The following is a 57,671-nucleotide window of genomic DNA, read 5'->3' as shown; positions in this document are numbered from 1 at the left end:
TCCTTGGTGGGCCTGTTCGGCATCAACCAGCCGCCTTCCGGCACCCGTGATCCCTTCGGGTTGCGCCGGGCATCCCTGGGTGTGCTGCGTATCATCATCGAGCGGGAACTGCCCCTGGACCTGCAGAAACTTTGCGAGTGGGCCGAGCAGAACTTCAGCCAGCTGACCGAGGCAAACACCGCCAGCACGGTGGTGGACTACATGCTGGAACGTTTCCGGGCTCACTACGAAGAGCAGGGCATCAGCGCCGAAGTCTACCTGGCCGTGCACGCCCGTCGTCCAACGCGTCCCCTGGACTTCGACCGTCGGGTGAAGGCGGTGGATGCCTTCCGCAAGCTGCCGGAAGCCGAAGTCCTGGCAGCCGCCAACAAACGGGTATCCAATATCCTCACCAAGCAGGGTGGCGATTCCATCGGTGAGCATGTGGATAATGCGCTGCTGCAGGACAAGGCGGAAATTGCCCTGTCAGAGCAGGTCAGCGCGCAGGCGGAGAAAGTGGTGCCACTGTTCGACCAGGGCGACTACGCCACGGCCCTGAGCTCCCTGGCCGGTCTGCGGACGCCGGTAGATGCCTTCTTTGACGAGGTAATGGTGATGGCAGACGACGAGGCGGTACGCAACAACCGCCTGGCCCTGCTGAACCGCCTGCGCAACCTGTTCCTGCGGGTAGCGGACATCTCGGTGCTGCCGGGCGCCTGATAGGCAGAACCCGCAACGCCACCCCCCGGAAATTCGCGTTCCGGGGGGTGGTAAAGCAGCCTGTTTTACGTATAATACCGGCCGTTGTTCGGCGTGTGGCGCAGCTTGGTAGCGCACTTCGTTCGGGACGAAGGGGTCGCAGGTTCGAATCCTGCCACGCCGACCATTCCTTTCCCGTTATCCCGGTTTTCCCAGCATTCCTTTCTTGACATGCGGCCAGTCCAGGTCCGTGATGCTGTACATCACCAACCATCCTCGTTTGCTTCCGAATGCCTGAAGCCCGCTAAAAGCGCTTACAGATGTCTTTGCGATGACCAGCTTTGACGACGGTCACCCCCAACGGATCGTCAATCACCTCTTAGACACTGCGATAGGTACCCTGACGAATCCTGTAGCGCTCCGGCCCGGAGAGCCTCTAACTGCCAGGGGGGGGCGGTGATCATCGTTCGGGCTTTCATACGCTTGAGGAAAGGTAACCCCGGAAGGCAAGAAAGCGGACTCCGACACTTCAGGTTAGTGGTCGCACTTCAGCTGATACACGATGAAGTCACTGGGTCCTCCCGTGTAGCGGTCATAGAACCCGCGACCGCGCTCGTTGAAGTGCTGGGTAATCCAGCGCAGGGACGACCAGCCGCGCTCCTGCGCCAGTTTGTTCAGACTGGAAAAAATAGCGTCGGCAACACCGGTACCCCTCGCCTCCGGGGCTACGAACATATCGTCAAGAAAGCCGATATACCCCCCGGCCAGCGAACGGGGACAGGCACGTACATGGGCAATCCCCAGCGCCTTGCCCTCCTGGTCGCGGGCGATCAGCCCCTCAAGTTCATGGGCAGGATCCAGCAGCCAGTCCCAGACCTGGTCGGCGACCTGGTCGGTGATGGAGGTTTTATAGAATTCGGCGTAGCCGTCAAACAGGGGGCGCCAGTCAGGCTTGTCGTTGGCGGTTACGAAACTGACCCGAAATACATCCATGGCTCCCCCGTGTCCTTTTATTGTTTCAGCATTAACCGGGACGCTCCAGCGCTCTCCGGGCATGTGGCGGTTCGACGAAGAATCCAGAATACCGAACGATACGTGGAGAACCAAGATCGTTATCGTCGACCACAACCATGGCCCGATCAGCTGGTGCTCACTCGCCTGGATATACCCGGTGGCAATAACCACGCCTCCAGAAAACCCGCAAGCAAGGCGCAAGAACTACGCTAAACCTGTAAATGTATTACACTGATCTAACAAAGAGACATCAGGTTTGCATCAAACAATAATTCGAGACTCCGCCTCATTTGATTAATCTGTGATCTTTTCAGCCGGCGTATGGCACGAGCTGCCATCGCCACCGGATCGAGGCCAACAAACCGGCTGCGCAATGTCGTCATACCGGAGCTTCTGCTGTTATTCACCAGCAGCCGTCGTTATGATCCCGGAACAGAAAGGGCACACAGCGATCAGACCGGACAACGTCATGAACCAAGCACCCCTACTGTCACCAGAAGCACGGCTCCAGGCCATCCTGGACGGCACCCGTGCAGGTACCTGGGAATGGAACCTTGATACCGGTGAAGTGCTCGTCAACCATCGCTGGGCCGAGATGCTGGGTTATGAGCCTGATGAACTGATGCCCATGACCTACGAACTCTGGCAGTCCCTCAGCCATCCCAGTGACCGGGAGCGCGCAAAAGCCCTTATGGCGCGGCACCTGCGCGGAGAAACACCCTATTTTGACTGCGTGGTCCGGCTACGCCACAAACGGGGCCACTGGCGCTGGATCCATACCCGCGGTCGCCGCCTGTCGGACAGCGATCCGGCCATCAACTGGGTGTGCGGCACCCACCTGGATATTTCCGGAGAAAGGGAAACCCAGCACCGTCTGCAACGACTGGCAGAGTCCCTGCCTGGCGTTATATACACCTTTGTGATGAAAGTGGATGGGAGCTTCGGGTTCAGTTACGTCAGCCAGAAGAGTATCGATTTTTACGGGATACCTCCGGAACTCGCACTGCAGGATCCTGACGCCATTTTTGACATCATCGTTAACGAGGATCTCGGCCACGTCCATGCATCAATAGAGCGTTCCGCCAGGAATATGGAGGAATGGCGCTGTCAGTATCGGGTGCAGCTGGCAGGTGAGGTCAGATGGATGGAGGGCGTAGCCCAGCCGGAAAAAGACGAGGTCGGGCAGATCATCTGGCACGGCATGATTACGGAAATTACCGAGCGTAAGCAGCTGGAGCTGGAGCTGGAGAGGCTGTCGATCACCGACGAGCTGACCGGACTGTATAACCGGCGCCATATGCTGCGAACCCTGGAAGAGCAGATCGCCCGTGCCAAACGCTATCAGGAGGTGTTCTCGGTCATCGCGCTGGACGTGGACCACTTCAAGCAGATCAATGACTCCTGGGGCCACCTGGTCGGTGACCAGGTGCTGATCCAGTTTGCCGGTGTGCTGTCGGCAAGGGTACGGCGGACGGATGTGGTGGCCCGCACTGGCGGCGAGGAATTCCTGATCCTGTTACCCAACACCACTAACGAGGATGCACACCGGGTTGCGGAAGCCCTTCGGGAAGCCACCGAGCGGGAAGACTTCCGCAACGAAGATAGCGAAACCTTCACCGTGACCATGAGCGGCGGTGTGGTGACCTGGGACGATGGCCTGGCTTCCATCCGTGAACTGTTGTCTCGATGTGACCAGAGACTGTACCAGGCCAAGCGCGAAGGCCGTAACCGGATCGTTGTTTCCGATCAGCCCTGAGGACGGCGGTCCACCATGTTGGTGGCGTAGCCGTCGGCGACGACCTTGCCCTTCACCGTACACACCGTCTTCACCTTGACCCTGCGACGGCGCTCGTCGATCTCTTCTATCGTAGCCGTGGCAGTCACGGTATCGCCAATATGCACCGGGGCCTTGAACCGCAGTTGCTGGTCCACGTAAATAGCGCCGGGGCCAGGCAGGCGCGTACCCAGCACGGTGGAGATCAGCCCGGCACTGAACATGCCATGGACAATGCGCTGGCCGAAGGCCGTTTCAGCGGCGAACTCCGCGTTCATATGGACCGGGTTATCATCGCCGGTAATACCGGCAAACAGGACTACGTCCGCTTCGGTGATAGTCTTGGCATAGCTGGCGCTCATGCCCACTTCCAGGTCTTCCAGGTAATAGCCGTGGAGGTCACTCATGCTCGTTTCCCTTGGTACGGTTGATCTTGGAATGGATTAGTAGGATGTTTATATAGGCGCTGACCTGCAGCGCAGCCCCCACCAATCCATAACAACACGGTAGCGAAGTATGTATATAAACGGCACCTGGGTCGACACTGACCACACCTTCGACGTCACCAACCCCGCCAATGGCGACATTATCGGCCAGGTGCCGGATGCCAGCGCCGCGCAGATTGACGAAGCCATCGGTGCAGCCCACGAAGCCTTCTTCAGCTGGCGCCGGACCACCGCCTACGAGCGCTCGGCCCTGCTGTACCGGGCCTGGCAGCTGATGATGGAACAGAAACGGGAACTGGCGGAACTGATGACCCGGGAGCAGGGCAAACCCCTGAAAGCCTCCCTGAATGAAGTCCAGTACGGCGCCGACTTCCTGCTGTGGTTTGCTGAAGAAGCCAAGCGCCTCTACGGCCAGAGCATCCCTTCCGCGCGCCCGGACCAGCGCTTCTGGGTGCAGCAGCAACCGGTGGGCGTGGTCGGCGCCATTACCCCCTGGAACTACCCCATTTCCATGATCACCCGCAAGGTGGGCCCGGCCCTGGCTGCCGGCTGCACCGTGGTGCTCAAGCCTGCGGAAAGCACCCCGCTGTGCGCCATGGCCATGTTCCGCATCTTCGAGCAGGCGGGCTTTCCGAAGGGTGTGCTCAACCTGGTGACCAAGAAGGACCCGGTGCCCGTGGGTACGGCCCTGTGCGAAGACCCCCGGGTACGAAAACTCACCTTCACCGGCTCCACCGCCGTGGGCAAATTACTGAACGAGCGGGCGGCCCGGCACATGAAGCGGGTGTCCATGGAACTGGGCGGCCACGCCCCGGCGCTGGTGTTTGCGGATGCAGACCCGGTCCATGCCGCCAAGGGCCTGTCGCTGGTGAAGTTCCTCAATACCGGCCAGGCCTGCATCAGCCCCAACCGGATCCTGGTGCAACGAGAGGTGATGGGGCCGTTCCTGGAGGAGCTGAGCAAACGCATCAACACCATGAAAGCCGGCAACGGTATGGAGGAGGGCGTTCGCATCGGGCCGCTGATCAATGACGTGGCCGTACGCAAGGTGGACAACCAGGTGAAGGACGCTGTCGCCAAGGGCGCCCGGGTACTGAACGGCGGGGAGCGACTGCAGACACCGGAGCTGGCCGGCGGTCACTTCTACGCACCCACGCTGCTGGCCGACGTCACCCCGGAAATGCTGATCTACCGGGAGGAGACCTTCGGCCCGGTGGCCGCAGTCATTCCCTTCGATACCGAGGAAGAAGCCATCGCCATGGCCAACGACACCCGGTACGGCCTGGCGGCGTACATCTATTCCGAGAACCTGTCCCGCTGCATGCGGGTGTTCGAGGCGCTGGATTTCGGCATTATCGGCATTAACGACATCAACCCCACCAGTGCTGCGGCGCCCTTCGGTGGTATGAAGGAAAGCGGCCTGGGCCGGGAAGGCGCACAGGAAGGCATCCAGGAATACCTGGAAACCAAGCTCGGCGGTATCGCCGTGGCCGGGGCCTGAACCCAGTCAGTCAGGTCGTGTCGGCGAGGCCCCGGCCTCGACGTCCTCCTGCTGGCGCAGCCACAGGTCCGCGTAGCGTCCGCCGGCAGTGAGCAGCTCCCGGTGGGTGCCCCGCTCCATAATCCGGCCTCCATCCATCACCAGAATGGTATCGGCATCCCGCACGGTCGACAGGCGGTGGGCGATGACCAGGGTGGTACGCTGTTCGCTGACCTCCCGCAGGGCTTCCAGGATCACCTGTTCCGATACCGAGTCCAGGGATGACGTGGCCTCGTCCAGGATCAGGATTGGCGGGTTCTTGAGGAATACCCGGGCGATGGCGACCCGCTGCTTCTCGCCCCCGGACAGCTTCAGCCCTCGCTCACCCACCCGGGTCTGATAGCCCTGGGGCAAGGATTCGATGAAGTGATCCAGGTGGGCCAGTTTCGCGGCCCGCCGCACCTCTTCCTCACTGGCACCCGGGCGGCCATAGGCCAGGTTCTGGTACAGCGTGTCATTGAACAGCACCGTGTCCTGGGGCACCACACCGATGGCGGAGCGAAGGCTGTCCTGGGTGACGGTGCGGATATCCTGGCCGTCGATGGTGATACGCCCGCCATCCACATCGAAAAACCGGAACAGCAGCCGGGCCAGGGTGGACTTGCCGGCCCCGCTGGCACCCACTACCGCCACCTTGTGACCCGCAGGGATCTCGAAGCTCACATCATGGAGAATGGTGCGGTCCGGCTGGTACCCGAATCTCACCGACTCGAATCGCACCGAACCGCCTGCCGTGCTGAGCTGGCCAGCATCCGGGGCATCGGTGACCGCCGCAGGCTCACCCAGAAGACCAAACAGCCGCTCCACGTTCACCAGGGCCTGGCGAATTTCCCGGTAGACAAAGCCCAGGGCATTCAGGGGAATAAACAACTGGATCAGGTAGGCGTTGATCATGGTGAAGTCCCCCAGGGTGATGGCACCACTGGCCACCTCCTGCACGGCCATAGCCATTATCACGATCAGCGCCACGCCTATGATCAGGGCCTGGCCGGTGTTCAGCGCGGCCAGCGACAGCCGGTTATTCAGCCGTGCCCGCTCCCACTCCTGCAGGTCCTCGTCGTAGCGCTGAGCCTCGAATTCCTCGTTGTTGAAATACTTCACCGTCTCATAGTTGAGCAGGCTGTCCACCGCCCGTGAGTTGGACTGGTTGTCCCGGGCGTTGGCTTCCCGCACAAAGCGGGTGCGCCATTCCGTGACGCGTATGGAGAACACCACATACACCACCACCGCCACCAGGATGGCCAGCACATAGCCGGGGCTGAACGCCCACAGCAGGATGGCGGAGACCATCAGGATCTCGAGGATGGTGGGGACAATATTGAACAGGGTAAAGCGCAGCAGGAAGCTGATACCGTTGGTGCCCCGCTCAATGTCCCTGGCCAGGCCACCGGTCTTGCGATCCAGGTGAAAGCCCAGGGCCAGCTGGTGCAGGTGACGGAATACCCGCAGCGACACCCGCCGCATGGCACGCTCTGCCACCCGGGCAAACACCGCATCCCGCAGCTCACTGAACAGGGTACTGCCAAACCGTAACAGGCCATAGGCCACCACCAGCATCACTGGAATCCACAAAAGGATCTGCTCTGAACTGGTAGTATCCAGGTAGTCAACGATGTACTTGAGCGCTACCGGCGTAGCCACGGTCGCCAGCTTCGCCATCACCAGCAAAACCACAGACAGCACCACCCGGCCCCGGTACTCTGCCAAATAGGGCCAGAGCCCGGCGATGATCTTCCAGTCCGGCTTGTGGTTGGCGGGGTAGTCGTTGTCGGCGTAGGCTCGCAAGGGTCAGTTCCGGTCAGAGGGTGGATCAATCGGGCATGATAGACCGTAGAATAGCGGTATACGACCCTGGATCCGATATCGGCAAACACCAAAGCGATCGCACGACAGTCCAGTAGAACGGGTCCGGGGAGGGCTTTCCGGAACAGTCAGAAAAACCCAGGTTTTTCGTTCCGGAAGGCCCTCCCCGGGACCGTTCCACCCCCAAACCAACAGGCGAAACAAACCAAAACCCGGACAGGAGTCAAAACCATAATACGCCAACACAGAAGCGCCCTGGCCCTGGCCCGGGACTTCATCCTGCCCTACCGAAAGGCCGTCGCCGGCGCCATGACCGCACTGGTGATCACCGCCGGCATCACCCTGTCCCTGGGCCAGGGGCTGCGCATCCTGGTGGACCAGGGCCTGGCAACCCAGTCCCCCGAAATGCTGGCCCGGTCTGTCGGCTTGTTCTTCCTGCTGGTTTTAGGCTTGGCGGTGGGTTCGTTTACCCGCTTCTACCTGGTGTCCTGGATCGGCGAGCGGGTCGTGGCCGACATCCGCAAGCAGGTCTTCAACCACCTGATCGACCTGCACCCGGGCTTCTATGAGAAGAACCGCAGCCTGGAAATCCAGTCCCGGTTTACCGCCGATACCACGGTGTTGCAGTCGGTGATCGGCTCCACCGTATCCATCGCCCTGCGCAACCTGCTGATGCTGTTCGGTGGCATCGTCCTGCTGTTCATTACCAACCCCAAGCTGGCCAGCGTGATCATCTTCGGTTTTCCGGTGGTAATCGTGCCCATCCTGTTCTATGGCAGGCGGGTACGTAAGCTGTCACGCCTGAGCCAGGACAGGGTGGCAGACGTGGGCAGTTACGTGGGTGAGAACCTGGCCCAGATCAAGACTGTGCAGGCCTTCAACCACCAGGCGGTGGACCGGGAGCGATTCGCCTCAGTGGCAGAAAACGCCTTCGCCATCGCCCGGGACCGTATCCGCCAGCGGGCCTGGCTGATGACCATCGCCATCACCCTGGTGATGGGTGCCGTAGGGATCGTAATCTGGATCGGGGGCCTGGATGTGATCGCGGGGCGAACAAGTCCCGGAGAACTGGCCGCATTCGTGTTCTACAGCCTGCTGGTGGGTGTCTCCGCCGGGGCTCTGAGTGAGGTCATTGGTGAACTGCAACGGGCCGCCGGGGCTGCGGCCCGGATCTTCGAACTGTTACAGACACCGACCGAGATAGACCCGGAAGGACCAGGCAGGCAGACCCTGCCGGACCCCGTCAGGGGCGCGATCGAGTTCCGTGGTGTCAGCTTTGGTTATCCGTCCCGCCCGGATGTCACCGTGATCCAGGACCTGTCGGTCACCATCAAGGCGGGTGAGACCGTCGCCCTGGTAGGACCTTCCGGCGCAGGCAAGTCCACGCTGTTTGACCTGTTGCTTCGATTCTACGATCCGCAAAAGGGACAGATTGTGATCGACGGTCTCGATTCCCGACAGGTCAACCCGGCGGACCTGCGACGCTGCTTCGCCCTGGTACCCCAGACGCCGGCCCTGTTCCACGGCACGATTGCCGACAACATTCGCTACGCACGACCCGAAGCAAGCCTGGATGAAGTCATCACCGCCGCCCGCACGGCCCACGCCCATGAGTTTATCGAGCGGCTGCCGGCAGGTTATGAGACCAGGCTGGGCGACGTCGGCCAGGGCCTGTCCGGCGGTCAGAAACAACGCCTGGCCATAGCCCGGGCGCTGCTGGCAGATGCGCCCATCCTGTTGCTGGATGAGGCCACCAGCGCCCTGGATGCAGAGAGTGAATATCTGGTGCAGCAGGCCATGCCGGAACTGATGGCCGGTCGCACCACTCTAGTGATCGCCCACCGGCTGGCGACAGTTCGACATGCGGACCGCATCCTGGTGATGGACCAAGGTCAGCTATTGGATGCGGGGCGGCATGATGAGCTGGTTGGGCGTAACAGTCTTTATGCTCGCCTGGCTGCTCTTCAGTTTCGCGATTCTGCTGGGGAGTCCTGAGTTTTCGACTTGGGGGGGTAGTGGGGTGTCGGGGGTAGGGTCAGAACGAAAAACTTATGTTTTCTGACTGTTCTGAACCCCTACCCCCGACACCCCACTGCGAACTTTGGTGCCAAGCCCGCTAAAAAAACCAGAATTACTCCCGCCAAAGCGATCCCTCTGAAGTCTCCAGGAATGGGTCTGGGGGTGTTCTTCCGGAACAGTCAGGAAAACGTAAGTTTTTCGTTCCGGAAGAACACCCCCAGACCCATTCCACCCGCAAACCCCGCAGGCTACGAGGCCAACGAAAAGCAAAGAACCACCCATCCAATGATTCAAATCAACGAATAACCCACCAACAGGTTTGCCCATTCCCCAACCCGTTGCTAGCTTTTTAATCAACAGACACCGAATTTAAACGCTCCGGAAGCAACCAGGGCGCCACCGTTAATCTCAACGACCGCCACCACGGTCACGGAGAGCACATGGCGGACACGGTTACCGATTTACTGGCCCGGTACTGGGCCACTGGCTTCTTTATTGTCGCTACTCTGGGCCTGTGCGCCTTTATGGTAGGGGCCTCCAGCCTGCTCGGTGGTCGTAGCCGGGGAGTCAGCAAAAACCTCCCGTTCGAGTCCGGCATCGTCGGAACTGGCGATGCCCGCCAACGGTTTTCCGTCAAGTTCTACCTGGTCGCGATGCTGTTCGTGATCTTCGATATCGAAGCCGTGTTCCTGTTCGCCTGGGCCATTGTGATCCCGGACGTGGGGTGGACCGGCTTCTGGGGCGCAGCGGTATTCATCTTCATACTGCTGGCCGGCCTGCTCTATGACAGCCGCACCGGAGCCCTGGACTGGGCTCCGGAGGCGTCCGGCCGCAAGCCGGCTGACTGAACCAACGTATCACCGGACGCATCCACGGTGGTCAACGGGCCGCCGGACGGGTGCCCATGGAGGCAACAATGGCCTACACCCTGACCCGGGCAGAAGAACATCCTGGCGGCGACAGGCGCTATCCCACCGGGCACCGTGAACCGACGGAAGATCCGATCAAGCGTCAGCTTGAGCGCAATGTGTTCACCGGCAAGCTCAGCGAGGTGCTGAACAACGCGGTCAACTGGGGCCGCAAGAACTCCCTGTGGCCCTACAACTTCGGGTTGTCATGCTGCTATGTGGAGATGACCACCGCCTTTACCGCGCCCCACGATATTGCCCGCTTCGGCTCCGAAGTCATCCGGGCCTCGCCACGGCAGGCGGACTTCATGGTTATTGCCGGCACCTGTTTTATCAAGATGGCGCCGGTCATCCAGCAGCTATACGACCAGATGCTGGAACCCAAGTGGGTAATCTCCATGGGTTCCTGCGCCAACTCCGGCGGCATGTACGACATTTACTCGGTGGTTCAGGGCGTCGACAAGTTTCTGCCGGTGGACGTTTACGTGCCCGGCTGTCCGCCCCGGCCGGAGGCGTTCCTGCAGGGATTGCAGCTGTTGCAGGACTCGATCCAGGAAGAACGCCGGCCGCTGTCCTGGGTGGTGGGCGACCAGGGGGTGTACCAGGCGGAGATGCCCTCCCAGCGGGAAAAGTGGCGGGACCGGCGCATCCAGGCTACCGAGCTGAGGACACCGGACAAACTCTGACCCATTGCAGACCGACAACTCAGGGAATGGATCAGCACCATGACCACAGGCACCGTCGACAACCCGCAGGCTAACGCCGATAACGGCCACCTGCTGGACCAGTTCCGGGAGGATGTGCTGCACGTGCAGTCCACCCTCACCGGCATGCCTGTGTTCTGGGTGCGCCGGGAGAGCCTGGGGGACATCCTCGCCCACCTGAAACAGGTACCGGCGCCGTTCAGCATGCTCTACGACCTGTCGGCGGTGGACGAGCGACTGCGTAGCCGCCGGGATGGGCTGCCCGCATCGGATTTCACCGTGTTTTATCACCTGCTCTCCGTGGAGCGGAACGAGGACCTGATGCTCAAGGTTGCCCTGGACGAGGCGGACCTGCGGGTGCCCACGGTCACCGGCGTGTTTGCCAACGCCAGCTGGTACGAGCGGGAGGTGTGGGACCTGTTCGGCATCCAGGTGGAAGGCCACCCCCACCTGAAGCGACTGATCATGCCCCCCACCTGGGAAGGCCACCCGCTGCGCAAGGACTATCCCGCCCGGGTGACAGAATTCGATCCCTACACCCTCACCGTGGAAGGTCAGGGTGAGGAACAGGAGGCCATGCGCTTCGAGCCGGAAGCCTGGGGCATGCAACGGGAGCGGGACGGCGCGGAGTTCATGTTCCTCAACCTGGGGCCCAACCACCCCTCTGCCCACGGCGCCTTCCGCATTGTGCTGCAGCTGGACGGTGAGGAGGTGGTCGACTGCGTGCCCGATATTGGCTACCACCACCGGGGCGCCGAGAAGATGGCCGAGCGCCAGTCCTGGCACAGTTTCATACCCTATACCGACCGCATCGACTACACCGGCGGGGTGATGAACAACCTGCCCTATGTACTGGCGGTGGAAAAACTCGCTGGCATAGAAGTACCGGACCGGGTGAAAACCATCCGGGTGATGATGGCGGAGATGTTCCGCATCACCAGCCATCTGCTGTTCCTGGGCACCTACCTGCAGGACCTGGGGGCCATGTCGCCGGTGTTCTACACCTTCAGCGACCGCCAACGGGGTTACGAGGTGATCGAGGGTATCACCGGCTTTCGCATGCATCCGGCCTGGTACCGCATCGGCGGTGTTGCCCAGGACCTGCCCCGGGGATGGGAAAAGCTGGTGCAGGGCTTCCTGGACTGGATGCCGCCGCGGCTGCGGGAATACGAAAAGGCGATGATGGAAAACGCCCTGGTGCGGGAGCGTACCCGCCACGTGGCCGCCTTTAACACCGCCGAGGCGCTGGAATGGGGCGTCACTGGCCCCAACCTGCGGGCCACCGGCTGCAACTTCGACCTGCGCAAACAGCGGCCCTATTCCGGCTACGAGCATTTCGATTTCGAGGTGCCCCTGGCCCAGAACGGCGATGTGTTCGACCGTGGCCAGCTACGCATCGACGAGATGCGCCAGAGCCTGCGCATCATCCAGCAGTGCGTGGACCACATGCCCGCCGGCGACTACAAGGCCGACCATCCGCTCACCACGCCCCCGCCCCGGGAGCGCATGCTGCAGCATATCGAAACCCTGATTACCCACTTCCTGCAGGTGTCCTGGGGGCCGGTGCTCAAGCCCCAGGAGTCCCTGCAGATGGTGGAGGCCACCAAGGGCATCAACAGTTACTACCTGACCAGCGACGGCAATACCATGAGCTACCGCACCCGTATCCGCACGCCGAGTTTTCCGCACCTGCAGCAGATACCGGCGGTGATGCGGGGCGGCTTCGTGCCGGACCTGATCGCCCACCTGGGCAGCATCGATTTCGTAATGGCAGACGTGGACCGCTAACCATGGCAGAGCCTGTAGCCACATCACAGATTATCGGCAGCGACGGCTTCGAGCTGCACCCGGCAGACGAGACCGCCATCCTGCGGGAGCTGGAACATTACGAGCAGCCCCAGGCCGCCTGCATCGAGGCCCTGAAGATCGTCCAGCGCCGCCACGGCTGGGTACCGGATGGCGCCATTCCCGCCATTGCCCGGGTACTGGGCATCGGCCCCGGCGCGGTGGAGGGCGTGGCCACCTTTTACAGCCTGATCTTCCGACAACCGGTAGGGCGCCATGTGATCCTGGTCTGTGACAGCAGTTCCTGCTTCCTGACCGGGTTTGACGAACTCAAACAGGCCCTGGTGGATCAGCTGGGCATCGATTATGGCGAGACCACCAACGACAGCCGCTTCACCCTGCTGCCGGTTTGCTGCCTGGGGGCCTGTGACGGTGCCCCGGCACTGATGATCGACGACGACACCTACGGGCCGGTGACTGCCGACGACCTGCCGGACCTGCTGGAGGGCTACCCATGAGCGAGTCCATACTCAACCAGCGCCGGTCCGTGGCCTATCACAGCCGTCTGCTGCAACCGGAGGCGGAACGCCGTGCCGACACCCATCCACTCACCTGGCGGCTGCGGGACGACGGCGAGGCGGTCTGGCTCGACGAGTACCTGCGCAAGGACGGCTACCAGTCCGTGCGCAAGGCGCTCTCTGAAGGGGACCCACAGGCCATCATTGCCACCATGAAGGACGCCAACGTCCGCGGCCGTGGCGGTGCGGGCTTCTCCGCCGGACTCAAGTGGAGCCTGACCCTGCAGGGGGTCGATAGGCCCCGTGGTTACCTGATCTGTAACGCGGACGAGATGGAACCAGGCACCTTCAAGGACCGGTTGCTGATGGAACAGCAGCCCCACCTGCTCATCGAGGGCATGATCCTCGGCGCCCTGGCCAACAACAGCCGCTATGGCTACATCTTCCTGCGCGGCGAGTACGTGGAGGCCGCCCGGGTTCTGAACCGGGCCATTGATGAGGCCAGGGACGCCGGCTGGCTGGGGCCGGACATCAACGGCAGCGGGTTCGACTTCAACATTGCCGTACACACTGGCGCCGGGCGCTACATCTGCGGCGAGGAAACCGCGCTGATCAACTCCCTGGAGGGCAAGCGCGCCAACCCCCGGGCCAAGCCGCCGTTCCCGGGACAGTCCGGTGCCTGGGGCAAACCCTCGGTGGTCAACAACGTGGAAACCCTGTGTAACGTACCGGCGGTGATCCTTAACGGCGCTGGGTGGTACCAGGGCCTGTCCGGCGACCGCACCGACGATGGCGGCAGCAAGCTCTACGGCTGTTCCGGCCCGGTGGATAATCCCGGCCTGTGGGAACTGCCCATGGGTACCACCGGGATGGAGGTTCTCGACCGGGCGGGGGGGCTGCGGGACAACCGCCAGCTCAAGGCCTGGCTGCCCGGGGGTGCCAGCACCGGCTTCCTGCTGCCAGAGCACCTGGAGCTGCCCCTGGACTTTGACACCATGGGCAAGGAAGGCAGCCGCCTGGGCACCGGCCTGCTCACGGTGGTGCCGGATGACATGAGCATGGTGTCGCTGATGCGCAACCTGGAGCAATTCTTCGCCCGGGAATCCTGTGGCTGGTGCACGCCCTGCCGTGACGGCCTGCCATGGGTCGTCAAGCTGCTGCAGTCACTGGAACAAGGGCAGGGCGAGCCTGGCGATATCGAGCTGCTGGACAAGCTGGCGGCGGACTGCGGTCCCGGCCTGACCTTCTGCGCCCATGCCCCTGGTGCCGCCATGCCGTTGCAGACGGCTCTCAAACATTTCCGCCACGAATTCGAACAAGGCGTGGGTAAGCCCAGAGGCAAAGCCCACCAGGACCCGATTCCGGTGGGGGAAGTATGAGAACAGAACGCCCGGTGACAAACGCAGGCAAACGAGACTGAACCATGGCCATCATCCATGTGGACGGACAGCAATACGAGGTGAACGGGGCCCAGAACCTGCTCCAGGCCTGCCTGTCCCTGGGCCTGGACATCCCCTATTTCTGCTGGCATCCGGCCATGGGCAGCGTCGGTGCCTGCCGCCAGTGCGCGGTGCGTCAGTACAAGGACGCGGACGACGACAAGGGCATGCTGGTGATGTCCTGCATGAGCCCGGCGACAGATCAGACCCGCATTTCCATTGACGACGAGGAAGCGAAGGCCTTCCGCGCCAGCGTGGTGGAATGGCTGATGATCAACCACCCCCACGACTGCCCGGTGTGCGAGGAGGGCGGCCACTGCCATTTGCAGGACATGACGGTGATGACCGGCCATGACCGGCGCCGTTACCGCTACCGCAAACGCACCCGCCGCAACCAGTACCTGGGGCCGTTCATCGCCCATGAGATGAACCGCTGCATCACCTGCTACCGTTGTGTGCGCTTCTACAACGACTACGCCGGCGGCACTGACCTGGGCGCCTTCGGCGCCAAGGACAATATCTACTTCGGGCGCTACGAGGATGGCACCCTGGAAAGTCCGTTCGCCGGTAACCTGACCGAAGTCTGCCCCACCGGCGTCTTCACCGACCAGAGCCATTCCGACCACTACACCCGCAAGTGGGACCTGCAGTTTGCGCCGGGCATCTGCCACCAGTGCTCCCTCGGCTGCAACATCAGCCCCGGGGAACGCTATGGCACCATCCGCCGCATCGAAAACCGCTACCACGGTGAAGTGAATGGTTACTTCCTCTGTGACCGCGGTCGTTTCGGCTATGGCTACGTGAACCGTAACGACCGCCCCTTGGTGCCCTTGTGGCGGGATGGGTCCGGGCAGCCGCCGGTAACGCTGGACGTGGATACGGCCCTGAACCGCATCTCCGATGCCCTCCGCCATGCCCGCAGGATTATCGGCATCGGCTCTCCCCGGGCCAGCCTGGAGAGTAATCACCAGTTGCGGGAACTGGTGGGCGCTGACAACTTCTCCACTGGCATCGAGGCCCGGGAGCAGGCCTGCCTCGACCTGATGAACCACCTCCAGCGCACTGCTGGCCTGCCCGCACCGACGCCAAGGGAGATCGAAGACCACGACGCCATCCTGGTGCTGGGTGAAGACCCGGTACAGAGTGCCGGGCGCCTCGGGCTGAACCTGCGCCAGGCAGCCCTGGCCCGGCGCGAAGCCATGGGCGAGAAGATCGGAGTGCCGGCCTGGAACGCCGAAGCCCTGAAAACCCTGGGGCAGGACAACTACCATCCCGTGCATATTGCCTGGCCCACCGGCACGGACCTCGACGATGTGGCGGCTGGCCGCTACGCCCTGGCCCCGGACGACATCGCCCGGCTGGGCTTTGCCGTGGCCCATCTCATTGATCCGGCCGCACCGGCGGTGGACCACCTTGACCCGGACACCCGCGAAACGGCCAGGCGAATCGCCGATGACCTGATGGCCGCTGAGCGCCCCCTGATTGTCAGTGGTGGCAGCCTGGCCTCGGAAGCGGTGTTGCAGGCGGCGGGCAATATTGCCCAGGCCCTGGCCCGGCGGGCCAGGCAGGGCGGTTTGGTGCTGATTCGCCGGGAAGCCAACAGTACCGGCCTGTCACTGATGGGTGGCCAGACCCTGGACTGGGCCCTGGACGAACTGAATGGGGGCCGGGCCGACGCCGTGGTGGTGCTGGAGAACGACCTTTACCAGCGGCTACCACCGGAGCAGGTGGAACAAGCCCTGGGGCGCGCAAATATCCAGGTGGTCGTGGACCACCAGAGCACCGCAACAACGTCAGGGGCTCACTTCACCCTGCCGGCGGCCACCTTTGCCGAAGGCGACGGCACCCTGGTCAACCTCGAGGGCCGTGCCCAGCGTTTTTTCCAGGTATTCGAACCCGCCTATATGCGACCGGAGGCCCGTATCCATGAAAGCTGGCGCTGGTTGCATGCCCTGGCCGCAGGGCTGCGGGGAGAAGTGGTCACCGACATCAACCTGGACACCGTGACCCGGGCCTGCGCCGAGGCCCATGCCGCACTGGCCGGTATTGTGGACGCCGCCCCCGGGGCCGATTACCGCATCGAGGGCTTGCGCCTGGCGCGGGAACCCCACCGTTACAGCGGCCGCACTGCCATGCGGGCCAACCTGGCGGTGAGCGAAGTCCGTCCCCCCCAGGACCCGGACACGCCCTTCGCGTTTTCCATGGAGGGCTACAGTGGTTTCGACCAGCCCCGCCAGCAGGTGCCCTTCGCCTGGGCCCCGGGCTGGAACTCTCCCCAGGCCTGGAACAAGTTCACCGACGAGATCGGCGGACACCTGCGGGGCGGCGACCCGGGGATTCGCCTGATTCAGCGGGAACCAGGGCACCGGTCCTATAGCGCCGCTGTGCCGTCCGCGCCGGAGGAAACAAACACAGGTGCGCTGCGGGCCCTGATATTGCCACGGCTGTTCGGCGGCGAGGAAACGTCGGCCGGCGAGCCCATCCAGCAAAGAATGGCCACGCCTGAGCTTATCCTTAATCAAAAGGACGCCGAGGCATTGGGGGTCCGCGAGGGGGACAGTCTCCTCATCGGTGATGGACCGGCCCTGACCGTGCAAGAGCAGGGCGAGTGGCCCTCCGGTTGGGCTGGTCTGCCTGCGGGCCTGCTACCCGGCCTGGCCCAGGGCGACACACTGACCCTGCGCAAGGCTGAAGGAGGCACGCCATGAACTGGTGGACACCGGAGCTGGCTGCCATCCTCTGGGGAATGTTCCAGGCCCTGGTGATCCTGCTGGGGGCGGTGCTGCTGGGGGCAGCCCTGACCGTGGTGGAGCGTCGTTTGCTCGGCCTGTGGCAGGATCGCTACGGCCCCAACCGGGTGGGGCCCTTCGGTACCCTGCAGCTCATCGCCGACATGTTGAAGATCTTCTTCAAGGAGGACTGGATACCGCCCTTCGCGGACCGGCCCCTGTTCGTGCTGGCGCCGATCATCGCCTTTGCCTCACTGCTGCTGTCGTTTGTGATCATCCCCATCACCCCCGGCTGGGGCGTGGCGGACATGCACATCGGCTTGCTGTTCTTCCTGGCCATGGCGGGCATCAACGTCTACGCCGTTCTGCTCGGGGGCTGGGCCAGCGGCAACAAGTACGCCCTGTTGGGGGCACTGCGGGCATCGGCCCAGACCCTGTCCTACGAGGTGTTCATGGGGCTGTCGCTGATGGGGGTGGTGGCCCTGGCCGGATCCTTCAATATGCGCGACATCGTCAACGCCCAGGAAGGCCTGTGGTTCATCATTCCCCAGTTCTTCGGCTTTGCCACCTTCTTTATCGCCGGTGTCGCTGTTACCCACCGCCATCCCTTTGACCAGCCGGAGGCCGAACAGGAGCTGGCAGACGGCTACCATATTGAATACTCCGGCATGAAGTTCGGCATGTTCTTCATCGGCGAATACGTGGGCATGGTGCTGGTGTCCGCGCTGATCGTCACCCTGTTCTTTGGCGGCTGGCACGGCCCCTGGCTGCCACCGATTCTCTGGTTCGCAATCAAGACAGGCTTCTTCCTCATGCTGTTCATCCTGCTGCGGGCGTCACTGCCCCGGCCCCGGTATGACCGGGTGATGAGCTTCGGCTGGAAGGTATGCCTGCCGCTGACACTGATCAACTTACTGGCCACCGGAGCGGTCATGCTCCTGGTGGGTGGATAGGAGGCCTTATGGAGAAACAGAAGGTCCCGGTCATCCGTTCCGTACTCTGGCTGGTGCCGGCCACCTGGTCCCAGCTGCGCACCCTGGGCATGGTGTTCATGCACAGCTTCCGCAAGCGGGAAACCGTCAACTACCCCGAGGAACAGGTGTACCTGCCGCCCCGCTACCGGGGCCGCATCGTGCTGACCCGGGACCCGGACGGCGAGGAGCGCTGCGTGGCCTGCAACCTTTGCGCGGTGGCCTGTCCGGTGGACTGCATCTCCCTGCAAAAGGGAGAGCAGGAGGACGGCCGCTGGTACCCGGAGTTCTTCCGTATCAATTTCTCCCGCTGCATCTTCTGCGGCATGTGCGAGGAAGCCTGCCCCACCTCCGCCATCCAGCTGACACCGGATTTCGAGATGGGGGAATACGACCGCCAGCAACTGGTGTACGAGAAGGAAGATCTGCTGATCAACGGCCCCGGCAAGGACCATGACTACCATTTCTACAAGGTGGCCGGGCTGGCCATCGGTGGCAAGGACAAGGGGGAAGCGAAAAACGAGGAGGCACCGGAAGATGTGCGTTCACTGCTGCCATAGAAGGAGCCGGACCTAATGGAGATCGCCTTCTACCTCAGTGGCCTGGTGGCGGTACTGGCTACCGTGGGCGTGATCACCGGCACCAGCCCGGTGCATGCGGTGGTGTACCTGATCGTCTCGCTGATTGCCGTGGCCATGGTGTTCTTCGCCCTGGGCGCCCCCTTTGCCGGCGCCCTGGAGATCATTGTCTACGCCGGCGCCATCATGGTGCTGTTTGTGTTCGTGGTGATGATGCTCAACCTGCGCCCGGACGCGGAGCGGGAGCTGACCTGGACCCACCCCCGTTACTGGCTGGGACCGTCGCTGCTGGCGCTGGTCCTGCTGGGAGCCTTGCTGGCGCTGCTGCGCCAGGGTGGGGTAAGCGAGGTGATTGACGGAGAACTGCTCACCGCCAGGGCCGTGGGGCTGACCCTGTTCGGCCCCTGGCTGATGGTGGTGGAACTGGCCGCCATCCTGCTACTGGCGGCGCTGGTCACCGCTTCCCACGTAGGCCGGCGCAGCAACCCCCTGAACCGGAAGATGTCGGGCAACCGCAACCGGGGAGGCACGCCATGAACGGGATTCCCATGGAGCACGGACTGATCCTGGCCAGCATCCTGTTCAGCCTGGGGCTGGCCGGGTTGATGCTGCGTCGCAGCATGCTGTTCGTGCTGATGAGCCTGGAAGTGATGCTCAATTCGGCAGCCCTGGCCTTTGTGGTGGGGGCCACCGCCTGGAACCAGCCGGACGGCCAGGCCATGTTCCTGCTGGTGATCACCCTGGCGGCAGCAGAAGCCAGTGTCGGCCTGGCGCTGATGATCCAGCTCTACCAGCGTTACCGTTCCCTTGATCTCGATGCAGCCAGCAGGATGCGTGGATGATGGTTACACCGGTGGTACTTTCGTTCCTGTTCCCTCTGATGGGCACCCTGATCCTGGCCTTCTCCGCCGGGCGCCTGGGGCCCCGGGCCAGTTCCGTCATTGGCGTGGGCAGTGTCGGCCTGGCGGCACTGGCTACCCTGTGGGCGGTGATGGGCCATGGCGGCGGCACCGAGGGCGTCACCCTGTGGACCTGGATCGCCGTCGGCGACTTCCAGCCCACCATTGGCCTGGCGGTGGATGGCCTGGCCCTGGTGATGATGTCGGTGATCACCGGGGTGGGCTTCCTGATCCACCTGTTCGCTGCCTGGTACATGACCGGCGAAGCCGGCATCACCCGCTTCTACGCCTGGATGAACCTGTTCGTGTTCAGCATGATGCTGCTGGTACTGGGGGACAACCTGCTGTTGCTGTTCCTGGGCTGGGAAGGTGTCGGGCTGTGCAGTTACGGGCTGATTGGCTACTACTACCAGGGCCTGGACAACGCCCGAGCCGCCTTCAAGGCCTTTGTGGTGACCCGCATCGGGGATGTGTTCCTGGCATTGGGGCTGTTCCTGATCTTCATGGAGCTGGGCACCCTGGACATCGCCACCGTGCTGGCCCGGGCACCAGAGCTCTGGGCCGAAGGAAGCGCCACGGCCAACCTCGCTGCCCTGCTGGTACTCGGCGGCGCCCTGGGCAAATCCGCCCAGGTACCGCTGCACACCTGGCTACCGGACGCCATGGCCGGCCCCACGCCGGTGTCTGCCCTGATCCACGCCGCCACCATGGTCACCGCGGGGGTCTACCTGATCGCCCGCCTCAACGGGCTGTTCCTGCTGGCGCCGGATGTAATGTTGCTGGTGGGTGTGATCGGCGCCGTTTCCCTGCTGCTGGCGGCGTTTGCGGCCCTGGCCCAGACCGACATCAAGCGGGTACTGGCCTATTCCACCATGAGCCAGATCGGCTACATGTTCCTTGCCCTGGGGGTGGGGGCCTTCGACGCCGCCATATTCCACCTGGTCACCCACGCCTTCTTCAAGGCCCTGCTGTTCCTGTCCGCCGGGGCGGTGATTATCAGCTGCCACCATGAACAGGATATGGGCAAGCTGGGCGGGCTGTGGCGCAAGCTGCCGGTGGCCTATGGCGGCTTTGTCGTCGGTGGCGCGGCGCTGGTGGCGCTGCCGCTGGTCAGCGCCGGCTTCTTCAGCAAGGACGAAATCCTGTGGCAGGCCATGGCGGCGGATCGCACCGGGCTTCTGATCGCCGGCCTGCTGGGGGCGGTGCTCACCGGTATCTACACCGTGCGGCTGATTCTCGGCACCTTCCATGGCGAGCCCGGCAGCGACCATGCCCGCCACCCCGAGCCAGGCACCAGTGTGTTCACCCACCACCTGCCACTGGTGGTACTGGCAGTGCTGTCCACTTTCATCGGCGCCTGGATTTACCCGGGCCTGGGAGGGCTGTTCCCGGAAGCGCCAGGGGACACCGTCGAAACCGGCCACACCCTGCTGCAGGTACTGGCCATGGGCGCGGCCATCGCCGGCCTGGCCCTGGCCGGCTGGCTGTTCCTGATGCGCCGGCCATGGCTTGACGACATCACCGCCAAGGGCGCCGGGGCGGCGCTTTGGAAGCTGTGGCACCACGCCTGGGGCTTTGATGCCCTGTTCGACCGGGTACTGGTGCGGCCCTGGCAATCGAGTGTACGCCTGCTGCGGTTCGACTTTATCAACCTGATCATGAACCTGCCGGCACTGATCGCCCGCGGATTCAACGCCGGCCTGGTACGCAGCCAGAACGGGCGTACCCGCAGCTATGCGGTGGTGATGGTATTCGGGACCACGGTGATATTGCTTGCGCTGGCCCTGGCACCGGGAGGTGGCGCATGATCCTGGTGTGGCTGATCCTGATCCCGTTCCTGGGGGGCCTGCTGTGCTGGCAGGCAGAGCGCTGGGGCGAACAGGCACCCCGCTGGATTGCCCTGGCCACCATGCTGTTCGTGCTGGTGATCAGTGTGCTGCTATGGCTGGGGGGCAACTTCAGCCTGCCTGGGAACGGTGAGAGCCAGTGGCTTCTGGAATGGCGTGTGGACTGGATTCCCCGCTTCGGTATTGAGATCCACCTGGCCCTGGATGGCCTGTCGCTGATCCTGGTGGCGCTCACCGGCTTCCTCGGTGCCCTCGCGGTGCTCTGTTCCTGGCACGAGATTGCCCACCGGGTAGGGTTCTTCCACCTCAACCTGCTGTTTATCCTCGGCGGCGTGGTGGGCGTGTTCCTGGCGCTGGACCTGTTCCTGTTCTTCCTGTTCTGGGAAATGATGCTGGTGCCCATGTATTTCCTGATTGCCCTGTGGGGCCACAGTGGCTCCCCCGGCCAGACCCGCATCCGCGCCGCCACCCGCTTCTTCATCTACACCCAGGCCAGCGGCCTGCTGATGCTGGTGGCGATCCTCGCGCTGGTGTTCGTCCATTACAGCAATACTGGCGAACTGTCGTTCAGCTATGACGTGCTGCGGGGTACCGATGTGCCGGAACCGCTGGCGTTCTGGCTGATGCTGGGGTTCTTTATCGCCTTCGCGGTGAAACTGCCGGTGGTGCCCTTCCACGGCTGGCTGCCGGACGCCCACGCCCAGGCGCCCACGGCTGGCAGTGTCGACCTGGCGGGCATCCTGCTGAAAACCGCCGCCTACGGCATGATCCGCTTTGCCCTGCCGCTGTTCCCGGAACAGTCCGCCGCCTTTGCACCGGTCGCCATGACCCTGGGGCTGGTGGGCATCATCTACGGGGCGGTACTGGCCTGCGGGCAGCAGGACATCAAGCGACTGATTGCCTATACCAGTATCTCCCACATGGGCTTTGTGCTGATTGCCCTGTATTCCGGCTCGGAACTGGCGATCCAGGGGGCCATTATCCTGATGGTGGCCCACGCCTTCTCCAGCGCCGGGCTGTTTATCCTCAGCGGCCAGCTTTACGAACGCATCCACACCCGGGACATGCGCACCATGGGCGGGCTGTGGAGCCGGATACCGGTGCTGCCCGGGTTTACCCTGTGTTTTGTGGCCGCCTCCCTGGGCATGCCGGCCACCGCCAACTTTGTGGGGGAGTTCATGGTGCTGTTTGGCACCTTCCCCAGCGCGCCGGTGGTGGTGGTCATCGCCAGTGTGGGGCTGGTGCTGGCGGCCATCTACTCCCTGCTACTGATGCAGCGGGTGCACTACGGGCCCGAGTACCGCCCCGGTCCGCTGAAGGGTCCTGACGCCCGGGAGTACGGCATGATGCTGACCCTGCTGGTGCTGACCATCGCCGTGGGGCTCTACCCGCAACCCCTGCTGGATACCACCGCTGCCGTGGCCGCACCGGTTGCTGAACTGTTCACCGACGGCGCCGATCTGGCCGCCCGGGCAGGGGAGGTGAACTGATGCTGACCCTGGAAAGCCTGATTTCCCTGCTACCACTGATCATTGTCGCCACCACCGCCGTGGTAGTGATGCTGAGTGTGGCCTGGCAGCGGCATCACGCCGGCACCGCCATGGTGTCCGCCGGTGGGCTGGTGCTGGCCTTGCTGAGCGTACCGCTGGCCGCCGGGGCCCTGATATCACCGCCGCTGATGACGGTGGACGGCCTGGCGATCATGGGCAGCGTACTGGTACTGCTGTGTGCCCTGGTGACTGTAGCCCTCAGCCACCACTACTTGACTGGCTATATCGGTCCCCGGGAAGAGTTCTATCTGCTGTTGCTCTGTGCCGTCACCGGCGCCCTGGGGTTGGTGGCGAGCGACCACCTGGCGACCCTGTTCATCAGCCTGGAGCTGCTGTCCATGCCCTTGTACGGCATGCTGGCCTACAGCTTCCGGGCGGAACGGTCCCTGGAGGCAGGCATCAAGTACCTGGTGCTATCCGCCGCCGCCACTGCCTTCCTGCTGTTCGGCATGGCGCTGATCTACGCCCGCACCGGCCGCATGGACCTGGCCGGCCTCGCTGCCGGACTGGCCGCCTCCCCGGATGCCTGGACCCTGGCTGGCGCCGTGCTGATGGTGGTGGGCCTGGGCTTCAAGCTGTCCATCGTGCCTTTCCACCTGTGGACCCCGGACGTGTACCAGGGCGGCCCCGCACCGGCCACGATCTTCCTGGCCACTGTGAGCAAGCTGGCAGTATTCCTGGTGTTGCTGCGGCTGGTTATAGTCGCACCGGTCTTTGATAGTGAGTGGTTACGTACCCTGTTTACCCTGCTAGCCCTCATCACCATGCTCGGCGGCAACCTGCTGGCCCTGTTCCAGCCCAACCTGAAACGGCTGCTGGGCTACTCGTCCATCGCCCACTTCGGCTACCTGCTGGTGGCGATTGTCGTAGGGGGACAATTGGCCGTGGAAGCCACCGGGGTCTACCTGATCACCTACCTGGTCACCACGCTGGCCGCCTTCGGCGTGGTCACCCAGGTGTCCAGCCCCTTCGGTGGCGAAGACGCCGCCGGCCTGCACCACTACCGGGGACTGTTCTGGCGCCGGCCGTGGCTGGCTGCCGTCATGACCGTGAGCTTTCTCTCGCTGGCCGGAATTCCGCTGACCGCCGGGTTTATCGGGAAGTTCTATGTAATTGCCCTGGGCGTGGCGGATGCCCGGTGGTGGCTGGTGGGCGGCATAGTCGCCGGCAGTGCTATCGGCCTGTTCTATTACCTGCGGGTGATGGTGACGCTGTATATGCCGGAGCCTGGGATGCGTCGGCGGGATGCGACCGAAGACTGGGGGAGCCGTGTCGGTGGCCTGACCCTGATGGTGGTAGCTGTGCTGATCCTCGTCATCGGGGTTTATCCGGCGCCGGTTATTGACTGGGTTGTTGGCTTTTCCGGGGTATTGTGACTGAGTTTATTCAGCTCTCTCTTGCCTGCTGCTTTAGAGGTGGTGCCGATCCGGGGCCGGGGTGCCAGAACGAAAAACTTCGTTTTCCTGACTGTTCTGGCACCCCGGCCCCGAATCGGCACATCTGATCGGGAAAAGTCGGAATTACCGAGAACTACCCGTCCGCTCGAATTCAGGGAGTGTTTGAGAGTCGTCAGCCGGCATCCGGATACGTCCGAGATCCCGGATGAATAAACAGCTGCAGGTGATGCTGACATCCGTCTCGTATCGAAAGGCGTTATCCACCAAGATCAGTAGAAAGGGCTCCGGGTACGCCTTCCGGAACAGTAAGGAAAACGAAGTTTTTCGTTCCGGAAGGCGTGCCCGGGGCACTTTCTGCCCCCGGAACCTTTCCACCCGAAAAGCAGCTGGCAGAGCCAATCAATGGGACCCCTAAGTAATTTTCATTGCTCACCGAAGGATCCCCGCTTGCCGACCGAGGCTATCCCGGTGCTTCCAGCGTTGACATTGTTTCGATCAGCGGCCTGGCCGCTGAAAGGGCAAGATTCGAGCTCCCGTCGACACAGAGGGCTCAAGGTGTAGCCGCTGCCCCTGAATGGCCAGGCGCAGGTCCAGAAACGAGTCATGCATCATGGCCTGGATATCCAGTAGGGCCTTCATTGGGCTGCCAGCCACCCGTCGCCGGGCGTCAATCACAAACTGGATACCACGCAGCCGGCGTCGACTGCACCCGGAACTTTGTCGGATACAGTCTTCAATCAACTCCGTGCGCAACACCTCAAATCCTTCCGGGTCACGTCGGGCCAGGTCCCTGAGTTCTTCAAACGTGGGCATGTCCATAAATTATCTCCTTCCATGGCTAAAGTAATAGACCAGAACAGTGAGCCAGTCACTGCCAGAAGGTGGCCTGGTCGATACACCTCGAGTACCGCTACTGGCCGCCGCGCGACAAATCATTGCCCGGCTAACCCGACAGCCAGAATGAAAGGTTCCGGGATGCCTTCCGAAACAGTCAGAGAAACAACGTTTTTCGTTTCGGAAGGCCATCCCGGAACCTTTCCACCCCCTCCAGCTCTATGCTACAAAATCAGCAACACTGAAAAGCGAACCATCAATGAGCAGCGAACAAGAACAACTCCAATCCTCGCCGCTGGATGTCCTTATCATCGGAGCCGGCCTGTCCGGCATAGGCGCCGCCCGTGCGTTGACCGAAAAATGTCCAGGCAAGCGCTACCTGATTCTCGAACGCCGACAGGCGATCGGGGGAACCTGGGACCTGTTCCGGTATCCCGGCGTCCGCTCGGACTCCGACATGTACACGCTGAGCTACAGCTATAAACCCTGGACCCAACGCAAGGCCATCGCCGACGGCCCGGACATCAAACACTATATCGAGGAGCTTGCCGAAGAGTCCGGCGCCGTCAGGAACATCCGTTTTCAGCGCCGTGTGGTGTCTGCCAGCTGGTCAGGTAACGATGGTCTCTGGACCGTCAAGGCCATCGCCACCGATTCTGAGGGCAAGGAACACGAGGAGACCTACCGGGCGCGTTTCATTGCTTCCTGCTCCGGCTACTACAGCTATGATGAAGGCTACCGGCCGACGTTCCCGGGAGAAGAGACCTTCGAGGGACAGATCATCCACCCTCAGTTCTGGCCGGAGCATCTCGATTACCAGGACAAGCGTGTGGTGGTGATTGGTAGCGGCGCGACTGCTGTCACCCTGGTGCCAGCCCTCACACAGAAGGCACGCCATGTGACCATGCTGCAACGCTCACCCAGTTATGTGGTCACCCGCCCACAGAATGACGGGGTCGCCCTTACTCTGAAGAAATGGCTACCACTGCGACTTGCGCATCAATTCACCCGCTGGAAAAACGTGCTGCTGGGGTCGTTCTTCTATCACGTTGCACGAACCAGGCCTGAAATGTTCAGGCAGCGACTGCTGAACATGGTGCAGGACCAGGTTGGCAGCGACGTCGACATAAGACACTTTACACCCTCGTACAAACCCTGGGATCAGCGTATCTGCGCCGTGCCTGACGGTGACCTGTTCCATGACCTGAGAGCAGGGCGGGCCTCTGTGGTTACTGATAACATTGAACGGTTTACCCCCGGTGGCATCCTCCTCAGCTCCGGTGAAGAACTGGAAGCCGATATCATCATTACCGCTACCGGCCTGAAGCTCAATGCCCTGGGTGGCATGGCTCTGACGGTAGACGGCCAACCCGTGACTCCCGGTGATTGCATGTCCTACAAGGGCATGATGCTCAGCGATGTGCCGAACCTGATCATCACGTTCGGCTACACCAACGCCTCCTGGACACTCAAAGCTGAGCTGACCTCAAACTACACCTGTCGCCTGCTGCGTTACATGGATCGCAAAGGCTATCGGATGGCTGTCCCCCGGGGAGATCCCTCGGTAGGAGCCAGGCCGTTCCTCGACTTCACATCCGGCTATGTACTGCGGGCGACGGACATCCTGCCCAGGCAGGGCGACCGCGAGCCGTGGCAGGTTCACCAGAACTATCTGAAGGACAAGCTGGCGATACAGTACAGTCGTTTAGACGACGGTGTTATGGAGTTCCTGTGACATAAACCTCAGCACCGGCGTGTCCCAATCCCCTGGATTACCAGTTCTCGACGAGTTCGGCGTAGACCACCTGCAAGTTATCAATGTGTTTGCCTGAGCGCCCCTGGAAGCCCAGGAAGGCATTGCCTTCCGGCAAGCTAAAAGTGTGTGGCGGTGCGCGAGCCGGACGATTGACTGCCCCTTCCATCCCGACATCTGTCGGGTACCCGCCGTCTTACCCGAGCCGTAAAGTGACCGACTTTGGCCGTAAGAAAACTGGGGAGTGGTTGCATGAGGATGCTAGAGAGCGCGTCACGGTGGCTGGCGATGGCTGGTCTGGTAGTACTGCTGGGGGCCTGTGGAGGCGGCGGAGGCGGTGGTTCCGATGGGGCGAATAGCCCCGCGCCACCGGAATCAGACGATCCGACACCGCCGGAAGACGAGAACCATGCCCCAACCGCGTCTGTCCAGTTCCCGCTTTCGGGCAGCCTGACCACCGGAACCGATATCCCGGTCCGGGGCACTGCTACCGACCCGGATGGCGATGCCATCACAGCCGTCACCGTCCATGGCGTGCTGGCGGAGACAGACGACGGCTTCGCCACCTGGCAGGTGCCGAACGTGCCGTTGCAGGCTGGTACCAATACGCTGGAAGGCGTAGTCCAGGACGCGCGGGGTGGCGTAGGGCGTTTCAGCCTGACCCTGGAACAGGTCGAAAACCCCGGTCCCGCCCTGCACAGCCCTAAGGGCCTGGCTCTCGACACCGTCAGCGGCGAAGCGCGTTTGCTGGTCATAGATCAAGTCCTGGACGCTCTGTTCGCCCTGGACCTGAGCGACGGGCCAACCCTGGGGCATCGCACTATCCTCGGTCAGACAGGGGGCGGCCATGGCACTAACTTTCTCGTACCGAGTCAGGTGGTGGTGGATACCGCCGAGAATCGCGCCCTGGTGCTGGATAGAAGCTCCATCCCAGGCACCGGCAAAGTGATTGCGGTAGATCTGGCGACCCTGGCGCGCACGGAGCTGGTATCCGGGTTCTCCTTTGCCTCGTCACTGGCGCTTGATACCACCAATAACCGGCTGCTGATCGGCGATTCCGGCACCGACCGGCTGCTGACTGTCGATCTGGATAACCTGGCGGCGGGCACCACCAACAATGTCAGTATCGCCTCCCCGGTGTCCATAGACGTGGATCCGGCCAGCCCGGATCGCGCCCTGGTGGTAGACACTGTCGTTGGCATCGAGGCTTTGTTCGAGGTCGACCTGGCAGGCAAAAGCAAACGCAGGGTGGCCACCTTTAACGACCCCAAGGCGGTGAGGTTTGATCCTGCAGGTGGTAGCGAACTGGCGGTGCTTGCCAGCAGGGAAAACGTTTTCAGTGATAATCTCTTCAGTGTCAACCTCGGCAACGGTAGCACGACCCTGCTCTCCGGCCTGGACGAGGAAGACACCGTGATCGGCACAGGCTCTCGCCTCACACAGATCAGCGATATGCTGTTTGACCCCAGAGACGCCAACCGTCTCTGGGTTGCCGACTCCAGCAGTAGGGCTGTGTTTGTAGTGAATCTGGGCAACGGCGACCGCCTCGCGCTGGGGAGTCGCCTGGGTAGCGGTCCGGACTTTTTGGCACCTGCTGCCGTGGCCCTGCTGCCCAATGCCGACGCCCGCCAGCCGATGGTGGTCGTGCTTGATGACATCCTGAACGATGGTAGCAGTGAGATCTACGGCGTGAACCTGGCCCCGGGCGACACCTTTGGCGACCGCGTCACACTCTCCGGCTTCGATGCGGACAACCCCAATCAAGTTCGCGGGCAAGGCCCTCGGTTACTCGACGCTCGAAACCTGGTGGCAGATACCGCCAACAACCGCTTGCTGGTCGCGGATGCTTCGGCGAATACAGTGGTAGCAGTAGATCCGGAAAGCGGGGACCGCTCCACCCTGTCCGGTGATGACGTGGGTGAGGGGCCGACATTCGACAACATCCGGGCGCTGGCCGTGGATGTCGCCAATAACCGGGTGCTGGTGGCCCAGCGTGGCAGCCTGGTCGCCGTGGATCTGGACAGTGGCGATCGCACCCTGATCTCGACCGGCAACGGCAGCGGGGAGACCGACATCGGCACCGGTCCGGCAATTCGGTCGCCCATATCCGTGGCTCTGGATGCCCGGAACAATCGCCTGCTGGTGCTATTGTTCGACATAAACGATGAGGAGCTGGGAGGTTTGATAAGCGTGGACCTGTCCAGCGGCGACCGTACGGTGATCTCGGATCCGGCTACCGGCAGTGGCAATATTCTCAGGATCCCGGTGTCTGTCGCCCTGGATGCGGCCAACAACCGCGCTCTGGTACTGGATAGCGCATTCGGATTCAGCATCGACCAGGTACCACCCAGCATCGTCGCCGTGGACCTGTCCAGCGGCGACCGCAGCGTGGTTTCCGGCCACGACCGGGGCCCGGATGGCGAGTTCGACAGCGGCGATGACCAGCTGATCGGCGGCGGCAGCCCCTTCAACCCGACATCCACCCCGGCCGACGCCGCATTCGATGCCGAGGCGCGGATTCTGTATGTCACTGACCAGAGTACTGGCAGCCTGATCGCCGTGGATGTGGACAGCGGCAACCGGGCCCTGGTGTCGGGGTTCGGGTTCTGAATCATCAGTCGAGAATATACCCAAGCCGCCGTGCCTTAAGCACGGCCTGGGTCCGGTTAGCACAATCAAACCGAACCAGCAGGTCCGACACGTATTCCCTCACCGTGGCGGGGGAGATCGTGAGCTGGGCGGCAATCTCCTTGTTGGACAGGCCCAGAGCCATCAGCTCCAGGGTGGCCAGCTGACGGGGCGGCAGGGAGGGTGTGTGGTGGCCCTCCTGGCCGCCGATAATCACGGATTCCCCGGCCATGACGTCTCGCAGCGCGCGGACCATCACCGCCCGGGAACTCGTCTTGGCAATAAACCCGTCTGCCCCCAGTTGCAGCATCTGCTGGATGCTGGCGTGGTGGTCGATGGTGGAGACCACGACTACCGACAGTGCCGGATAGCAGGTCTTGATGTCCCTCAGTCCGTCAAGGCCGCGAGTGCCCGGCAACTGGATGTCCAGCAGCATCAGGGCAATGTCCGGGTGCCGGGAAAGGGCCTCCAGGGCCCCGGGGAAGTCTTCCGCCTCAATCACCTCCATGCCGGGTATGGCTTCCTCAAGCAACAGGCGCAATCCGTCTCGGTAGAGTTCGTGGTCCTCGGTGATCAGTACCTTGATGGTCATAGGGGTCGGTTCATCAGGTTGGGGCGGTATGGGGAACGTGAGAGGGGTCGTCTGCGATCCCGGCAGATCGGCACGCCGCTGTCGCCGGCTGCCGGCGCCCGGCGGTATTCAGCAACGCCCTCAATTGCACGGGCAGGGCGTGTGGGGAGAGGGCCGTCCACGGTTCCGGCAGGGGTGTGCCTGGCTTACAGACACACGCGAGGGCGGTGCTTTGGGCGACCGACCGGGCCTGCTCCATCGACAATATCGACCCCTCCAGGCTGTCCTGATCGCACAGCAAAACGGTGATAACAGCGTCCGATCCGAGGGCCTGGCCCAGGGAGTCGAACACCACCGGGGTCTGCTGCCACCGACGCAGGTAGCCTGAAACGGTCTCGGCCAGTTCCCGATCCGTGAACGCCAACGCCACTACTGGCGCGGGTGCCTGCCGCAATGGTTTGGTGTCCGTCGCCCCTTCGTTCAGGAGCGGCACGGTCACCGAGAACCGGCTTCCACGACCGGGTATTGATGCCAGGGAGAGCGGATGATCCAGACGATCGGCGAGATGGCGGACGATGGACAGGCCAATGCCGGAGCCTTCCGCCACGGTGTCTCCTCCAGCCGATCGATGATAGATGTCGAAGATCTGCTCCCGTGCGTGGTCGGTGATACCGCACCCGGTGTCCAGTACCTGCAGAATCGCCGTCTGCCCCTGGCGCCGACAGCCTACAAGCACCTTGCCCTGATCCGTGTACTTGATGGCGTTGGAGAGCAAGTTGCGCAACAGTCGCTCCAGCAGCACCGGGTCACTGAAGACGGTCAGCGAGCAGTGGCAGACGCTCAGTTGGAGACCTTTCTCCCGTGCCAGCACCCGGTAGTCCTGCTCGAGTCTGGAGAATAGGTCTGAGAGCCTGACTGCCCTCGGCTCGGGACGGATCACGCCGGACTCCAGCTTGCCAAGGTCCATGATGGCCCGGAAAGACTCGTTCATCTGCCGGTGGGTATGCCGCAACCGGTGGAAGATTTTCTGGCCTTGCTGCCCCTGCACATAGGGCTTCAGGTACTCCAGGAACACACTCATCGAATGCAGGGGTTGCGCCAGGTCGTGGCTGCTCTGGGCGATAAAGCGGGATTTGGCCAGGCTGAGGAACTCCGCCTTGAGCTTTTCCCGGCGCAGTGCCCTCAACCTCAGGACCAGGGCCACCGCATGCAGCAACAGGTGCAAAATCTGGATGTAGACCACGTGGATCATCTTGTAGGAGGCGGTGATTTCGCCACTGCTACTTCCGGGCCCCTGGACTACCCAGGCCACCTGCAGGATGGACAGCACCATGGGAAACCAGCCCAGCAGGTAGATGAAATAGTAACTGCCCTCGGACCGGACCCGGCAAACCCCGGAACCGAGGACAACCACAGCCACAACAAGGTAGTTCAGGGCGGCCAGTCGCATATTGGCCTCAAATGAGAGAACCTGGCTGGCGACAGCCAGAATGGCGGTAACCACCATGGCTCCGGCAAAGGCGTAGTACCATCGCCCGGAGCCTCGCCGGATACCCAGGAAGCTGCCTGCGAACGCCAGTTGCGACAGCATGGTGGCAAACATCAGCGCCCAGAAGAACCCATTTTTCTCGTAGCTGGACTGCCACAACAGGGCCGGAAGGCTGCTGTGTTCCAGGTGATAGACCAGCATCAGCAGGGCAGACAGCGTAGCCCACCAGAAGGGTGTCTCCCAGGTGACCAGCCAGCAGGTCAGCCCCAGCAGGATGAAGCCCAGTATGATGCCCACCGCCGTCTTGTAGGCCAGGTCCTGCGTAATCTTCCAGCCCTGGTAATAATGGTCGCTCATCAGGCCGATGTAGGGCTGCCACGCCGCTTTGTAGGCGGTCAACTCCACTACCAGCCGGTAGTCCTGCCCCGGTTCGAGCTGGATCCTGACGGCGCGGCCAATGGTGTTGATGTCAGTGCCAGCCTGGTAGCCATTGTTACTGAAGGTTCTGATCACCTGCCCGTCTTCCCCCTGGACCAGGACCCTGGGGTCCAGAAATCCGAAGTTGCTGATATGCAGCATCCAGTCCCGATTGTCGGAACGATTTCGGAGATTGGTATAGAGCCAGTAGCGGCTGTACTCTCGGAAATTGGGAGTCAGGCCGAAGGTCTCGTCCTGCGGGGGCTGACCAAGCGCGTCCTCCAGCGCCAGGTTATCGGGCACGGGGACAAAACCGGATGAATGGTCAAGTGAAGCGAGGGAATAGCGGGTATCAGTGACGGAAAGTTCAAGCGGAGTCCATTGACTGTCTGTGGCAAGGATGTTGCCTGAGGATCGTGCTTGAGCCGAAGGGCCCGTCAAGAGTAATACAATGGCGCAGAGCACAACAATCGCGCTGATTGCCCGAGACGACTGGAGCAACACGGGTCCGTTCATGACTTCCAAAGTCCTTCTGGAAACGGTCTGGCTATCACTGGCACAGGTGGAAATTCGGGGTTCGCGGGGTGGTGGAGCCAACCGGGACCGGTACGGTGGAGTTCCTGGAATGCTACGAGCGCCGAACGAGGCTTAACATGCAGGGATCCCGGAGGTAAGTCAACCTGGAGCAACTGAAACAATGACTACCAGCAGCCTCACAACCCGTTAAACAACATCCGCCCCGCCACCAGCAGCAATAACCCGCCAAAGCACCGTTTCAGCGTAGGTGCCGGAATCCTGTGACTCAGCGATACTCCCACCGGTGCCAGTAACACCGTAAAAACCGCAATCAGCGCCACAGCAGGCAGGTAGACATAGCCCAGTGACCAGTCTGCGGGGGACCGGCCCCAACCGGAGATGATATAACCCAGGGTGCCCACTACCGCCAGCGGAAAACCGAGGGCACTGGAGGTAGCCACCGCCCGTTGCATAGGTACGTTAAAGAACACCATCAGCGGCACCATCACGTTACCTCCCCCGATACCAGCCAGCCCGGAAAGTACCCCGCTGAACATGCCCAGGCCGGTGGTACCACCCTTTCCCGGCATGGTCCGCCGGGGGTCGGGCACCCAGCGACTGAGCATGATCACGGATATCACCAGCAGGAACACCGCAATACCAGTCTCCAACACAATTGCAGGTAAACGTGCCGCGATAAAACCACTGAGGAAACTGCCCATCACCACCATGGCGCCCATAGCCTGAAGATGGTCCAGTCCACCGCCTGGCGCTTGATCTGGGCCCGGGCGGCCGAGATCGAGGTGAAGATAATGGTGCACAGGGACGTGGCCACTGCGGTAATTACGATGAACTCCGGCGGGAAATGTTGAGCCGAGAGTATCAGCACCAGGGCGGGCACGATAACGACACCGCCACCAATCCCGAGCATGCCGGCCAGTATCCCGGCGACGATACCCAGCAGGGTGCAGGCGATAATCATATCCATGGTATGTCCTTCTTTCGTTGGTTGGCGCGATGCGTCGCTGTGAAGATTACTGGCCGCTGGACGCTTGCGATGGGTGCAAGCACCTACTGTCACTGCCCCAGGGCGATACCTTCACCGCGGGGATCATGCATGGCTTCACGGCGGCCATCGGCGTATATCGCGATGGCTCCGGCGAGGCCGGTAAAGGGACTAAGCTCCGGTATCCATTCGATATCGTGCCCCCTTGCAGTCAACGACGCTGCCACCGCCGGCGCAATTGTTCGCTCCAGCTTCAGACTCTCACTGCTACCAAAGAAACTGCGCCCCTGCAGAAAGCGGGGAGCCGACAGCGCCCGGTCCACAGGTTGGCGGTAATCCACCAGTTGCGCCGCCAGTACCAGCTGGGTCTGGGGCTGGCCGTCGCCACCCTGGGTACCGAAATAGAATTGCCGGCCATCGTCCGCCAGGTAGGCCGACGGGTTCAGGGTGTGGGCCGGCCGCTTGCCGGGAGCCCAGCCGTTGGCATGGGAGGGGTCCGGATTGAAGCCTGCGGCGCGATTGAGCCACAGGATTCCGGTATCGCCAATCATGCAACCGGAGCCGAAATCGTGGAAAAGGCTCTGCATCAGGCAGGCAGTGCGACCCTGGCTGTCGGTGGCGGCAAGCCAGACGGTGTCAGCGGGCCGGCCTTGCTCCTGCCAGGGCACGGCAATCTCAGGGTCAATGGCCGCATAATCGACAGCCGCCCGCGACCGGCTCAGCAGGCGCCGAATATCGAGGGTGCCGCCTGTGGGATCACAGAGGTCACGGTTACGCCGTCTGAGCTGCGCCTTGACGGCCTCAACCAGGTAGTGGAAATAGTCAGCGCCGCCGTTCTCCAGCGCCCCCATGTGGACAAAGTTAAGGGCATTCAGGGCACTGAGGGTATACAGCCCCTGGCTGGGAGGGGGGAAGTTGTACAGGGTTCCCTGCCGGTAGCGAATGCTCAGGGGCTCACTATGCCAGGCCTTCGTCGTGACAAGGTCATCCCGGGTCAGGCCATTGCCCAGCTTGCAGAATCCCTCCGCCAGGGCCGTCGCCAGTTCCCCTTCATAGAAATCCTCCATACCCGCCCTGGCCAGGTGCATCAGGGTGGTTGCCAGTTCCGGGCGTGTGACGGGTGTACCCGCGGTAAGGAGCTCGCCGGTTGTATCACAACACAGGGCACTGAGGTCCGGCAGATCATCGATCAGACCCCGGCGCTGCTGTTGCCAGAAAGCCTGGTTGCCGGCCACCTCATAGCCATCCCGGGCCAGGCTGATCGCTTCCTCCAGCAGGTCAGGCCAGGTCATGGTCGAACCCCAACGGTGTCGACTCCAGTCGTGGGCCAGGGACCAGGCCCGCAGGGCGCCCGCCGTGGTGGCTGTCGAAGCCGGACCACGCATGGTAATCGCCCCGGATTCGGGCAGGCGGCGGCCGGCCTGGCCCAGCCCCATCAGCATATCCACCTTCATGCCATTGCTCAGCAACCAGAGGGCGTCACCGCCGATACCACTCATATGGGGGCAGACCACCGACAGCACCGCGCCGGCTGCCATGGCTGCGTCAATAGCGGTGCCACCAGCCTGGAGCACAGCCTGCCCCGCTGTTGTGGCCCGGGGGTCGGGAGTGGTAATCACTCCCGTTAACGATTCAGCCTTCATGCCGAGGCCCCCCGGGTGGCGGTAAGGGGCTGGTGCTCCGCTACAAATTCCGCCGACATGGCGCTGACAGTCTGGACGTGAACGCGCATCAGACGGGCCACCCCATCGGCATCACCGGCGAGGATACCCTGGACAATCGCATCATGCTCTTCCCAGGACTTGCTGACCCGGTTGGCCAGTCGGAACTGGGCCCGTCGAAACGGCGCCAGCCGGGTGCGGGTAGCCTCGGCAAGCTGCCTTAACTGGGCGCTCTGGGCCCCTTCAAAGATAAGGTTATGGAACTCCTGGTTGTAACGGGCATAGGCATCGGCCGTACCGTCCCTTACCAGGTGGACCGAATCCTGATGCAGGGTCAGTAAACGTTGCCTCTGGCTACTGTTCATCCTCAGTGCCGCCAACCGCGCCAGGGCCGCTTCCAGCTCTGCCATGGCTTCGTACAGGTCACCAAGGGCGGCCGGTGACAGGGTCGCCACCATCACCCCCCGGTTGGGCCGGTGCGTCACCAGGCCCATGGCCGCAAGGTGGCCGAACATTTCCCGGATCGGCGTACGGGAGACGCCGAAACGCTCGGCCAGGGCCCGGGCATCCAGCTTGGTACCGGGTGGCAGGCGACCACTTACGATGTCGTCTGCCAGGGTCTGGACCAATGTGTCCACTACGGTGCCCTTACGGACGGGAGCCGATTCGATTTTCTCGCCCCCGGAATGCTCTGCCCTGTTCAGGTTCAATGGCCGGCGTCCTTGTTCAGTCATTAGCGGCAGCCTGCGGCGGGTGGGGGATGGCCGCCAGCAGGGTTCGGGTATAGTCAGTCGCGGGGGCAGCCAGCAGCTGGCGGGCATCACCTTCTTCAACGATGGCGCCGTTCTGCATCACCATGATCCGGTCGCACAGCAGCCGCACCACATTGAGGTCGTGGGAGATAAACAGGTAGCTCATACCCAACCGGTGCTTCAGGTCTTCCAGCAGGTTGAGGACAATGGCCTGCACGGATACGTCGAGAGCGGCAGTAGGTTCATCGAGGATCAATAATCTGGGATCCAGGGCAATGGCCCGGGCGATCCCCACCCTGGCTTTCTGACCACCGGACAGCTGGTGGGGAAAACGGTCAAGCAGGTTAACCGGTAAACCCACCAGGGCCGCCAGTTCGAGAATGCGCGCCTCCCGCTGCTGCCGATTCATATGGCTTGCCAATCGTTGCAGGGGGTCCCCGATGGACTGGGCCGCACTCCAGCGGGGGTTAAGGCTGTCAGTGGGGTCCTGAAACACCATCTGCAGCTTGCCGCGCAGGGGGTGGGCGGCGAACTTCGCCGCCGGAATCGCGGCAATGTCTTCTCCCAGAAACTCAATGGCTCCCCCGGTCGTATCCAGCAGGCGCATGACCATGGCGGAGGTAGTCGACTTGCCACAGCCGCTCTCACCCACCAGCCCGAGACTTTCCCCTTCGCGAATGGTAAAGGACAGGTCCTGAACCGCCAGGTGGCCGTTATCCGCACCGGGCTTTCCGAACTGTTTTTTCAGACCTTTGACGGTCAGTAGCGGCTCACCGACGTCGTGGGTTTCCGGAAGGGGCATCGCCGTCGCTCGCAAAGCGGCGGGCAACAGGTCCCTTACCTCAGAGTCGATTCGGGGGGTCGCCTGCAAAAGTTGGCGGGTATAGGCCTCCCGGGCGCCATGGAACAGTTCGGCAGACCCGTTGGCTTCTACAATCCTGCCCTTTTCCATCACCACCAGCCGATCACAGTAGGCAGCAGCCAGTCCCAGGTCATGGGTGATGAGAATGGTGGACATGTCGTATTCCCGGGTAAGGTCAACGATCAGGTCCATCACCGCCTTCTGTGTCGTCACGTCCAGCCCGGTGGTGGGTTCATCAGCGATCAGTAGCCGGGGCCGACAGGCCAGCGCGATCGCGATGACCACGCGCTGACACATGCCGCCTGAGAGTTCAAAGGGATAGGCATCGTAGCGCTGTTCCGGGTCGCGGATCTTCACGGCTCTGAGCATCTCGACGGCCTTTTCCCGTGCATTACCACGGGTTGCCTGACTGTGCTGAACAAGCACATCCGCCACCTGCTGGCCAATTCGGCGGATCGGGTTCAGGGCAGCGCGGGGGTTCTGGAAAACCATCGAGATCTCTCGCCCGCGAATGTCCCTCATGTCCCTTTCCCGTGCCTTGTGCAGGGCCATGCCGCCATAGGTGATGCGTCCACCGGCAATACGGCCGGCCCGGTCGAGGATACGCATGACGGCATAGGAGGTTACCGACTTGCCGGAACCGGATTCACCGACAATGCCGAGGGTTTCACCCTTGCCCACGACCAGGGAAATATCATCGATAGCCCGCACTGTGCCGTTACGGGTAGCGAAATCAACACTCAGGTGCTGAACATCCAGCAATGGAATGGTCATGGTGATTTCCTCAGGTGCGACGCTGGGGATCCACCAGATCCCGCAGACCGTCACCAATCAGGTTGAAGGTGAACACAGCCAGCATCAGGGCCAGGCCGGGGAAGATAACCAGCCACCATTCGCCGGAGATAATGAAGTTGGCGCCTTCGGCCACCATGATCCCCCACTCCGGAGACGGTGGCTGCACCCCCAGCCCGATAAACGACAGCCCGGCGGCATTGAGGATGGCCCATCCCATATTGAGTGAGATCTGCACCATCATCGGCGGCATGATGTTGGGGAAAATGTGGCCGAACAGCACCCGCAGCTCCGAGTTTCCGGACAGGCGGGCAGCCTGGACATAACCCACATTGCGACGAATGCTGACCTCCGCCCGGGCCATCCGGGCGTAGAAAGGCAGGTTAATGATGGCGGTGGCGTAGACGATGTTTTCCACCGTGTTGCCAGCCGCGGCAACAATGCCCATGGCCAGCACGAACAGCGGGAAGGCCATGATGGTGTCCACCAGGCGTCCGGTGATGCGGTCGGTCCAGCCTCCGAAGTAGCCGGCGAGTGACCCGATCACCGATCCCACCACGAAGGAAATGGCCACGGCAGACACAGAAATCAGCAGGTCCAGCCGGGTCGCCACCACCACCCGGGAGAATACATCCCGACCTAGGTGATCCGTACCGAACCAGTGCGCCAGGCTGGGAGGCTGAAGCGCAGCGCCCACACCGGTGGCAAGGGGGTCGTGGGGCACCAGGTAAGGCCCGAACAAGGCCGCCAGGATAATCAGGGCGAACAGGCCGAAAGCCAGGCCGGTGACCGGGTTCTCAGACATCACATACTTCAGGTGGCTCCAGTAACTGCTGCGGGGCCGGGTGGGAGCAGTGGCAGACGCAACGGTGGATCCGGGGGTCATGCTGGTCATGTCAGCTCTCCTCCCCCACTCGGGGATCAATCAGGGTGTAGATCACATCAATCAACAGGTTGAGCAGTACAAACAGCAACGCCATGGAGAGCACAAAACCCTGCACCGCCGCGTAGTCCGATACCACCAGTGCCTCCACCGCAAAGGAACCGATGCCCGGCCAGGCAAACACTTTCTCCACCAGTACGTTGGCCCCCAGCAGGAAGGAAAACACCATGCCAAGGGTGGTCACCACCGGCAGCAGGGCGTTGCGAAAGGCATAGGTGACCAGCACGCGGCGCCCGTTAAGGCCGGCCGCGCGGGCGGTGCGAACAAACTCGCTGCCCAGGGTCTGCAGCATCGCAGCACGGGTCATCCGGGCAATGGGAGCCAGGGTGAAGAGGGCCAGGGTGATCAGCGGCAGTGCCATCTGGGCAATCGCGGCACGGAAGGTTTCCCAGTCACCGGCGATCAGTGTATCGATGGTGTAGAAGCCGGTTACCGTCTCTGGCGGCAGGTACATCATATCGATCCGGCCCATGGGCGCAGGTGCCCAGCCCAGCAGGTAATAGAAGATGTACATCAGGGCCAGGCCGGTAAAAAAGGTGGGCAGGGACACCCCGGCGGTGACCAGGAAGCGACACAGGTGGTCAACCCAGGTATTGGGCCGGGTAGCTGCCATCACCCCAAGGGGAACGGCGATCAGGAAGGACAGCAGCAGTGCTCCGAGGGTCAGCTCCAGCGACGCAGGGAGCCGGGTCGCCAGCTCCGCCACCACCGGCTGACCGGTGGAAATTGCCATGCCCAGGTTGCCGGTCAGCAGATCGGTCACATAGTTCACGAACTGCACCGGTAACGGCTGGTCCAGGCCCAGGTTGCGTCGCACCTGTTCAATGGACTCCGCATCTGCCATGGGTCCGGCAAAATACGCGGCCGGATCACCAGGCAGCGCCCGGGTCAGCAAAAAGCAAACCACCAGAATACCGATGACCGTTGGAATCGCTTCCAGCAGGCGCAAGCCAACCTTGCGGGCTTTGAGGGCCAGGGACATGGCGCTTTCTCCTTTTGTGACCAGGTCAGGCAGGTTTCAGGGAGCGAATATCCATCTGGCGATGGAACCAGAACTGGTAGCCGTTTGCGCCATTGGTCAGTGCCACGTTAAGCGTTGGCTGCCATAAGGGGATGCGGGGCACATCCTCCTGGGCCAGCTCGATCATCCGCTTGACGTTGGGTGCGTACTGCGGGTGGTCCATGGCCATGTCCAGGGTATCGTCCACCAGCTTCGCCATTTCGGCATTGTCGTAGTTGGATGAGTTAAAAAGGTTGCCCTTGATATAGGCCCAGTAGAAGTAATAGTCCGGGGTGTTGAGCCAGCCGCCGAAGTTCTCAAGATGCAGGGGAAGACGCTTCTCCACCAGGGCGATGGTTCGCCAGTTGGCACCGGGGATCTTTTCGATGGTGACCTCTATGCCGATCTGGGCCAGGCTCTGCTGTATCAACAGCGCAGCGGGTTCGGCCCAGTCTGCATGGGAAAGGTTGAACGACAGGGGTACGGTGAAACCGTCCTTGTACCCGGTTTCAGCCAGCAAGGCCCTGGCCTTGTCGAGATTGGTGGAGTAGGGCGAGCGACGGGGCCAGGCAATGTCGTCAACGGTTTTCGATCCGCCCCAGGTGGGGACACCCAGGCCGTAGGCCGCCTGTTCAAAGATCCGCTCATAGGGCACCGCCCAGGCAATGGCCTGGCGCACGCGCTTGTCCTTGAAGGGCTCGAAATCCAGGTTGGGGCACAGGCAATAAATGCAGTTCTCGATGGGCGAACTGACCACCTGGATGTCCGGACGACTGGCCAGTTCCTTCGCGTCCTTGTTGGGAATGTTGTGGGCCGCCGTAATACTGCCTCTTTCCAGGAGTGCTCGCCGGGTGGCCTGGGACGGTACCTCCCGCAGGATTACCCGCTGATAACCGGGCAGGGCGCCACCTTTCCAGTCCTCATTACGCTCGTATACCAGTTGTTGGCCGGCATCCCAGCGGGCGACCTTGTACGCCCCCGAGCCGGCCGGGTTGCGGTGCAGGTACTCCGTGGCCCAGGGGTCTGCCTCGGTGGCATGGGCCCGGGCCACTTCCGAGTTGATCACCACCGGTATCGGCGTGGCCAGGTCCGGCAGCGCCAGCTTGGACGAGAACGGCAGGGTAATGCGGAAAGTGTGTTCATCCACGACCTCGAACTGCTCCGGTGACTCCAGCCGCCCGGCTTTCATCTGAACGGTAGGAAACCCACCAAGGGACACGGAGCGGTCAAAGGACCATTTCACATCGTGGGCGGTAACCGGCTTGCCATCCCAGAAGGTGGCGCCCTTGCGCAGGAAGAAGGTCATGACGGTGCCATCCCCGCTGATCTCCCAGGACTCCGCCAGCTCTGGCTGCACGTTGTCGTAGTCGTAGCTCAGGGAGCCATCATCGAGGGTCTTGGTGCCAAAGGTCACCAGGCGGTCATAACAGTTGATGGCCACCTGGTAGCTGTCCCGGTTGGTACCACTGCGGTGAATATCCAGGCTGTTGATGGTGCCGCCAAATACCACTACGGCGGTTTCGCTGGTCGCAGCGCTGGCAGGCAATACCTTGAGGTATGGCAGCAGGCTGGCGCCCAGCCCCAGGCTTGCGGCTCCCTTCAGAAAGTGACGACGATCCATTTTGCATACTCCTCGGCAGGTTTGTTGCCAAATGTGTATGCAACCGAAAGGCCAATCCCCGGCCAAAGCGAACAGGAATTTTAATAAATTTTTATTTTACAAGAACTTATATTACGTCTGAAACAACGCCAACGGTGTTCATTAAAGGTAACAATATAGGCCTGGACCTGTCTCCGGGTGGTACATGCACTGTTTGAGAGCGCTCTGCCCGATAGTGAAACCCGCTACACACCCACCGGATCGATGCGATGGAAACCAACATGGTATGATCCGGTCTGAACCAATGCCTGGCCCTGTCCACAGTCGGGTAAGGCGGACAAGACATCTCATTCCAGAACCAGGCCCGGGCCACCCATATGACAACAGCTCGCAAGGATATCCCCGACCACAAGCCCCGCCCCTGGGTGGACCTGCTGGTCAGTATCATCATTCCCTCGGTCATCCTGATGAAACTGAGTGGTGATGAATACCTGGGCAATACCTGGGCGCTGCTGATCGGTCTGGCGTTTCCACTGGGGTGGGGTCTGTTTGAACTTGTCCGGTATCGCAAGAAAAACTTCATTGCGGTGCTGGGGGTGATCAGCGTGGGGCTGACCGGGGGCATTGGTCTTATGGAGATTGATGCCCAGTGGCTGGCAGTCAAGGAAGCGGCCGTGCCCCTGGTGATCGGCCTGGCTGTACTGATATCCACCCGCACCAAATACCCGCTGGTGCGCACACTGCTTTACAACCCCAATGTACTCGATGTGGACAAGATCCAGCAGTCCCTGCAGGAAAGGGGCTGCGAAGCGGAGTTCGAGAACCGGCTGATGAAGGCCAGTTACTTCTTCGCCGGTACCTTCCTGTTCTCCGCAATCATGAATTACATTCTGGCCCGTTGGATCGTCACCAGCCCCTCTGGTACCCAGGCGTTCAATGAAGAGCTTGGCCGCATGACCCTGGTGAGCTATCCGATGATCGCCATTCCCTCCATGGTGATGATGATTGCCATCTTCTTCTACCTGTGGCGTACCATTCGCCGGCTCACCGGGCACACCCTGGAAGAGGTCATCTCTCCGGCCGCCAGCGGGCAGGGCAACAAGGGCAGTTGAGCTGCCCTCACTCGGGTGTGCCGCCATCTGGTAGTGAGACCCACCCATTTATACGAAAGTATGATTGTTAGCACTTACTATCGCTGAAAATCCGGTATAGCCTCGATTCCTGAAAAGCACTACCTCTGACAACCTCCCCCGATAGAAAAAATCAATCAGGTTTCTCATTGCGTATTTCGAACGCTCGCTCTAATTTCAGGGGGATGAAAGAACAAAAATTAAGCAATGAGTATCGCCGCTGGAAAAGAAACATCCGCTAATCGGTATGTAGCGTAACAGTACAGACATAAAACGGTTGGACCCATGAACAAATACAATGAACTGGGCAAAACCGTGGCCAACTACGCCACCCTGAGTCCGGTGAGTTTTCTCAGGCGTTCGGCCACTGTCTATCCCCACAAGACTGCGGTCATCGACGATGACATGACCCTCAGCTACCAGCAACTGCTGGAGCGGAGCACCCGCCTGGCCAGCGCCCTGGCGGACGCCGGAATCGGCCACGACGATACCGTAGCGATGCTCTGCCCGAACAGCCACGAGATGCTGGAAGCCCACTACGGCGTACCCATGGCAGGGGCCGTACTCAATACCCTCAACATTCGGCTTGATGCCGCCACCCTGGGTTTTATCCTCAACCACGGCGAAGCCCGGGTGCTGATGTACGACACCGAGTTTGAACCGGTGGTACGGGAGACCCTGGCCTCTGTGGATCACCCGCCATTACTGATCGCCATTGAACGGGACGCCGGCCCTACCGACGGCCTTGCCGGCCAGGACTATGAAGCCCTGCTCGTCTCTGGCAACCCCGATGCCGCCTGGTCCGGCCCCCGTGATGAGTGGGACGCCATCAGCCTTAACTACACCTCCGGTACCACCGGTAACCCAAAAGGGGTGGTCTACCACCACCGGGGTGCCTACCTGGCCGCCATGAGCGATGCCATGGCCTTCAACATGAACGACCAGACCGTCTATCTGTGGACCCTCCCAATGTTCCACTGCAACGGCTGGGGTTATACCTGGGCCATCACCGCCGTTGGCGGTACCCATGTGTGCCTGCGCAAGGTGGATGCGGACGATATCTACCAGCGTATTGAACGCTACGGCGTTACCCATATGTGCGGTGCCCCCATCGTCCTCAACATGGTACTGACGGAACTTGGCCGTCAGGGCAGGCGGCTGTCATTCCCGGCCCAGTTCGCCCTTGGCGGTGCCGCACCCCCGAGTGCCGTGATCCGCAAGGCAGAGGAAATCGGCTTCGTGATTACCCACCTCTATGGCCTGACGGAATCCTACGGTCCGGCAAGTCTCTGCGTGCCGCAACCGGAATGGGCAGACCTGCCCCTGGAACAGAAAGCGGTGAAGATGTCCCGTCAGGGTGTGCAGACACTCTCTGTGGATGAAATCACCGTGCTGGACCGGGACACCGGGGAACCTGTACCCCACGATGGACAAACCCTGGGGGAGATCTGTATCCGGGGCAATACGGTGATGAAGGGCTACCTGAAGAATCCAGACGCCACCGAAAAGGCATTCAACCGCGGTTGGTTCAATTCCGGCGACCTGGCGGTGGTGCACCCGGACAACTATATAGAGATCCGGGACCGGGCCAAGGACATCATTATTTCCGGGGGAGAGAACATTTCCAGCCTGGAGGTGGAGGAAGCCCTCTACCTGCACCCGGACGTGTCGGAAGCAGCGGTGGTGGCCATGGCCGACGAGAAGTGGGGAGAGGTGCCCTGTGCCTTCGTCGCGCCGGTCAACGATGATGGCAGCCTCACCGAGGACGCCATCATCGCCCACTGCCGGGAGAAGCTGGCCCGGTTCAAGGTGCCCAAACGGGTAGTCATCGGTGAGCTGCCCAAGACCGCTACCGGCAAGATTCGCAAGAACCTGCTGCGGGAGCAGCTGGGAGACTGAGGCGGGGCCGTTGCCCCAAATTCATTCACAACTCGAACGACAACTGATTACAGGGAGGTCCTGGACAACCCGGGAACCTGGGCGACAGACATCGCGCAGACTCCCGGGGAAGGTATCCGGAAAGTCGCTTCCAGTGACAACAAAGACAACAACGAGGAGCAATCCCCTATGAAGACGTTCAATCCGAAAAATCTCATGGTATCCGCCATGACCGCCGCCACCCTCAGCCTTGGCGCAGGGGGCGTTATGGCTGACGATCATCCCATCCACTTCGGTGGTATCTACATCCTCTCCGGCAGCGCGGCCACCTATGGTGAGTTTGCGCAGGAGGGCATCAACCTCGCCATCGACGAAATTAACCAGAGCGGTGGCATCCTCGGAAGGCAAGTCGAAGTCACCTTCGAAGACAGTCAGGGCAAGGCGGCTACGGCTATCCAGGCTGCCCGCAAACTCGCCTACCAGGACAATGTCGATGCATTGCTGGGCCTGGACAGCTCCGGTGTCGCCCAGGGCATGGTGCCAACGGTGCCAGAGTTGCAGAAACCATTCATTATCACCCACGCCGCAACACCCGATGTCACCGGCAACCTCTGCAACGAGTTTACCTACCGTATCAGCGTCAACGTACCGCAAAACCAGAAGGCCGCGGCCCGCATTGCCGCAAAGACCGATGCCAAACGGTGGACCACCATTGGCCCGGATTACGCCTTTGGTCACCAGACCTGGGAATACTTCGGCAACTACCTGAAAGAGCTGAAGCCGGATGTCGAGCTGATGGAACAGACCGCCTTCCCGCGGTTCGGTGCCGAAGACTTTACTCCGTTCATCAATGGCATTATGGATGCGGATCCCGACGGGGTCATTATCTCGGTCTGGGGCGGCGACCTGGTTAACTTTGTGCGCCAGGCTACCAACCTGGGGTTCTTCGATCAGGGCTATGAGCTGATGTTCACGGTAGGCGCCGCCACCGAGGTGCTGGACGCCCTGGGCGACCGCATGCCGGAAGGCGTCTGGCTTTCTACCCGCTACTGGTATGACGCCTACGATAATGAGCTCAACCAGAAGTTCGTCAAGGCCTACATGGATCGCTACGACCATGCCCCTAGCTATAACGCACAGGGTGCCTACTCGGCCATCTACGCCTACAAGCAGGCGATGGAAGCCGCCGGAACCACCGACGGCCCGGCGGTTGCCAAGGCGCTGTCCGGCATGACCATGGAGGCAACGAATGGCACGGTGACCTTCCGCAAGGCCGACAACCAGGCCATGGTTTCTCCCACCTGGGGTAAAACCGGTCCGATGCATCCGGAACACGGTATCCGGACCCTGACCGATATCCAGGTCTTTGACGGCGAGGACATCTCAAGGGCACCTGAGGAGACCGGCTGCTCCCTGTAATGACAGCGACGCGCAACCGGTGGAGGGCCGGCTAGTTGCCGGCCCTCCAGTCTTCCATTTCTCCTTATAGAGGTGCCTATGTCTGGCCTGGGTCCCGCACTACTCAACAGCCTCGAGATGGGCCTGCTGCTGTTTGTGATCGCAGTGGGGCTGAACATCGTGTTCGGGGTGCTTAACATCATCAATTTCGCCCATGGTGCCCTGTATATGCTCGGTGCCTACCTGGCTTACACCCTGATGTCCCTGGCGGGATTATCCTTCTGGGTGGCGCTGATTATCGCGCCATTGGGTGTTGCGGTGATTGCCGTCGTTATTGACCGGCTTATGCTGAGATTTATTTACCACAGGGACGTAGCCGACAGCCTTCTGCTGACATTTGCCATTTTGCTGATCATTGCGGAAAGCATCCGCAGCATCTTTGGCTCCAATATCCAGGCGGTCTATCCGCCGGACGCCCTTCAGGGCACCGTGAGCCTTCTGGGTGGCTCCTACCCGGTGTACAGTCTGTTTGTGATTTTTTCGGGCCTGGTGATCCTGGCCGGGCTCTGGTACCTGTTCAACCGCACACGCGTTGGCAAGATCATGCGTGCCGCAGCCCTCGACCGCGACATGGCGGAAGCCCTGTGCATCAACACACGCATGGTGGTTACCGGGGTCTTCGCCTTCGGCGCCTGGCTGGCCGGTGTTGGCGGTGTGATTGCAGCCCCGATGCGTACCATTGACCCCGGCATGGGCGACAAGATCATCATCGAGTCCTTCATTGTGGTGGTCATTGGCGGCCTGGGCAGCTTCCCCGGCGCCTTGCTTGGCGCTCTGATCCTGGGCGCCATCTACGGCTTTGGTGGCCGTTATTTCCCTGAGTTCAACCTGCTGCTGCCGTTCCTGGGTATGGCCCTGGTGCTGCTGTTCAAACCCACCGGACTGATGGGCAAAGGAGCCAACGCATGAAGCAGAATATCCTCCTCGGGGTCCTGCTGGTGGCCATCGCACTGCTGATTGCGCTCCCCTGGTACGCTCCGTTCTTCTATATCTTTATCTTTACCGAGATTCTGATCCTCGGACTGTTTGCGGTGAGCTTCAACCTCATCTTCGGTTATACGGGGATGCTGAGTTTTGGCCACGCCGCCTACTTCGGCATGGGGGCCTATACCACCGCCATGCTGTTACTGCACCAGGACTGGCCTTTCGTCTATACACTCTTTGCTGCCATGGCCCTGTCCGGTCTCCTGGCCCTGGTTATCGGTTTTCTCTGTGTGCGGCTCAGCGAGGTTTACTTCGCTATGCTGACCCTGGCCTTTGGCATGATGGTGTTCACCATCGCACACTCCTGGCGGGATGTGACCAATGGCAGTGACGGCATTGCCGGCTTCCGCATCAAGGAGTTCGGCCTCGGACTGGATCTGACCATCGGTAACCCGGCGGTTTATTACCACGTCACATTGGTCGTGGTTGGTATTGCAGCGCTCATCCTGTACATCATCAGCCGTAGCTCCTTTGGCATGATCCTCAAGGCCATCCGGCAAAATCCCGAGCGGGTCTCCTTCTGTGGCCTGAACATCCGTAGCTATCGCCTGGCATCGTTCACCATCGGCGGCATCTTCGCCGGCCTGGCCGGTGCACTGATTGCACCCTTCCTGCGGGTCGCGAGTCCGGAGCTGATGCACTGGTCCATGTCCGCGGAGCCGGTGCTCATGTCCATCCTGGGCGGTACCGGATATTTCCTGGGTCCGTTTGTCGGCGCAGCCATGTTCGTGCTGCTGGAAACCTGGATCACCAGCTTCACCGAGTCCTGGATGCTGTTCCTGGGCATTGTGCTGGCGCTGATGGTGATGTTCTTCCGCAAGGGTGTTCTCGGCACCTTCCTGGACTGGTGGATGAATAAAAATGACTGATCCAATCCTCAAAATCAGCAATCTGACCAAGCGTTTCGGTGGCAATACCGCCGTTTCGGACATCAACCTGGAAATACAGCCGCAGGAAACCGTGGCGATTATCGGCCCCAACGGTGCCGGCAAGACGACCTTCTACAACATGGTCTCCGGGCGTATGACACCCACCGAGGGCAAGATCGAGCTTGAGGGGCAGGACATTACCGGCCTGCCTCCCCACAAGATCAGCCGGATGGGGGTTTCCCGGTCTTTCCAGATCAACAACATCTTTCCGGAAATGACCGTCCAGGAAAACGTGGAAGTTGCGGTCACCGCCTTTCACGGCCACAGCCGCAAGCTGTTCAACTTCGCCAGTCGTAACAAGGCCGTTCAGGAAGAGGCGAGGGAACTGCTGGCCAAGTTGCAAATCCTTGAACTGGCCGATCGCCGCGCCGAGGTCATCAGCTATGGTGACAAACGCCTGCTGGAGATCGCCGTGGTACTTGCTACCCGTCCACACCTGGTGTTGCTGGACGAGCCGACAGCGGGTATGACCCCGGATGAAACAAAGCGTACCACCTCACTGATCCGGCAACTGGCGGATACCGGCGAGTACACCTTTCTCATTACCGAGCATGATATGGACGTGGTGTTTGGTCTGGCAGACCGCATCCTGGTGATGCACCGGGGTGAGAACCTGTTCGTCGGAACGCCGGACGAGGTGAAAGCCCATCCGGAGGTACGTCGTGCCTATCTGGGCGAAGAAGAGGAAGAGGAGGCCAGCGCATGATTCTGGAAGTGAACGATATCCACACCTATTACGGAGAAAGCCTGGCACTGCAGGGACTCAGCTTTTCAGTCAATGAGGGCGAGACCGTCTGCCTCCTTGGCCGCAACGGCGCCGGCAAGAGCACCACGCTCAAGAGCATCATCGGCTTAACGCCCCCCCGCAAGGGGACCATCGTCTTTGATGGCCAGACTATTTCGGGTAAACCCGCCCACAAAATAGCCCGGATGGGTATTGGCTATGTTCCGGAGGACCGGCGTATTTTCCCCGGCCTTACCGTGAGGGAGAACCTTGAGGTTGCTGAGTATCGCCGCTCCGGGGAGACGCCAGCGTGGACCGTGGAGCGTGTCCTGGACGAGTACCCCATGCTGGCTGAACTGGTCAACCAGGATGGTGATACCCTCTCCGGTGGTCAACAACAGATGCTGACAGTAGCCCGGTCGTTGATGATCCAGCCCAGGGTATTACTGCTGGACGAGCCCAACGAAGGGTTGGCACCGGTTATTGTCCAGCAGATCGGCAGGCTCATCGATGAACTCAGCAAGACCACGACGATCGTGTTTACAGATCAGAGTGTCCATTTTGCATTGAAGCACGCCCAACGCGCGTTCATCCTGGAACGGGGTAAGGTCGTGCATGAGGCCACCAGCGATGATCTGCGCAATGATCACGAGACCCAGGAGCGTTATCTGTCAGTGGCATAAGGGTCGTGTCCCTGGCTTCGTTTGGCGGGCAGGGATCCAGGCCACATCCTGCGAAGGTCGACTCGGCATAAGCCCTGTGGCTGTCGTATACTGCTCACTTCGCAAGCGGGCGAGCACACCATGATTCAGGATTTTGAGACATTCAAGGCAGAACTGAGTCTCTCCAAAGAAGAGATTTGCAGGGAGCTGTACCAGGAAAATACGGACAAGATCCGTATCAAGAAAGAAACCACCGCCACAAGGAACCTGGCGCGGATTATTGATTCCACCTTGCGGCTGGCCAATTCCAAGGGCTTTCATGCTATGACCCTGCGCGACCTGTGTTCCGACTCAGGACTCAGCATGGGAGGGCTTTATGCCTATATCCGCAACAAGGATGACCTGATTCACCTCATCCAGAGTCATGGCTTCAAACTGACCCGACGTACTGTGCTACAGTACATAGCGGACATCCGGGATCCAGTGGAAAAACTCTCCCAGGCGATCCGCGCCCACGTCTTTCTCAGTGAACTGATCCGGCCCTGGTTTTACTTTTCCTATATGGAAGCTAAGAGCCTGCCGCCAGTGGAAAAACAGAATGCGGTTGCCACTGAAAGGGAGATCGAAACCATCTTCTGCAACATTATTTCGGAAGGAATCGAACAGGGCGTTTTCCGGCAGATCAACGCCCGCCTGCTGTCTTCCCTCATCAAGGCAATGATGCAGGATTGGTACCTGAAGCGTCGCAAGTACCGGGAGCAGGGTGTGTCTGTGGAAGACTTTGCCAATCAGATTCGTGACCTTCTACAAGCCTATTTGTTACCTGTTGCCAGCGGCAAGCTGGCCGTCGCCCATAAGGCCACCAGTTCCGCAACTTGATCGTTCTGTGGGTGGCGAGCCGCCCAATAAAAAGCCCCGGAAGGACAGGCCTTTCCGGGGCTTTTTTATGACGGTGTCATTTACACATCAAGGTTGGTAACCGCCAGGGCGTTGGTTTGTATGAAGTTACGCCGTGGCTCTACATCATCGCCCATCAAAGTCGAGAAGATCTGATCCGCAGCGATGGCATCCTCGATCGTCACCTTCATCATCCGACGGGTTTCCGGATCCATGGTGGTTTCCCACAGCTGCTCAGGGTTCATTTCACCAAGCCCCTTGTAGCGCTGAATATTCAGGCCACGCTGGGCTTCCTTCATCAGCCACTCAAGGGCGCCTTCGAAGCTCAATACCGCCTGTTTACGCTCACCCCGCTGAACATAGGCACCATCTTCGATCAGGCCGTCGAGGGTTTCCCCCAAACGTGCGATTGCCTTGTAGGAAGATGACTCAAAGAAGTCGTGGCTGAACACGTGGGTGTAAGGGATGCCATGTACGTAGATGGTCACCTTGGGCAGGAACAGGTTCCTTTCCGAATCCCTCTCTACCGAGAAGGTGTACTTGGTACCAGTACGGGTATCCAGGTCGAGGCCTTCACCGAGACGTCCAACCCAACGGGTAACCGCTTCTTCGGAGGACAGATCTTCCGGTGACAACGTCGTGTTATAGACCATCTGACGCAATACCATCTCCGGGTATGCCCGTGCCAGGCGGTCAATCATGGCCATTACCGCCTGATAGTCCTTGACCATGGTTTCCAGCGCGGAATCCTTGATCGCCGGTGCTTCCGGATTCACGAACAGCTGGGCGTTCTCCAGAGCCGTCTGGGTAAGGTAGGCCTCTTTTGCCTTCTCATCCTTCAGGTACTGTTCCTGCTTACCCCGCTTGACCTTGTACAGGGGCGGCATAGCAATAAAGACGTGTCCCCGTTCGATAATTTCGCGCATCTGGCGAAACAGGAAAGTGAGCAGCAATGTACGGATGTGGGAGCCATCCACGTCGGCGTCGGTCATGATGATGATGGAGTGGTAGCGCAGCTTGTCGGGATCAAACTCCTCCCGGCCGATACCACAACCCAGCGCGGTAATCAGCGTCCCAACCTCGACAGATGACAACATCTTGTCAAACCGGGCCTTTTCCACGTTCAGGATCTTACCCTTGAGTGGCAGGATAGCCTGGGTGCGACGCTCACGGCCCTGCTTGGCTGAGCCACCCGCAGAGTCACCCTCCACAATGAACAATTCGGAGAGTGCGGGGTCTTTCTCCTGGCAGTCAGCCAGTTTTCCGGGAAGACCGGCAATGTCCAGGGCACCCTTGCGACGGGTCATGTCGCGGGCCTTTCTTGCAGCTTCCCTTGCCCGTGCCGCTTCGATCATCTTGTTCACAATCGCCTTGGCTTCGTTCGGCTGCTCCTGGAGGTAATCCGAAAAGCTCTGGTATAGCTCCTGTTCGACCGCGGTTTTCACCTCGGAAGAAACCAGCTTGTCCTTGGTCTGCGACGAGAACTTCGGATCAGGCACCTTCACACTGACAATCGCGGTAAGTCCTTCCCGGGCATCGTCACCAGAGGTGTTCACCTTGGCTTTCTTGCCCAGGCCTTCATGTTCGATGTAATTATTCAGTGAGCGGGTAAGCGCAGCACGGAACCCGGCGAGGTGAGTACCACCGTCACGCTGGGGAATATTGTTGGTAAACGAGTAGATATTTTCCTGGAAGGAGTCGTTCCACTGCATCGCTACTTCTACTGCGATGCCGTCTTCCCGTTCCCGGTCAAAATGGAATACACGGTTCAGAGGCGTCTTGTTCTGGTTGAGGTGTTCGACGAACGCCCGGAGGCCCCCTTCATATTCGAAAATTTCCTCCTTTCCACTCCGTTCGTCCTGTAGTCGGATGCGTACACCGGAATTCAGGAAGGCGAGTTCACGAAGGCGCTTCGCCAGGATGTCATAGTGGAATTCGATGCTGGTGAAAGTATCGGGGGAAGGGATGAAATGTACTTCAGTACCGCTACGATCCGTATCGCCAACAACGGACAAAGGCCCATTGGGCACCCCATGGGTATAGGTTTGCTCATGGACCTGGTTATCACGACGGATTGTGAGCTTCAGGGAAGAAGACAGGGCGTTAACCACTGAGACGCCAACACCGTGCAGCCCACCGGAGACTTTGTAGGAGTTATCGTCGAACTTACCACCGGCATGGAGCACAGTCATGATGACTTCTGCCGCGGAAACCCCTTCCTCTTCATGGAGGTCGACTGGGATCCCGCGCCCGTTGTCCTTCACGGTTACCGACTCATCTGCATGGATCACCACGCCGATCTCGGAACAGTGGCCTGCCAGCGCTTCGTCGATGGAGTTGTCCACCAGTTCAAACACCATATGGTGCAGGCCGGTGCCATCGTCCGTGTCGCCAATGTACATGCCAGGGCGTTTACGCACGGCATCCAGGCCCTTGAGAACCTTGATACTGGAGGAATTGTAGCTCTGTTCACTCATTCGGACGCTCCTGAAGCGCTGGTTTGTTCTTCCGTTAGCCGTCCATGTTCACGTGGAACATCTTGTAGTCCGACGGCGGGACCTCCCATAGGAGGGAAGGGTCCGGTCTCTCGATTGCTGTCATGAAAACCTGACTACCCAGGCGATTGAGCCTTTCTGCCAGCAGGCGGCGATGGACCAGATCCAGCTCGGCATTAATATCGTCGAGCAGAAAGGTCACCTGTTTACCCCGGGTTGCCAATACCTCGCCCTGACTAAGCTTCATAAGAATAACCAGGGTTTTTTGTTGTCCGCGGGAAAACAGCTCGGCCACGGCATGACCGTGGTAGCGAAGCCTTATATCAGCGCGGTTAGGGCCATAAAGGGTATGACCAACCTTGCGTTCTTGCTCGCGATGTTCGATCAACGTGGTTGCGAGTCCCTTCTTTCGATCCCAGCCCGGACTGTATTCGACCTTCAGCGCTGCCGCCCATTCTCCATGAACCTGCTCAAGTACCGAGCGAAGGTGAGTCGCAAACTCTGAGAATACCCTGAGCCGAAGCTCATCAACCTGCTGTGCCAGCTCGACAAACTGGCGGTCCCAGACCTGCAACTGGTGATCGTCTATTCTACCACTTCTGAGGATCTGATTCCGCTGTGATATGGTTCTCTGGCATTGCTGCCAAAGCGGAGCAAAAGAAGGTTCCACGTGGAACACCAACCAGTCCAGAAACTGACGTCGCTTGCCAGGCCCACCTGCAACGATGTCGAAAACCCCGGGATCAATGACGGAAACCGGAAACAGCGAAGCCAACACCGACAAGCTGTAGACATTCTCCCCGTTAACACGCAAACGGGTTTCCCGGGATTGAATATCCCTTGAAAACCCCAGCCTTGCCGATGTCGCCGTGTCCGCTCGACCAAGCTCCACCACCGCTGGCACACTGCGTTCCGAGACTGCCCCGAACACCACAAACCGCTGCTGGCCTTCACGGCAGACCACCTGGTGACGATTCTGACGGAAAGAACGCCCTAGCCCGAGATAGGCAATAGCTTCAAGCAAGCTGGTTTTGCCACTACCGTTCGCTCCGTAGATCAGATTGACCCAAGGGGAAAACTTGAACGGGCCTGGGGCAAGGTTACGAAAATTCTCAGTCTGAAGGGAAAGCAGGGCCATCAGTGCAGCATGGTCAGTCGATCGTCCATAAAGACGTCCATCTCCGGGGCAAGGATGTGTACGTAACGATCGAAATAGAGGAACTGTTTTAGCAACAAGGCGAACTCGCGGGGGAAATGTAGACCATGATCCTCACCAATCCGCACAACTTCCATAAGGATGTTGTTCACTTCATCATCGGCTTCGTTGACTTGCCAGTCAGTCGCGGACTCATCCGGAACCATACGATCCATATTCCGGTATAGCTGCTGCAGATCATGGGCGAGGGCATCGACGTTCACCGACTCCCGGGTAACCCCGATGCGTACCATGGCATCAGCCATACCCTCAAAATTGCCTGCCATTACAGCCGCAATAAAGTCTGAAACCGCCTGCCAGGTCTGAGGCCGGATTCGACCGACGATTCCGAAGTCGATAAAGCCAATACGACCATCGTCAAGCACCATAAGGTTGCCGGCATGTACGTCAGCATGGAAGAACTCGCATTGGGTCAGGCTGGCAAACCAGGTGTTCATCGCCGTAATCAGGGTTCTCTCCGGATCGTTGGTAACCCGGCGGATGGTATCGAGGTCGGTCAGCGGAACACCATGGAAACGCTCCATAGTCAGCACCCGGCGCGTGCTGTAGTCGTGGTAGACACGGGGAACCACGACATCCTCATTATGGGTGTTCTGCAGGAAATTTCGGAAGGTATCCAGGTTGCGGGCTTCCATGATGAAATCGCACTCTTCCATCATGGTCTGCTGGATCTCCTCGACAATACCGGACAGCGATGTCCACGAGAGGCGAGGCGCCAGGGTTTCCACTACCCGAGAAGACAGGTAAAGAAAATTCAGGTCAGTCAGCAGAACTGTCTCGACCCCCGGCTTTTGTACCTTGATAACCACTTCTTCGCCCGTCACCAGCGTCGCCGCATGGACCTGGGCTATGGACGCCGATGCCAGTGGTACCGGGTCAATCTCTCGGTAGACGTCTTCTAGCGGGCGCCCCAGTTCCTCCCGAACGATGCGTCGGATCGAACTGAAGGGGATACTCGGAGTTCGATCCAGACAGCCCTGAAATTCATCCACATATTCCCGGGGAAAGAACGTCGGAGAGCTGGCTATGAACTGGCCGAGCTTGATATAGGTCGCCCCCAGGGATTCGAAGGTCTCTCTCAACAGCCGTGGCGCAGGAGGTCGGTGACCACCTAGCCAGCCCAGCCCGGTGCGCCCGAGGACGGTCATGGTCTGACCAATTCGCAGAGCGCCCTTCAATCCCTGTGAAACTGATACTTTCGCCATCACCGACACCTCCTTTTATAAAGTGCGCTCGCGCGGCTGCTACAATCGCATCGGCATGACGACGTAAAGACTGCGGCTATCACTGTCCGACTCGATCAGTGCACTACTGTTTGGATTGGACAATGTGATCCGTACCTGATCATCATCCAGGGCATTCATGACATCCACAAGGTAGCCCACGTTAAACCCGATCTGAAGCGCTTCTCCCTGGTACTCAACCGAAAGCGCATCTTCCGCCTGTTCCTGGTCCGGGTTATTGGCGAACACTTCCAGTTTGTCCGGGGACAAATGCAGGCGAACACCACGGATATTCTCGTGGGACAGGATGCCCGCCCGTTGCAGGGTATTCTTGAGTGTCGAGCGGTCAGCCAGCACGACCTTGTCACCACCGCGGGGAATCACACGGTTATAGTCCGGGAACTTGCCCTCAATGAGCTTGGAGGTAAATGTATAGCTTCCTACCGTAACCCTCAGATGGTTATCTCCGATCACCAGGGTTGCCGGCGCCTCGACGTCATCCAGCAAACGGGCCAGTTCAAGAACACCCTTGCGGGGCACAATGACCTGTCGATCTTCGTCAACGCCGGTCGCCATATCGAAATGGGCCATCGCCAAGCGGTGTCCATCGGTCGCTACCGTGCGCAGGAATTCGGGAGAAACCTCCAGCAAAAGGCCGTTCAGGTAGTAACGAACGTCCTGCTGTGCCATGGCAAACGCAGTCGCTTCCAACATCCGGCCCAGCTCTTTCTGGGGAACATCCAGGCGTACACTGGCCTCCTCATCTTCAACGTTGGGAAAGTGCTGCGCCGGAAGGGTTGAAAGCGTAAAGTGACTGGCGCCACAACGAAGATGAAGGCGGTCACCCTCCAGGGCAAGCTCGATGGGAGCTTCATCTCCCAGGGCCCGACAGATATCCGACAGTTTCCTGGCCGGCACGGTAATCGCCCCGGGCTGGTCTACATGAACCGGCGTTACCCTGGCCACGAGCTCCACTTCCATATTGGTGCCTGTGAGGGTCAGGTGATTGTCCTCGGCAACCAACAGGACGTTGGAAAGCACTGGCATGGTCTGCTTGCGCTCCACGACACCGGCGATGGACTGGAGTGGCGTGAGCAGGGCTTCTCGGCTGATGGTCAGTTTCATGTCACTCAACGTTCCTGTGGCTGTATTCCGATCATTCACTCAACGTCAGCTGGTCAGCAGACGCATGAAATTCTGATAATCCTCCCGGATGCCCGGGTCACTTTCCCGCAGCTCAACAATCTTCTTGCAGGCATGCAGGACGGTGGTATGGTCGCGGCCACCAAAGGCATCGCCGATTTCCGGCAGACTGTGATTGGTGAGTTCCTTGGACAGCGCCATAGCCATCTGCCGGGGCCGGGTAACGGTACGGGTCCGGCGCTTGGACAACAGATCCGCCACCTTGATTTTGTAGTACTCCGCGACCGTGCGCTGGATATTGTCGATACTGACCTGCTTTTCGTGGAGCGCAAGCAGGTCCTTAAGGCTCTCCCGGATAAAGGGCGGCGTTATCTCCGATCCGGTAAAGTGGGCATTGGCAATCACCAGGCGCAGTGCCCCCTCAAGCTCCCGCACATTGGAGCGGATTTTCTGGGCGATAAAAAAGGCAGCCTCGCTGCTCAGTCGCACCTTGGCCTGCTCGGCCTTCTTCATAAGGATGGCCACACGGGTTTCCAGCTCCGGCGGTTCCACCATGACCGTCAGCCCCCACCCGAACCGGGACTTCAGGCGCTCTTCCATGTCCGTAATTTCCTTGGGAAACCGGTCACAGGTAACGATAACCTGCTGCCCACCTTCCAACAAGGCATTGAAGGTGTGGAAAAACTCCTCCTGGGAGCGCTCCTTGCGGGCAAAGAACTGGATATCATCAATCAGCAATGCATCAACCGAACGATAGTAGCGCTTGAACTCATTAATGGCGTTCAACTGCAACGCCTTGACCATGTCCGCGACGAAACGTTCGGAACGCAGGTACGCGACCTTGGCCCCTGGATTTCGACGAACGATCTCGTTTCCGATGGCGTGCATCAGGTGGGTTTTACCAAGGCCAACCCCACCGTAGAGAAACAGGGGGTTATAGGCACCACCAGGGTTTTCTGCCACCTGCATGGATGCCGCCCGGGCCAGTTGGTTCGACTTGCCTTCAACGAAGGTATCGAAGGTGAATCCTTCGTTGAGAAAAGACTGGTGTTTGATGTCTCCTTCCACCTGGACAGACGAACGTTTCGGACTGGACGACGGCACCGACGCAGCCACCCCTTTCTCTTCCTCGGTAACGGGACCGGAATTGTCCTCACCGACCGGAATTGAGCGAGGCACCTGACCCGTTCCGGACGTCACAGCCGCGCGGGCCTTGGCCGCAGTTACGCCGCCAACCCCCTCATTGCCTGGCCCCGACAGTTTCGAGGCGGAACCGACTTTCATGTTTACCCGGGGTGCCTGCCCCCCTTCCAGATCCTTGATCACCTCTTCTATACGACGCAGGTATTTCTGGTTGACCCAGTCCATCACGAATCGGTTAGGGGCAAACAGCACCAGGTTGCCCTCATCCAGCTGCGGCTGAAGCGGTCTTAGCCAGGTATTGAACTGTTGTGCCGGAAACTCATCCCGGAGTACTTCAAGACATTGATGCCAGATACTCTGCGGCAC

The 57,671-nt window shown here is 60.8% G+C and carries 44 protein-coding genes, 1 tRNA gene and 1 pseudogene (1 of these 46 running past the window's edge); 28 read left to right on the top strand and 18 right to left on the bottom strand.

Translation table 11 applies throughout. The features are described from left to right. Both glyS and LJ360_RS00225 read left to right on the top strand, forming a co-directional pair. Positions 1 to 699 carry the 3' end of a glycine--tRNA ligase subunit beta gene (glyS, locus tag LJ360_RS00230; RefSeq protein WP_264994903.1) on the top strand. Its footprint begins 1,380 nt before the window's first position, so the window shows 699 of its 2,079 coding nt (coding positions 1,381-2,079); the start codon falls outside the window, past its left edge; its stop codon occupies positions 697 to 699. A gap of 89 nt (positions 700 to 788) precedes the next feature. Next, positions 789 to 865, top strand: a tRNA-Pro gene (locus LJ360_RS00225). A gap of 347 nt (positions 866 to 1,212) precedes the next feature. Here LJ360_RS00225 and LJ360_RS00220 read toward each other — a convergent pair. Beyond that, positions 1,213 to 1,671, bottom strand: coding sequence for a GNAT family N-acetyltransferase (locus tag LJ360_RS00220; protein ID WP_264994902.1), 459 nt, complete (start codon positions 1,669 to 1,671; stop codon positions 1,213 to 1,215). Positions 1,672 to 2,161: 490 nt separating this feature from the next. On the opposite strand from LJ360_RS00220, the gene LJ360_RS00215 reads away from it, so the two are divergent. Next, positions 2,162 to 3,448, top strand: coding sequence for a sensor domain-containing diguanylate cyclase (locus tag LJ360_RS00215; RefSeq protein ID WP_264994901.1), 1,287 nt, complete (start codon positions 2,162 to 2,164; stop codon positions 3,446 to 3,448). Here the strand turns inward: LJ360_RS00215 and LJ360_RS00210 are convergent. Next, the gene (locus LJ360_RS00210; protein WP_091850715.1) at positions 3,439 to 3,873 is read right to left on the bottom strand and encodes a MaoC family dehydratase; all 435 of its coding nucleotides are present in this window, start codon (positions 3,871 to 3,873) and stop codon (positions 3,439 to 3,441) included. The genes LJ360_RS00215 and LJ360_RS00210 overlap by 10 nt on opposite strands. Positions 3,874 to 3,982: 109 nt before the next feature. Here LJ360_RS00210 and LJ360_RS00205 point away from each other — a divergent pair, with 109 nt between their 5' ends. Beyond that, positions 3,983 to 5,413, top strand: coding sequence for an NAD-dependent succinate-semialdehyde dehydrogenase (locus LJ360_RS00205; protein ID WP_264994900.1), 1,431 nt, complete (start codon positions 3,983 to 3,985; stop codon positions 5,411 to 5,413). A gap of 6 nt (positions 5,414 to 5,419) precedes the next feature. On the opposite strand, the gene LJ360_RS00200 is transcribed toward LJ360_RS00205, so the two are convergent. Beyond that, complete coding sequence (locus LJ360_RS00200; protein ID WP_264994899.1) at positions 5,420 to 7,237, bottom strand: ABCB family ABC transporter ATP-binding protein/permease; 1,818 nt, start codon at positions 7,235 to 7,237, stop codon at positions 5,420 to 5,422. A 273-nt stretch (positions 7,238 to 7,510) separates the two neighbouring features. On the opposite strand from LJ360_RS00200, the gene LJ360_RS00195 reads away from it, so the two are divergent. The 14 genes from LJ360_RS00195 to nuoN all read left to right on the top strand — a co-directional run bounded on the left by LJ360_RS00195 (position 7,511) and on the right by nuoN (position 24,578). Then, positions 7,511 to 9,250 (top strand): ABC transporter transmembrane domain-containing protein, encoded by a 1,740-nt coding sequence (locus tag LJ360_RS00195; RefSeq protein ID WP_264996076.1) that lies wholly within the window; start codon positions 7,511 to 7,513, stop codon positions 9,248 to 9,250. 464 nt (positions 9,251 to 9,714) lie between these two features. Next, a complete protein-coding gene (gene ndhC / locus LJ360_RS00190; RefSeq protein WP_091850722.1) occupies positions 9,715 to 10,122 on the top strand; it encodes an NADH-quinone oxidoreductase subunit A in 408 nt (135 codons plus the stop codon). Positions 10,123 to 10,190: 68 nt separating this feature from the next. Then, positions 10,191 to 10,868 carry a NuoB/complex I 20 kDa subunit family protein gene (locus LJ360_RS00185; RefSeq protein WP_264996075.1) on the top strand — a complete coding sequence of 226 codons (678 nt, stop codon included), beginning with the start codon at positions 10,191 to 10,193 and terminating at the stop codon, positions 10,866 to 10,868. Between the two features lie 39 nt (positions 10,869 to 10,907). Beyond that, on the top strand, positions 10,908 to 12,674 hold the full coding sequence (nuoC, locus tag LJ360_RS00180; RefSeq protein WP_264994898.1) for an NADH-quinone oxidoreductase subunit C/D: 1,767 nt from the start codon (positions 10,908 to 10,910) through the stop codon (positions 12,672 to 12,674). 2 nt (positions 12,675 to 12,676) lie between these two features. Continuing rightward, positions 12,677 to 13,189 (top strand): NADH-quinone oxidoreductase subunit NuoE, encoded by a 513-nt coding sequence (nuoE, locus tag LJ360_RS00175; RefSeq protein WP_264994897.1) that lies wholly within the window; start codon positions 12,677 to 12,679, stop codon positions 13,187 to 13,189. Beyond that, entirely contained in the window at positions 13,186 to 14,568 is a 1,383-nt protein-coding gene (gene nuoF / locus LJ360_RS00170; protein ID WP_264994896.1) for an NADH-quinone oxidoreductase subunit NuoF, read from the top strand. The genes nuoE and nuoF overlap by 4 nt, the downstream gene beginning before the upstream one ends. Positions 14,569 to 14,612: 44 nt before the next feature. Beyond that, positions 14,613 to 17,336 (top strand): NADH-quinone oxidoreductase subunit NuoG, encoded by a 2,724-nt coding sequence (nuoG, locus tag LJ360_RS00165; protein WP_264994895.1) that lies wholly within the window; start codon positions 14,613 to 14,615, stop codon positions 17,334 to 17,336. Next, positions 17,333 to 18,310: an NADH-quinone oxidoreductase subunit NuoH gene (nuoH, locus tag LJ360_RS00160; protein ID WP_264994894.1), complete on the top strand. Its 978-nt coding sequence runs from the start codon at positions 17,333 to 17,335 to the stop codon at positions 18,308 to 18,310. Before nuoG ends, nuoH begins: the two co-directional genes overlap by 4 nt. Positions 18,311 to 18,318: 8 nt before the next feature. Then, entirely contained in the window at positions 18,319 to 18,888 is a 570-nt protein-coding gene (gene nuoI / locus LJ360_RS00155) for an NADH-quinone oxidoreductase subunit NuoI (protein WP_091850732.1), read from the top strand. A gap of 15 nt (positions 18,889 to 18,903) precedes the next feature. After that, positions 18,904 to 19,443: an NADH-quinone oxidoreductase subunit J gene (nuoJ, locus tag LJ360_RS00150; RefSeq protein WP_091850734.1), complete on the top strand. Its 540-nt coding sequence runs from the start codon at positions 18,904 to 18,906 to the stop codon at positions 19,441 to 19,443. Beyond that, positions 19,440 to 19,748, top strand: a complete 309-nt coding sequence (gene nuoK, locus LJ360_RS00145) for an NADH-quinone oxidoreductase subunit NuoK (RefSeq protein WP_091850736.1) — start codon at positions 19,440 to 19,442, stop codon at positions 19,746 to 19,748. The genes nuoJ and nuoK overlap by 4 nt, the downstream gene beginning before the upstream one ends. Further along, entirely contained in the window at positions 19,745 to 21,613 is a 1,869-nt protein-coding gene (nuoL, locus tag LJ360_RS00140; protein ID WP_264994893.1) for an NADH-quinone oxidoreductase subunit L, read from the top strand. The genes nuoK and nuoL overlap by 4 nt, the downstream gene beginning before the upstream one ends. Beyond that, positions 21,610 to 23,142 carry an NADH-quinone oxidoreductase subunit M gene (nuoM, locus tag LJ360_RS00135; RefSeq protein ID WP_091850740.1) on the top strand — a complete coding sequence of 511 codons (1,533 nt, stop codon included), beginning with the start codon at positions 21,610 to 21,612 and terminating at the stop codon, positions 23,140 to 23,142. Before nuoL ends, nuoM begins: the two co-directional genes overlap by 4 nt. Further along, a complete protein-coding gene (gene nuoN / locus LJ360_RS00130) occupies positions 23,142 to 24,578 on the top strand; it encodes an NADH-quinone oxidoreductase subunit NuoN (protein WP_264994892.1) in 1,437 nt (478 codons plus the stop codon). Before nuoM ends, nuoN begins: the two co-directional genes overlap by 1 nt. A gap of 516 nt (positions 24,579 to 25,094) precedes the next feature. Here the strand turns inward: nuoN and LJ360_RS00125 are convergent. Then, positions 25,095 to 25,418, bottom strand: coding sequence for a DUF3135 domain-containing protein (locus tag LJ360_RS00125; protein WP_091850744.1), 324 nt, complete (start codon positions 25,416 to 25,418; stop codon positions 25,095 to 25,097). Positions 25,419 to 25,692: 274 nt separating this feature from the next. Here LJ360_RS00125 and LJ360_RS00120 point away from each other — a divergent pair, with 274 nt between their 5' ends. Then, entirely contained in the window at positions 25,693 to 27,168 is a 1,476-nt protein-coding gene (locus tag LJ360_RS00120; RefSeq protein ID WP_264994891.1) for a flavin-containing monooxygenase, read from the top strand. A 270-nt stretch (positions 27,169 to 27,438) separates the two neighbouring features. Further along, complete coding sequence (locus tag LJ360_RS00115) at positions 27,439 to 29,796, top strand: hypothetical protein (RefSeq protein WP_264994890.1); 2,358 nt, start codon at positions 27,439 to 27,441, stop codon at positions 29,794 to 29,796. 4 nt (positions 29,797 to 29,800) lie between these two features. Here the strand turns inward: LJ360_RS00115 and LJ360_RS00110 are convergent, their stop codons facing one another. The 9 genes and pseudogenes from LJ360_RS00110 to LJ360_RS00070 all read right to left on the bottom strand — a co-directional run bounded on the left by LJ360_RS00110 (position 29,801) and on the right by LJ360_RS00070 (position 41,444). Further along, positions 29,801 to 30,406, bottom strand: a complete 606-nt coding sequence (locus LJ360_RS00110) for a response regulator transcription factor (protein ID WP_264994889.1) — start codon at positions 30,404 to 30,406, stop codon at positions 29,801 to 29,803. Between the two features lie 13 nt (positions 30,407 to 30,419). Further along, positions 30,420 to 32,594, bottom strand: a complete 2,175-nt coding sequence (locus tag LJ360_RS00105) for an ATP-binding protein (protein ID WP_264994888.1) — start codon at positions 32,592 to 32,594, stop codon at positions 30,420 to 30,422. Positions 32,595 to 33,004: 410 nt separating this feature from the next. Continuing rightward, a pseudogene (locus LJ360_RS00100) lies at positions 33,005 to 33,738 on the bottom strand (sulfite exporter TauE/SafE family protein). Between the two features lie 146 nt (positions 33,739 to 33,884). Next, a complete protein-coding gene (locus LJ360_RS00095; protein ID WP_264994887.1) occupies positions 33,885 to 35,456 on the bottom strand; it encodes a gamma-glutamyltransferase family protein in 1,572 nt (523 codons plus the stop codon). Continuing rightward, positions 35,453 to 36,208, bottom strand: coding sequence for a GntR family transcriptional regulator (locus LJ360_RS00090; RefSeq protein ID WP_264994886.1), 756 nt, complete (start codon positions 36,206 to 36,208; stop codon positions 35,453 to 35,455). Before LJ360_RS00090 ends, LJ360_RS00095 begins: the two co-directional genes overlap by 4 nt. Next, the gene (locus LJ360_RS00085) at positions 36,201 to 37,862 is read right to left on the bottom strand and encodes a dipeptide ABC transporter ATP-binding protein (protein ID WP_264994885.1); all 1,662 of its coding nucleotides are present in this window, start codon (positions 37,860 to 37,862) and stop codon (positions 36,201 to 36,203) included. The genes LJ360_RS00090 and LJ360_RS00085 overlap by 8 nt, the downstream gene beginning before the upstream one ends. A gap of 10 nt (positions 37,863 to 37,872) precedes the next feature. Further along, positions 37,873 to 38,775 carry an ABC transporter permease gene (locus tag LJ360_RS00080; RefSeq protein ID WP_091850763.1) on the bottom strand — a complete coding sequence of 301 codons (903 nt, stop codon included), beginning with the start codon at positions 38,773 to 38,775 and terminating at the stop codon, positions 37,873 to 37,875. A gap of 1 nt (position 38,776) precedes the next feature. After that, a complete protein-coding gene (locus LJ360_RS00075) occupies positions 38,777 to 39,805 on the bottom strand; it encodes an ABC transporter permease (protein ID WP_091850765.1) in 1,029 nt (342 codons plus the stop codon). A 25-nt stretch (positions 39,806 to 39,830) separates the two neighbouring features. Next, positions 39,831 to 41,444 carry an ABC transporter substrate-binding protein gene (locus LJ360_RS00070; RefSeq protein ID WP_264994884.1) on the bottom strand — a complete coding sequence of 538 codons (1,614 nt, stop codon included), beginning with the start codon at positions 41,442 to 41,444 and terminating at the stop codon, positions 39,831 to 39,833. Between the two features lie 356 nt (positions 41,445 to 41,800). Here LJ360_RS00070 and LJ360_RS00065 point away from each other — a divergent pair, with 356 nt between their 5' ends. The 8 genes from LJ360_RS00065 to LJ360_RS00030 all read left to right on the top strand — a co-directional run bounded on the left by LJ360_RS00065 (position 41,801) and on the right by LJ360_RS00030 (position 50,067). Next, the gene (locus LJ360_RS00065) at positions 41,801 to 42,535 is read left to right on the top strand and encodes a VC0807 family protein (RefSeq protein ID WP_091850769.1); all 735 of its coding nucleotides are present in this window, start codon (positions 41,801 to 41,803) and stop codon (positions 42,533 to 42,535) included. Between the two features lie 303 nt (positions 42,536 to 42,838). Then, the gene (locus LJ360_RS00060; protein WP_091850771.1) at positions 42,839 to 44,452 is read left to right on the top strand and encodes a long-chain-fatty-acid--CoA ligase; all 1,614 of its coding nucleotides are present in this window, start codon (positions 42,839 to 42,841) and stop codon (positions 44,450 to 44,452) included. Between the two features lie 168 nt (positions 44,453 to 44,620). Next, positions 44,621 to 45,850 carry an ABC transporter substrate-binding protein gene (locus LJ360_RS00055; RefSeq protein WP_091850773.1) on the top strand — a complete coding sequence of 410 codons (1,230 nt, stop codon included), beginning with the start codon at positions 44,621 to 44,623 and terminating at the stop codon, positions 45,848 to 45,850. A 78-nt stretch (positions 45,851 to 45,928) separates the two neighbouring features. After that, the gene (locus LJ360_RS00050) at positions 45,929 to 46,798 is read left to right on the top strand and encodes a branched-chain amino acid ABC transporter permease (RefSeq protein ID WP_091850775.1); all 870 of its coding nucleotides are present in this window, start codon (positions 45,929 to 45,931) and stop codon (positions 46,796 to 46,798) included. Next, positions 46,795 to 47,742, top strand: a complete 948-nt coding sequence (locus LJ360_RS00045) for a branched-chain amino acid ABC transporter permease (RefSeq protein ID WP_091850777.1) — start codon at positions 46,795 to 46,797, stop codon at positions 47,740 to 47,742. The genes LJ360_RS00050 and LJ360_RS00045 overlap by 4 nt, the downstream gene beginning before the upstream one ends. Further along, the gene (locus LJ360_RS00040; protein ID WP_091850779.1) at positions 47,735 to 48,508 is read left to right on the top strand and encodes an ABC transporter ATP-binding protein; all 774 of its coding nucleotides are present in this window, start codon (positions 47,735 to 47,737) and stop codon (positions 48,506 to 48,508) included. The genes LJ360_RS00045 and LJ360_RS00040 overlap by 8 nt, the downstream gene beginning before the upstream one ends. Next, positions 48,505 to 49,209 carry an ABC transporter ATP-binding protein gene (locus LJ360_RS00035; RefSeq protein WP_091850781.1) on the top strand — a complete coding sequence of 235 codons (705 nt, stop codon included), beginning with the start codon at positions 48,505 to 48,507 and terminating at the stop codon, positions 49,207 to 49,209. Before LJ360_RS00040 ends, LJ360_RS00035 begins: the two co-directional genes overlap by 4 nt. Before the next feature lie 120 nt (positions 49,210 to 49,329). Next, positions 49,330 to 50,067 carry a TetR/AcrR family transcriptional regulator gene (locus LJ360_RS00030; protein WP_264994883.1) on the top strand — a complete coding sequence of 246 codons (738 nt, stop codon included), beginning with the start codon at positions 49,330 to 49,332 and terminating at the stop codon, positions 50,065 to 50,067. 80 nt (positions 50,068 to 50,147) lie between these two features. Here LJ360_RS00030 and gyrB read toward each other — a convergent pair whose 3' ends face one another. From gyrB to dnaA, 5 genes are read right to left on the bottom strand one after another with little or no spacing between them, the layout of a single operon-like run. After that, a complete protein-coding gene (gyrB, locus tag LJ360_RS00025; protein WP_264994882.1) occupies positions 50,148 to 52,562 on the bottom strand; it encodes a DNA topoisomerase (ATP-hydrolyzing) subunit B in 2,415 nt (804 codons plus the stop codon). Between the two features lie 34 nt (positions 52,563 to 52,596). After that, positions 52,597 to 53,718 carry a DNA replication/repair protein RecF gene (recF, locus tag LJ360_RS00020; protein ID WP_264994881.1) on the bottom strand — a complete coding sequence of 374 codons (1,122 nt, stop codon included), beginning with the start codon at positions 53,716 to 53,718 and terminating at the stop codon, positions 52,597 to 52,599. Beyond that, positions 53,718 to 55,001, bottom strand: coding sequence for an ABC1 kinase family protein (locus tag LJ360_RS00015; RefSeq protein ID WP_091850789.1), 1,284 nt, complete (start codon positions 54,999 to 55,001; stop codon positions 53,718 to 53,720). The genes recF and LJ360_RS00015 overlap by 1 nt, the downstream gene beginning before the upstream one ends. 39 nt (positions 55,002 to 55,040) lie before the next feature. Further along, positions 55,041 to 56,144: a DNA polymerase III subunit beta gene (gene dnaN, locus LJ360_RS00010; protein ID WP_091850790.1), complete on the bottom strand. Its 1,104-nt coding sequence runs from the start codon at positions 56,142 to 56,144 to the stop codon at positions 55,041 to 55,043. Positions 56,145 to 56,189: 45 nt separating this feature from the next. Next, complete coding sequence (gene dnaA / locus LJ360_RS00005; protein ID WP_091850792.1) at positions 56,190 to 57,671, bottom strand: chromosomal replication initiator protein DnaA; 1,482 nt, start codon at positions 57,669 to 57,671, stop codon at positions 56,190 to 56,192.

This window comes from Marinobacter sp. AN1, from assembly GCF_026013985.1.
GTDB classification, from domain to species: Bacteria; Pseudomonadota; Gammaproteobacteria; order Pseudomonadales; family Oleiphilaceae; genus Marinobacter; species Marinobacter segnicrescens.
The sequence above is the reverse complement of the archived record's forward strand: the minus strand, read 5'-3'. Positions and strand labels throughout refer to the sequence as shown.

Excerpts from the sequence above, each read along its gene's own strand:
- LJ360_RS00220 (WP_264994902.1), bottom strand. The coding sequence starts at position 1,671 with ATGGATGTATTTCGGGTCAGTTTCGTAACCGCCAACGACAAGCCTGAC.
- LJ360_RS00215 (WP_264994901.1), top strand. The coding sequence starts at position 2,162 with ATGAACCAAGCACCCCTACTGTCACCAGAAGCACGGCTCCAGGCCATC.
- LJ360_RS00210 (WP_091850715.1), bottom strand. The coding sequence starts at position 3,873 with ATGAGTGACCTCCACGGCTATTACCTGGAAGACCTGGAAGTGGGCATG.
- LJ360_RS00205 (WP_264994900.1), top strand. The coding sequence starts at position 3,983 with ATGTATATAAACGGCACCTGGGTCGACACTGACCACACCTTCGACGTC.
- ndhC (WP_091850722.1), top strand. The coding sequence starts at position 9,715 with ATGGCGGACACGGTTACCGATTTACTGGCCCGGTACTGGGCCACTGGC.
- LJ360_RS00185 (WP_264996075.1), top strand. The coding sequence starts at position 10,191 with ATGGCCTACACCCTGACCCGGGCAGAAGAACATCCTGGCGGCGACAGG.
- nuoC (WP_264994898.1), top strand. The coding sequence starts at position 10,908 with ATGACCACAGGCACCGTCGACAACCCGCAGGCTAACGCCGATAACGGC.
- nuoE (WP_264994897.1), top strand. The coding sequence starts at position 12,677 with ATGGCAGAGCCTGTAGCCACATCACAGATTATCGGCAGCGACGGCTTC.
- nuoF (WP_264994896.1), top strand. The coding sequence starts at position 13,186 with ATGAGCGAGTCCATACTCAACCAGCGCCGGTCCGTGGCCTATCACAGC.
- nuoG (WP_264994895.1), top strand. The coding sequence starts at position 14,613 with ATGGCCATCATCCATGTGGACGGACAGCAATACGAGGTGAACGGGGCC.
- nuoH (WP_264994894.1), top strand. The coding sequence starts at position 17,333 with ATGAACTGGTGGACACCGGAGCTGGCTGCCATCCTCTGGGGAATGTTC.
- nuoI (WP_091850732.1), top strand. The coding sequence starts at position 18,319 with ATGGAGAAACAGAAGGTCCCGGTCATCCGTTCCGTACTCTGGCTGGTG.
- nuoJ (WP_091850734.1), top strand. The coding sequence starts at position 18,904 with ATGGAGATCGCCTTCTACCTCAGTGGCCTGGTGGCGGTACTGGCTACC.
- nuoK (WP_091850736.1), top strand. The coding sequence starts at position 19,440 with ATGAACGGGATTCCCATGGAGCACGGACTGATCCTGGCCAGCATCCTG.
- nuoL (WP_264994893.1), top strand. The coding sequence starts at position 19,745 with ATGATGGTTACACCGGTGGTACTTTCGTTCCTGTTCCCTCTGATGGGC.
- nuoM (WP_091850740.1), top strand. The coding sequence starts at position 21,610 with ATGATCCTGGTGTGGCTGATCCTGATCCCGTTCCTGGGGGGCCTGCTG.
- nuoN (WP_264994892.1), top strand. The coding sequence starts at position 23,142 with ATGCTGACCCTGGAAAGCCTGATTTCCCTGCTACCACTGATCATTGTC.
- LJ360_RS00125 (WP_091850744.1), bottom strand. The coding sequence starts at position 25,418 with ATGGACATGCCCACGTTTGAAGAACTCAGGGACCTGGCCCGACGTGAC.
- LJ360_RS00120 (WP_264994891.1), top strand. The coding sequence starts at position 25,693 with ATGAGCAGCGAACAAGAACAACTCCAATCCTCGCCGCTGGATGTCCTT.
- LJ360_RS00115 (WP_264994890.1), top strand. The coding sequence starts at position 27,439 with ATGAGGATGCTAGAGAGCGCGTCACGGTGGCTGGCGATGGCTGGTCTG.
- LJ360_RS00110 (WP_264994889.1), bottom strand. The coding sequence starts at position 30,406 with ATGACCATCAAGGTACTGATCACCGAGGACCACGAACTCTACCGAGAC.
- LJ360_RS00095 (WP_264994887.1), bottom strand. The coding sequence starts at position 35,456 with ATGAAGGCTGAATCGTTAACGGGAGTGATTACCACTCCCGACCCCCGG.
- LJ360_RS00090 (WP_264994886.1), bottom strand. The coding sequence starts at position 36,208 with ATGACTGAACAAGGACGCCGGCCATTGAACCTGAACAGGGCAGAGCAT.
- LJ360_RS00085 (WP_264994885.1), bottom strand. The coding sequence starts at position 37,862 with ATGACCATTCCATTGCTGGATGTTCAGCACCTGAGTGTTGATTTCGCT.
- LJ360_RS00080 (WP_091850763.1), bottom strand. The coding sequence starts at position 38,775 with ATGACCAGCATGACCCCCGGATCCACCGTTGCGTCTGCCACTGCTCCC.
- LJ360_RS00075 (WP_091850765.1), bottom strand. The coding sequence starts at position 39,805 with ATGTCCCTGGCCCTCAAAGCCCGCAAGGTTGGCTTGCGCCTGCTGGAA.
- LJ360_RS00070 (WP_264994884.1), bottom strand. The coding sequence starts at position 41,444 with ATGGATCGTCGTCACTTTCTGAAGGGAGCCGCAAGCCTGGGGCTGGGC.
- LJ360_RS00065 (WP_091850769.1), top strand. The coding sequence starts at position 41,801 with ATGACAACAGCTCGCAAGGATATCCCCGACCACAAGCCCCGCCCCTGG.
- LJ360_RS00060 (WP_091850771.1), top strand. The coding sequence starts at position 42,839 with ATGAACAAATACAATGAACTGGGCAAAACCGTGGCCAACTACGCCACC.
- LJ360_RS00055 (WP_091850773.1), top strand. The coding sequence starts at position 44,621 with ATGAAGACGTTCAATCCGAAAAATCTCATGGTATCCGCCATGACCGCC.
- LJ360_RS00050 (WP_091850775.1), top strand. The coding sequence starts at position 45,929 with ATGTCTGGCCTGGGTCCCGCACTACTCAACAGCCTCGAGATGGGCCTG.
- LJ360_RS00045 (WP_091850777.1), top strand. The coding sequence starts at position 46,795 with ATGAAGCAGAATATCCTCCTCGGGGTCCTGCTGGTGGCCATCGCACTG.
- LJ360_RS00040 (WP_091850779.1), top strand. The coding sequence starts at position 47,735 with ATGACTGATCCAATCCTCAAAATCAGCAATCTGACCAAGCGTTTCGGT.
- LJ360_RS00035 (WP_091850781.1), top strand. The coding sequence starts at position 48,505 with ATGATTCTGGAAGTGAACGATATCCACACCTATTACGGAGAAAGCCTG.
- LJ360_RS00030 (WP_264994883.1), top strand. The coding sequence starts at position 49,330 with ATGATTCAGGATTTTGAGACATTCAAGGCAGAACTGAGTCTCTCCAAA.
- gyrB (WP_264994882.1), bottom strand. The coding sequence starts at position 52,562 with ATGAGTGAACAGAGCTACAATTCCTCCAGTATCAAGGTTCTCAAGGGC.
- recF (WP_264994881.1), bottom strand. The coding sequence starts at position 53,718 with ATGGCCCTGCTTTCCCTTCAGACTGAGAATTTTCGTAACCTTGCCCCA.
- LJ360_RS00015 (WP_091850789.1), bottom strand. The coding sequence starts at position 55,001 with ATGGCGAAAGTATCAGTTTCACAGGGATTGAAGGGCGCTCTGCGAATT.
- dnaN (WP_091850790.1), bottom strand. The coding sequence starts at position 56,144 with ATGAAACTGACCATCAGCCGAGAAGCCCTGCTCACGCCACTCCAGTCC.